This window comes from Variovorax sp. Root434, assembly GCF_001426595.1.
In the GTDB taxonomy this organism is placed as follows: Bacteria; Pseudomonadota; Gammaproteobacteria; order Burkholderiales; family Burkholderiaceae_C; genus Variovorax.
Genome location: NZ_LMEK01000002.1, coordinates 111,242 through 167,534 on the forward strand (window position 1 = coordinate 111,242; position 56,293 = coordinate 167,534).

52 protein-coding genes and 1 pseudogene (1 of these 53 only partly in view) are annotated in these 56,293 nt (G+C 67.8%); 26 read left to right on the forward strand and 27 right to left on the reverse strand.

Annotated features, from left to right (window positions below):
* Positions 1–97: 97 nt before the first annotated feature.
* Positions 98–553 carry a hypothetical protein gene (locus ASD05_RS04200; protein WP_056588108.1) on the forward strand — a complete coding sequence of 152 codons (456 nt, stop codon included), beginning with the start codon at positions 98–100 and terminating at the stop codon, positions 551–553.
* A 72-nt stretch (positions 554–625) separates the two neighbouring features.
* On the opposite strand, the gene radA is transcribed toward ASD05_RS04200, so the two are convergent.
* Positions 626–2,017 carry a DNA repair protein RadA gene (radA, locus tag ASD05_RS04205; RefSeq protein WP_056588112.1) on the reverse strand — a complete coding sequence of 464 codons (1,392 nt, stop codon included), beginning with the start codon at positions 2,015–2,017 and terminating at the stop codon, positions 626–628.
* 100 nt (positions 2,018–2,117) lie between these two features.
* Here radA and hpaR point away from each other — a divergent pair, with 100 nt between their 5' ends.
* From hpaR to ASD05_RS04290, 17 genes are all read left to right on the forward strand, one after another.
* Positions 2,118–2,552 carry a homoprotocatechuate degradation operon regulator HpaR gene (hpaR, locus tag ASD05_RS04210; RefSeq protein WP_007836792.1) on the forward strand — a complete coding sequence of 145 codons (435 nt, stop codon included), beginning with the start codon at positions 2,118–2,120 and terminating at the stop codon, positions 2,550–2,552.
* Positions 2,549–3,184 carry a fumarylacetoacetate hydrolase family protein gene (locus tag ASD05_RS04215; RefSeq protein ID WP_056588115.1) on the forward strand — a complete coding sequence of 212 codons (636 nt, stop codon included), beginning with the start codon at positions 2,549–2,551 and terminating at the stop codon, positions 3,182–3,184. Before hpaR ends, ASD05_RS04215 begins: the two co-directional genes overlap by 4 nt.
* Positions 3,181–3,951, forward strand: coding sequence for a fumarylacetoacetate hydrolase family protein (locus tag ASD05_RS04220; protein ID WP_056588118.1), 771 nt, complete (start codon positions 3,181–3,183; stop codon positions 3,949–3,951). The genes ASD05_RS04215 and ASD05_RS04220 overlap by 4 nt, the downstream gene beginning before the upstream one ends.
* A gap of 47 nt (positions 3,952–3,998) precedes the next feature.
* On the forward strand, positions 3,999–4,991 hold the full coding sequence (locus ASD05_RS04225; RefSeq protein WP_056588121.1) for a Bug family tripartite tricarboxylate transporter substrate binding protein: 993 nt from the start codon (positions 3,999–4,001) through the stop codon (positions 4,989–4,991).
* Between the two features lie 20 nt (positions 4,992–5,011).
* The gene (hpaE, locus tag ASD05_RS04230; RefSeq protein WP_056588124.1) at positions 5,012–6,478 is read left to right on the forward strand and encodes a 5-carboxymethyl-2-hydroxymuconate semialdehyde dehydrogenase; all 1,467 of its coding nucleotides are present in this window, start codon (positions 5,012–5,014) and stop codon (positions 6,476–6,478) included.
* A complete protein-coding gene (locus ASD05_RS04235; protein ID WP_056588129.1) occupies positions 6,475–7,449 on the forward strand; it encodes a tripartite tricarboxylate transporter substrate binding protein in 975 nt (324 codons plus the stop codon). Before hpaE ends, ASD05_RS04235 begins: the two co-directional genes overlap by 4 nt.
* Positions 7,450–7,452: 3 nt before the next feature.
* Positions 7,453–7,788 (forward strand): aromatic ring-opening dioxygenase LigA, encoded by a 336-nt coding sequence (locus ASD05_RS04240; protein ID WP_056588131.1) that lies wholly within the window; start codon positions 7,453–7,455, stop codon positions 7,786–7,788.
* Positions 7,785–8,612, forward strand: coding sequence for an extradiol ring-cleavage dioxygenase (locus tag ASD05_RS04245; RefSeq protein ID WP_056588134.1), 828 nt, complete (start codon positions 7,785–7,787; stop codon positions 8,610–8,612). Before ASD05_RS04240 ends, ASD05_RS04245 begins: the two co-directional genes overlap by 4 nt.
* 13 nt (positions 8,613–8,625) lie before the next feature.
* Positions 8,626–9,033 (forward strand): 5-carboxymethyl-2-hydroxymuconate Delta-isomerase, encoded by a 408-nt coding sequence (locus ASD05_RS04250; RefSeq protein ID WP_056588137.1) that lies wholly within the window; start codon positions 8,626–8,628, stop codon positions 9,031–9,033.
* Between the two features lie 10 nt (positions 9,034–9,043).
* Entirely contained in the window at positions 9,044–9,847 is an 804-nt protein-coding gene (gene hpaH / locus ASD05_RS04255) for a 2-oxo-hept-4-ene-1,7-dioate hydratase (RefSeq protein WP_056588140.1), read from the forward strand.
* A 135-nt stretch (positions 9,848–9,982) separates the two neighbouring features.
* Positions 9,983–10,804 (forward strand): 4-hydroxy-2-oxoheptanedioate aldolase, encoded by an 822-nt coding sequence (gene hpaI, locus ASD05_RS04260; RefSeq protein WP_056588142.1) that lies wholly within the window; start codon positions 9,983–9,985, stop codon positions 10,802–10,804.
* A gap of 25 nt (positions 10,805–10,829) precedes the next feature.
* On the forward strand, positions 10,830–11,300 hold the full coding sequence (locus ASD05_RS04265; protein WP_056588144.1) for an ester cyclase: 471 nt from the start codon (positions 10,830–10,832) through the stop codon (positions 11,298–11,300).
* 4 nt (positions 11,301–11,304) lie between these two features.
* Positions 11,305–13,038, forward strand: coding sequence for a dihydroxy-acid dehydratase (ilvD, locus tag ASD05_RS04270; protein WP_056588147.1), 1,734 nt, complete (start codon positions 11,305–11,307; stop codon positions 13,036–13,038).
* A gap of 34 nt (positions 13,039–13,072) precedes the next feature.
* Positions 13,073–14,065: a Bug family tripartite tricarboxylate transporter substrate binding protein gene (locus tag ASD05_RS04275; protein ID WP_056588150.1), complete on the forward strand. Its 993-nt coding sequence runs from the start codon at positions 13,073–13,075 to the stop codon at positions 14,063–14,065.
* A gap of 18 nt (positions 14,066–14,083) precedes the next feature.
* Positions 14,084–14,875 (forward strand): class II aldolase/adducin family protein, encoded by a 792-nt coding sequence (locus ASD05_RS04280; RefSeq protein ID WP_056588153.1) that lies wholly within the window; start codon positions 14,084–14,086, stop codon positions 14,873–14,875.
* Positions 14,876–14,888: 13 nt separating this feature from the next.
* Positions 14,889–15,866, forward strand: a complete 978-nt coding sequence (locus tag ASD05_RS04285; RefSeq protein WP_056588156.1) for a 2-dehydropantoate 2-reductase — start codon at positions 14,889–14,891, stop codon at positions 15,864–15,866.
* A gap of 92 nt (positions 15,867–15,958) precedes the next feature.
* A complete protein-coding gene (locus tag ASD05_RS04290) occupies positions 15,959–16,966 on the forward strand; it encodes a MerR family transcriptional regulator (protein WP_056588160.1) in 1,008 nt (335 codons plus the stop codon).
* A gap of 34 nt (positions 16,967–17,000) precedes the next feature.
* Here ASD05_RS04290 and ASD05_RS04295 read toward each other — a convergent pair whose 3' ends face one another.
* Both ASD05_RS04295 and ASD05_RS04300 read right to left on the reverse strand, forming a co-directional pair.
* Positions 17,001–17,792 (reverse strand): hypothetical protein, encoded by a 792-nt coding sequence (locus ASD05_RS04295; RefSeq protein ID WP_056588164.1) that lies wholly within the window; start codon positions 17,790–17,792, stop codon positions 17,001–17,003.
* Positions 17,793–17,850: 58 nt separating this feature from the next.
* The gene (locus ASD05_RS04300) at positions 17,851–18,795 is read right to left on the reverse strand and encodes a DMT family transporter (protein WP_056588167.1); all 945 of its coding nucleotides are present in this window, start codon (positions 18,793–18,795) and stop codon (positions 17,851–17,853) included.
* 98 nt (positions 18,796–18,893) lie between these two features.
* Between ASD05_RS04300 and ASD05_RS04305 the strand changes: the two genes are divergently transcribed.
* Positions 18,894–19,850 (forward strand): LysR family transcriptional regulator, encoded by a 957-nt coding sequence (locus ASD05_RS04305; protein ID WP_056588171.1) that lies wholly within the window; start codon positions 18,894–18,896, stop codon positions 19,848–19,850.
* Here ASD05_RS04305 and ASD05_RS04310 read toward each other — a convergent pair.
* Both ASD05_RS04310 and alr read right to left on the reverse strand, forming a co-directional pair.
* Positions 19,801–20,538 carry a hypothetical protein gene (locus ASD05_RS04310; RefSeq protein WP_056588177.1) on the reverse strand — a complete coding sequence of 246 codons (738 nt, stop codon included), beginning with the start codon at positions 20,536–20,538 and terminating at the stop codon, positions 19,801–19,803. The genes ASD05_RS04305 and ASD05_RS04310 overlap by 50 nt on opposite strands.
* On the reverse strand, positions 20,535–21,644 hold the full coding sequence (gene alr / locus ASD05_RS04315) for an alanine racemase (protein ID WP_056588179.1): 1,110 nt from the start codon (positions 21,642–21,644) through the stop codon (positions 20,535–20,537). The genes ASD05_RS04310 and alr overlap by 4 nt, the downstream gene beginning before the upstream one ends.
* A 182-nt stretch (positions 21,645–21,826) precedes the next feature.
* Between alr and lplT the strand changes: the two genes are divergently transcribed.
* From lplT to ASD05_RS04330, 3 genes are all read left to right on the forward strand, one after another.
* Positions 21,827–23,131, forward strand: a complete 1,305-nt coding sequence (lplT, locus tag ASD05_RS04320) for a lysophospholipid transporter LplT (protein WP_056588182.1) — start codon at positions 21,827–21,829, stop codon at positions 23,129–23,131.
* Positions 23,132–23,270: 139 nt separating this feature from the next.
* Complete coding sequence (locus tag ASD05_RS04325) at positions 23,271–24,164, forward strand: DMT family transporter (RefSeq protein ID WP_056588184.1); 894 nt, start codon at positions 23,271–23,273, stop codon at positions 24,162–24,164.
* A gap of 11 nt (positions 24,165–24,175) precedes the next feature.
* The gene (locus tag ASD05_RS04330) at positions 24,176–24,667 is read left to right on the forward strand and encodes a glutathione peroxidase (RefSeq protein WP_056588188.1); all 492 of its coding nucleotides are present in this window, start codon (positions 24,176–24,178) and stop codon (positions 24,665–24,667) included.
* A gap of 70 nt (positions 24,668–24,737) precedes the next feature.
* Here the strand turns inward: ASD05_RS04330 and ASD05_RS04335 are convergent, their stop codons facing one another.
* From ASD05_RS04335 to ASD05_RS29900, 10 genes and pseudogenes are all read right to left on the reverse strand, one after another.
* A complete protein-coding gene (locus ASD05_RS04335; RefSeq protein ID WP_056588191.1) occupies positions 24,738–25,175 on the reverse strand; it encodes a hypothetical protein in 438 nt (145 codons plus the stop codon).
* Positions 25,176–25,268: 93 nt separating this feature from the next.
* On the reverse strand, positions 25,269–26,501 hold the full coding sequence (gene glcF, locus ASD05_RS04340) for a glycolate oxidase subunit GlcF (RefSeq protein ID WP_056588195.1): 1,233 nt from the start codon (positions 26,499–26,501) through the stop codon (positions 25,269–25,271).
* Between the two features lie 23 nt (positions 26,502–26,524).
* On the reverse strand, positions 26,525–27,634 hold the full coding sequence (glcE, locus tag ASD05_RS04345; protein WP_056588198.1) for a glycolate oxidase subunit GlcE: 1,110 nt from the start codon (positions 27,632–27,634) through the stop codon (positions 26,525–26,527).
* A gap of 309 nt (positions 27,635–27,943) precedes the next feature.
* Positions 27,944–29,446 (reverse strand): FAD-linked oxidase C-terminal domain-containing protein, encoded by a 1,503-nt coding sequence (locus ASD05_RS04350; RefSeq protein ID WP_056588202.1) that lies wholly within the window; start codon positions 29,444–29,446, stop codon positions 27,944–27,946.
* Between the two features lie 141 nt (positions 29,447–29,587).
* Positions 29,588–30,472 (reverse strand): LysR substrate-binding domain-containing protein, encoded by an 885-nt coding sequence (locus tag ASD05_RS04355; RefSeq protein WP_056588207.1) that lies wholly within the window; start codon positions 30,470–30,472, stop codon positions 29,588–29,590.
* Between the two features lie 302 nt (positions 30,473–30,774).
* Positions 30,775–31,707: an SMP-30/gluconolactonase/LRE family protein gene (locus ASD05_RS04360; RefSeq protein ID WP_056588211.1), complete on the reverse strand. Its 933-nt coding sequence runs from the start codon at positions 31,705–31,707 to the stop codon at positions 30,775–30,777.
* Positions 31,708–31,892: 185 nt separating this feature from the next.
* On the reverse strand, positions 31,893–33,317 hold the full coding sequence (locus ASD05_RS04365; protein WP_056588213.1) for an ammonium transporter: 1,425 nt from the start codon (positions 33,315–33,317) through the stop codon (positions 31,893–31,895).
* A gap of 29 nt (positions 33,318–33,346) precedes the next feature.
* A complete protein-coding gene (gene glnK / locus ASD05_RS04370; protein WP_007833403.1) occupies positions 33,347–33,685 on the reverse strand; it encodes a P-II family nitrogen regulator in 339 nt (112 codons plus the stop codon).
* A gap of 64 nt (positions 33,686–33,749) precedes the next feature.
* On the reverse strand, positions 33,750–34,130 hold a 381-nt coding region (locus ASD05_RS29895; protein WP_321164870.1), incomplete at its 5' end, for a TorF family putative porin.
* 1 nt (position 34,131) lies between these two features.
* Positions 34,132–34,722 (reverse strand): annotated as a pseudogene (locus tag ASD05_RS29900) (TorF family putative porin); the annotation flags it as partial.
* 215 nt (positions 34,723–34,937) lie between these two features.
* On the opposite strand from ASD05_RS29900, the gene ASD05_RS04380 reads away from it, so the two are divergent.
* On the forward strand, positions 34,938–36,482 hold the full coding sequence (locus ASD05_RS04380; RefSeq protein ID WP_056588216.1) for a YifB family Mg chelatase-like AAA ATPase: 1,545 nt from the start codon (positions 34,938–34,940) through the stop codon (positions 36,480–36,482).
* Between the two features lie 31 nt (positions 36,483–36,513).
* Here the strand turns inward: ASD05_RS04380 and ASD05_RS04385 are convergent, their stop codons facing one another.
* The 6 genes from ASD05_RS04385 to tssJ form a co-directional block, all read right to left on the reverse strand.
* Positions 36,514–38,502, reverse strand: coding sequence for a serine/threonine protein kinase (locus ASD05_RS04385; RefSeq protein ID WP_056588219.1), 1,989 nt, complete (start codon positions 38,500–38,502; stop codon positions 36,514–36,516).
* Between the two features lie 46 nt (positions 38,503–38,548).
* Complete coding sequence (gene tagF / locus ASD05_RS04390; protein WP_056588423.1) at positions 38,549–39,262, reverse strand: type VI secretion system-associated protein TagF; 714 nt, start codon at positions 39,260–39,262, stop codon at positions 38,549–38,551.
* A gap of 153 nt (positions 39,263–39,415) precedes the next feature.
* Positions 39,416–43,081, reverse strand: a complete 3,666-nt coding sequence (tssM, locus tag ASD05_RS04395; RefSeq protein WP_056588222.1) for a type VI secretion system membrane subunit TssM — start codon at positions 43,079–43,081, stop codon at positions 39,416–39,418.
* Complete coding sequence (locus tag ASD05_RS04400; RefSeq protein ID WP_056588226.1) at positions 43,081–44,499, reverse strand: DotU family type VI secretion system protein; 1,419 nt, start codon at positions 44,497–44,499, stop codon at positions 43,081–43,083. Before ASD05_RS04400 ends, tssM begins: the two co-directional genes overlap by 1 nt.
* Positions 44,500–44,507: 8 nt before the next feature.
* Positions 44,508–45,803, reverse strand: a complete 1,296-nt coding sequence (tssK, locus tag ASD05_RS04405; RefSeq protein WP_235507848.1) for a type VI secretion system baseplate subunit TssK — start codon at positions 45,801–45,803, stop codon at positions 44,508–44,510.
* Between the two features lie 254 nt (positions 45,804–46,057).
* Positions 46,058–46,576, reverse strand: a complete 519-nt coding sequence (gene tssJ / locus ASD05_RS04410) for a type VI secretion system lipoprotein TssJ (protein WP_056588232.1) — start codon at positions 46,574–46,576, stop codon at positions 46,058–46,060.
* A 129-nt stretch (positions 46,577–46,705) separates the two neighbouring features.
* Between tssJ and ASD05_RS04415 the strand changes: the two genes are divergently transcribed.
* From ASD05_RS04415 to ASD05_RS04425, 3 genes are all read left to right on the forward strand, one after another.
* The gene (locus tag ASD05_RS04415) at positions 46,706–47,113 is read left to right on the forward strand and encodes a TssQ family T6SS-associated lipoprotein (protein ID WP_056588235.1); all 408 of its coding nucleotides are present in this window, start codon (positions 46,706–46,708) and stop codon (positions 47,111–47,113) included.
* Between the two features lie 70 nt (positions 47,114–47,183).
* The gene (tagH, locus tag ASD05_RS04420) at positions 47,184–49,151 is read left to right on the forward strand and encodes a type VI secretion system-associated FHA domain protein TagH (protein ID WP_056588237.1); all 1,968 of its coding nucleotides are present in this window, start codon (positions 47,184–47,186) and stop codon (positions 49,149–49,151) included.
* Entirely contained in the window at positions 49,144–49,947 is an 804-nt protein-coding gene (locus ASD05_RS04425) for a PP2C family protein-serine/threonine phosphatase (RefSeq protein WP_056588241.1), read from the forward strand. Before tagH ends, ASD05_RS04425 begins: the two co-directional genes overlap by 8 nt.
* Before the next feature lie 25 nt (positions 49,948–49,972).
* Here the strand turns inward: ASD05_RS04425 and ASD05_RS04430 are convergent, their stop codons facing one another.
* The 6 genes in view from ASD05_RS04430 to ASD05_RS04455 are tightly spaced (at most 53 nt apart) and all read right to left on the reverse strand, a layout consistent with a single transcriptional unit that may run on beyond the window.
* Entirely contained in the window at positions 49,973–50,353 is a 381-nt protein-coding gene (locus ASD05_RS04430; RefSeq protein WP_056588243.1) for a DUF4150 domain-containing protein, read from the reverse strand.
* Between the two features lie 15 nt (positions 50,354–50,368).
* Positions 50,369–51,013 carry a DUF3540 domain-containing protein gene (locus ASD05_RS04435; RefSeq protein WP_056588426.1) on the reverse strand — a complete coding sequence of 215 codons (645 nt, stop codon included), beginning with the start codon at positions 51,011–51,013 and terminating at the stop codon, positions 50,369–50,371.
* A gap of 53 nt (positions 51,014–51,066) precedes the next feature.
* Complete coding sequence (locus ASD05_RS04440) at positions 51,067–52,116, reverse strand: pentapeptide repeat-containing protein (protein ID WP_082571949.1); 1,050 nt, start codon at positions 52,114–52,116, stop codon at positions 51,067–51,069.
* Positions 52,113–54,824 (reverse strand): DUF2169 domain-containing protein, encoded by a 2,712-nt coding sequence (locus ASD05_RS04445; protein WP_056588251.1) that lies wholly within the window; start codon positions 54,822–54,824, stop codon positions 52,113–52,115. The genes ASD05_RS04440 and ASD05_RS04445 overlap by 4 nt, the downstream gene beginning before the upstream one ends.
* Before the next feature lie 17 nt (positions 54,825–54,841).
* Positions 54,842–55,273, reverse strand: coding sequence for a hypothetical protein (locus ASD05_RS04450; protein ID WP_056588254.1), 432 nt, complete (start codon positions 55,271–55,273; stop codon positions 54,842–54,844).
* Between the two features lie 11 nt (positions 55,274–55,284).
* Positions 55,285–56,293 carry the 3' portion of a type VI secretion system Vgr family protein gene (locus tag ASD05_RS04455; protein ID WP_235507846.1) on the reverse strand. 1,361 nt of this gene lie beyond the right edge of the window, so the window shows 1,009 of its 2,370 coding nt (coding positions 1,362–2,370); its start codon lies off the right edge, out of view; the stop codon is at positions 55,285–55,287.

The following is a 56,293-nucleotide window of genomic DNA, read 5'->3' on the forward strand; positions in this document are numbered from 1 at the left end:
CGCGCCGGACGGTACTCACCCCGAAAAGCGCACAGCACGCGAGCGCCACGCGGCACATTTCGCCGCACGGGCATCAGCCCGGGCCACTGAAAAGCGTATGACCATTCCGCGTTCCGTCACTTTCGTTCGTCTCACCCTCGTCGCCGCGCTCGCGGGCACCGTACTCAGCGGCTGCTACGTGGTCCCGCTCGGACAACCCGCTCCCGCCGTACCGCCTTCACAGTCGTACGCCGTGGCACCGGGCCCGATCGCACAGACCTTCAACGCGCGGCTGTACCCGTCGAACGCCGAAGCCGCGCGCTACGGCGCCGTCGCCGGCACGGTCACGAACGACATGAACGGCCGCGGCCACTTCAACGCACAGATCGGCGGCGAACAGTTTCAGGGAGAGGCAACCCGGGTCGCAGGCTCGCGGGGCACCGGCGTGGCGAATGCCACCGGCAGCCGCGGCGGCAACCTGAGTTGCCAGTACACGATGAACTCGGCCACGTTGGGCAGCGGCCAATGCGTGCTCAACAGCGGGCCGGCGTTCACGATGCACATCGGGGGATAGGGAGGGTGGGCCCGGCGCGCCACGGTGCGCCGGGCCATTTTTTTCCGGACTTCCCGGTCACTGATCAATCAATCAATCGAGGCGGCGGACCACGTCCATCGCCTCTTCGATGCGGTCGACGGCGTGGATCGTCAGGCCTTCGATCTCTTTCGAGCCCTTGCGCGGTGCGTTGGCCTTGGGCACCACCGCCACGCTGAAACCCAGCTTGGCAGCCTCGCGCAGGCGCTCCTGCCCGCGTGGCGCCGGCCGCACCTCGCCCGCCAGGCCCACCTCACCGAACGCGATGAAGCCCTTGGGCAGCGGCTTGCCGCGCAGGCTCGACGTAATGGCCAGCATCACGGCCAGGTCGGCCGCGGGCTCGCTGATGCGCACGCCACCAACCGCGTTGACGAACACGTCCTGGTCCATGCAGGCCACGCCCGCATGGCGATGCAGCACGGCCAGCAGCATGGCAAGGCGGTCGCGGTCCAGGCCCACGGACAGGCGGCGCGGGCTCGGACCGCCGTTGTCGACCAGCGCCTGGATTTCCACCAGCATCGGCCGCGTGCCTTCGAGCGTCACCAGCACCACGCTGCCGGGCACCGGCTCGGCATGCTGGCTCAGGAAAATGGCGCTCGGATTGGTCACGCCCTTGAGGCCGCGCTCGGTCATGGCGAACACGCCGATCTCGTTGACCGCGCCGAAGCGATTCTTGATGGCGCGCACGAGGCGGAAGCTCGAATGCGTGTCGCCCTCGAAGTACAGCACCGTATCGACCATGTGTTCGAGCACGCGTGGGCCGGCCAGTGCGCCTTCCTTGGTGACGTGGCCCACCAGCACCACGGCCGTGCCGCTGGTCTTGGCGAAGCGCGTGAGATGCGCCGCGCATTCGCGCACCTGCGCGACGGAACCGGGGGCTGACGTGAGCTGGTCTGAATAGACAGTCTGGATCGAATCGATCACCGCGATGGCCGGACGCGTGGCGTCGAGCGTGGCGATGATCTTCTCGAGCTGGATCTCGGCCAGCACCTGCACCTGAGAGTGATCGAGCCCGAGCCGCTTGGATCGCAGCGCCACCTGCGCCCCGCTTTCTTCACCGGTGACATACAGCGCGTTCTGCCCCGCGCGCTGCAGCGCATCGACCGCCTGCAGCAGCAGCGTCGACTTGCCGATGCCCGGGTCGCCGCCGATCAGCGTGACGCCGCCCGAGACGATGCCGCCGCCCAGCACACGGTCGAGTTCGTCGAGACCTGTGGGCGTGCGCGCGACGTCGGTCGCTTCTATTTCCGACAGCGTGGCGAGTTCCGACGCGCCCGCGAGCGACGCGAACTGCGTGCCGAAGCGGTTGTTGGCCGGGCCGCTGCCCGCGCCCGCGACCTGCTCGATCAGTGTGTTCCAGGCGCCGCAGCTCGGGCATTTGCCGAGCCATTTGGGGCTGGTGCCGCCGCATTCACTGCAGACGAAAAGTGTTTTGTCCTTGGCCATGCGGCGAGTTTAGGTGTCCGCACAAACCCTGATGACTGCCAGCTAGCAAAGCTCTGGCGAATCATTTAACATGTTAAGTAATTTCAAAGAGAGACGCGTCTTGAGCACGACATTCACGCACCGCAATTTGCCGCGCCTGCTGCTGCAGGCCCGCGAAGCCGTGATGGCCCACACGCGGCCCAGCCTGCGCGAGCACGCGCTGTCCGACCAGCAATGGCGCGTGCTGCGCGTGCTGGGCGAGCACGGCGCGGTCGACACCGGCCGGGTGGCGCGCGAAGCTTTCATCCTCGGGCCCAGCCTCACCGGCGTGCTTGCGCGCATGGAGCGCGACAACCTCATCACCCGCGCGCGCGACCCGGCCGACCAGCGCCGCACCGTGGTCGAGGCCACGCCACACGGCATGAAGCTGGTGAAGCGGCTGGGCACCAGCATCGAGGCGCACTACGACTGGATGGAAAAGTCGCTCGGCAAGGCCAAGCTCGCGCAGCTCTACGGGCTGCTCGACGAACTCATCGCACTGGAGCAACCTTCATGAGCAGCGCCCCCCATTTCCTGCCCACCGGCACGGTGTACGGCACCTTGCTGAACTTTCGCGCCGAAGTGGTGGCGCTCGCGCCGCAGATGACGCAGCCGCCCTACAAGGCACCGCCGAAGGCGCCCGTGCTCTATGTGAAGACAGCCAACACCTGGAGCCCGCACGGCAGCGCCATCGCAGTGCCCGCGGCCGTGCCCGAGGTGGAAATCGGCGCCAGCATCGGCATGGTGATCGGCGCCGAGGGCGACATCGAAGGCTTCGTGCTGATGAACGACCTGTCGATCCCGCATGCGAGCTTCTTCCGCCCGCCGGTGAAGTTCAAGTGCGTCGACGGCTTCCTCGGCATCGGGCCGGTGCTGCGCGACGCACAGGAGGTGGCCGACCCCGCGAACTTCCTCGTCGAGGTGCGCATCAATGGCGAGCTGAAGCAGTCGATCGACTTCTCGCAGCTCGTACGCCCGGCGCAGCAACTGCTTGCCGATGTCGGCGAGTTCATGACGCTGGCGCACGGCGACGTGCTGATGCTCGGCTGCGATGCCGACCGTCCGCTGGCCCGCGCGGGCGATCGCATCGACATCTCCGCGCGGGGCTTCGAGACCCTGAGCAACACGCTGGTGAAGGAGGCCGCATGAAGCACGCACGCGTCATCTTCGAAGGCCGCGAGCATTCCGGCACGAGCCATGAGCTCAATGGGCAGCAAGACGCCGCCGTGCGCCTGGACGACGGCCGCATCGTGCCGCAGGAGCAGCTCGTCTGGCTGCCGCCGCTCGCGCCCACGGCACGGCCGCGCACCATCCTCGCGCTCGGCCTCAACTACGCCGACCACGCGAAGGAGCTCGAGTTCAAGGCACCCGAGGAACCGCTGGTGTTCCTCAAGGGCCAGAGCACGCTCATCGGCCACCGCCAACTCACGCACCGTCCGGCCGGCGTGCAGTTCATGCACTACGAATGCGAGCTCGCCATCGTGATCGGCAAGGCCGCGAAGCACGTGAAGCGCGATGACGCGTATGACTTCATCGGCGGCTACACGGTGGCCAACGACTACGCGATCCGCGACTACCTCGAGAACTGGTACCGCCCCAACCTGCGCGTGAAGAACCGCGACACCTGCACGCCGCTGGGCCCGTGGTTCGTCGACGCGGCCGACGTGCCCGACCCCATGGCTCTTGCATTGCGCACCACCGTCAACGGCACGGTCACGCAGCAAGGCAACACGCGCGACATGATCTTCGACGCGCCTTTCCTCATCGAGTACTTCAGCCGCTTCATGACGCTGTCGCCGGGCGACCTGATCCTCACGGGCACGCCCGACGGCGTGGTCGATTGCAAGCCGGGCGATGTGATCGTGACCGAGATCGAGCACATCGGCGCGCTGGTCAACACCATCGACGCGGCCTGAACCCTTTTCTTTTTCCTGTCACACATCAACAAGCGGAGACAAACGCAATGAACGCCGGAAAGAAAACGCTCGCCCTCGCTGCCGCCCTCGTGGCCGTGAGCGCCTCGATGTTCGCGCTCGACGCGCCTGCGCAGACTGCGGCCTTCCCCACCAAGCCCGTGCGCTGGGTGGTGGGCTACCCGGCCGGCGGCGGTACCGACTTTCTCGCGCGCACGGTCGGCGCGCAGGTATCGCAGCAGGTAGGCCAGCCGGTGCTCGTCGACAACAAGCCCGGAGCGGGCGCGATCATCGCGTCGGAGAACGTGGCGCGCGCACCGGGCGACGGCTACACCGTGTTCTCGGCCGACAACGGCGTGCTGGTCTACAACCCCGCGCTCTACAAGAAGCTCCCCTACGACGCCGAGAAAGACTTCGCGCTGGTCGGCATGATGGGCCGTTCGCCGCTCATCCTCACGGCCGCGCCCAATGCCGGCATCGCCGATGCCAAGGCATTGCTCACCGCGCTCAAGGCCTCGCCCGGCAAGTACAGCATCGCGACGCCGGGCACCGGCAGCCCGCACCACCTGGCGCTCGAGTTGTTCCAGCGCGAAGCCGGCGTGTCGATGCTGCACGTGCCCTACAAGGGCGGTGCGCCCGCGCTGCAGGACCTGATGGGCGGCCAGGTCGCGCTGATGATGCTCGACCTGCCCAGCGGCGTGAGCGCCGTCAAGGCCGGCAAGGTGGTGCCGCTGCTCGCCATGTCGGCCGAGCGCGTGCCGCAGCTTCCCAACATCCCCACCGCCAAGGAACTCGGCTTCGCCAACGTCGAGGCCTACACCTGGCAGGGCCTCGTCGCGCCCGCGGCCACGCCGAAGGAAGTGCAGGCGAAGCTGGGCGCCGAGCTCCAGAAGGCCATGGCCGATGGCGGCGTGCGCCAGAAGCTCTACGACGCGGGCTGGGAAGCCCGCCCCGCCGACGCCGCTGAAATGACGCGCTACACCGACGCCGAGCGCAAGAAATGGCATGCCTTGATCAAGGCGCGCGACATCAAACTCGATTGAACCGAACCGGACACTTCTTCATGCAACAGATCGACCATCTCATCGGCGGCAAGTCCGTCACGGGCAAGGACTACTTCGAAACGGTCAACCCGGCCACTCAGGAAGTGTTGGCCGAAGTCGCCTCGGGCGGCGAAACCGAAGTAAACGCCGCCGTGGCCGCCGCCAAGGAAGCCTTTCCCAAGTGGGCCGGCCTGCCCGCGCCCGAGCGCGCCAAGCTGATCCGCAAGCTCGGCGACCTGATCGCGAAGCACGTGCCCGAGATCGCGCAGACCGAGACCAACGACTGCGGCCAGGTGATCGCGCAGACCGGCAAGCAGCTGATTCCGCGCGCGGCCGACAACTTCTACTACTTCGCCGAGATGTGCACGCGCGTCGACGGCCACACCTACCCCACGCCCACGCACCTGAACTACACGCTGTTCCACCCGGTGGGCGTGTGTGCGCTCATCAGCCCGTGGAACGTGCCCTTCATGACCGCCACCTGGAAGGTCGCGCCCTGCCTGGCCTTCGGCAACACGGCGGTGCTGAAGATGAGCGAGCTGTCGCCGCTGACGGCCGCTCGCCTCGGTGAACTAGCGCTCGAAGCCGGCATTCCGCCCGGCGTGCTGAACCTCGTGCACGGCTACGGCAAGGAGGCCGGCGAGCCTTTGGTAGCGCACCCCGACGTGCGCGCCATTTCGTTCACCGGCTCCACCGCTACGGGCAACCGCATCGTGAAGAGCGCGGGCCTCAAGAAGTTCAGCATGGAACTCGGTGGCAAGAGCCCGTTCGTGATCTTCGAGGACGCCGACCTCGACCGCGCGCTCGACGCGGCCGTGTTCATGATCTTCAGCAACAACGGCGAACGCTGCACGGCGGGCTCGCGCATCCTGGTGCAGCAGTCGATCTACGCCGACTTCGCGGCGAAGTTTGCGGAACGCGCCAGGCGCATCACGGTCGGCGACCCGCTGGACGAGAAGACCATCGTCGGCCCGATGATCTCGCAGGCCCACCTGGCCAAGGTCCGCAGCTACATCGAGCTGGGACCGAAGGAAGGCGCGACGATGCTGTGCGGCGGGCTTGATGCGCCGTCGAACCTGCCGGACCGCGTCAAGAAGGGCAACTACGTGATGCCCACCGTGTTCGCCGATGTCGACAACCGCATGAAGATCGCGCAGGAAGAGATCTTCGGCCCCGTCGCCTGCCTGATTCCGTTCAAGGACGAGGCCGATGCCATCCGGCTGGCCAACGACATCCAGTACGGCCTGAGCAGCTACGTGTGGACCGAGAACATCGGCAAGGCCCACCGCGTGGCCGCCGCCGTCGAGGCCGGCATGTGCTTCGTCAACAGCCAGAACGTTCGCGACCTGCGCCAGCCCTTCGGCGGCACCAAGGCCTCGGGCACGGGGCGCGAAGGCGGCACCTGGAGCTACGAGGTGTTCTGCGAGCCGAAGAACGTGGCGGTGTCGCTGGGCTCGCACCACATTCCGCACTGGGGCGTGGCATGAGCACGCGGCGCCGCACGCTGCTGCAGGGCGCGGCCGCATTCGCGGCACTGCCCTCGCTCGTGCGCGCACAGGGCACGTGGCCCAACAAGCCGATCCGCGTGATCGTGCCCTTCCCGCCCGGCGGCACCACCGACTTCGTCGCGCGGCTGGTGGGCACGGAGCTGTCGAAGGCGCTGGGTCAGCCGGTCATCGTCGACAACAAGCCCGGCGCGGGCACGGTGATCGGCGTCGACGCCGCCGCCAAGGCCGCGCCCGACGGCTACACCTTCGTCTGCGTGGCCAACAGCTTCGCGGCCAATCAGACGCTGATCCGCAAGCTGCCCTACGACACGCAGAAAGACCTGCGCCCGGTCGCCCTGATGGGCATGTCGGAGCACGTGCTCGCCACGCACCCGAACAGCGGGCTGAAGACGCTCGCCGACCTGCGCAACCTGGCCAAGGCGAAGCCCGGCACGCTGAGCTTCGCCTCCTTCGGCAATGGCACCTCGGCCCACCTGTCGGGCGAGATGCTCAAGCTGCAGATGGGCCTGGACATCGTGCACGTGCCCTACAAGGGCCAGGGCCCCGCGCTGACCGACCTGCTCGGGGGCCAGGTGACGATGATGTTCGGCAACTGGCCCGAGTTCCGCAGCCATTTGCAGGGCGGCAAGCTGGTGGCGCTGGGCATGGCGACCGCGCAGCGCTCGCAGTACGCGCCAGCCATACCCACACTGGCCGAACAGGGCGTGCCCATCGAGTCCAATTCGTGGAACGGCCTGCTGGCGCCCGCCGGCACACCCGACGCCGTGGTGCAACGCATGAACGCCGAGGTGAACCGCTCGCTCGCCGGGCCGGTGGTGACGGAGGCCTTCCACAAGGGCGGCATCGCGTCGCTGTCGGGCACGCCGGAGCGCTTTGCAACATTCATCCAGAGCGAGATCGCGAAGTACGGCGATGTGATCCGCAAGGCCGGCATCCAGACCGAGGGCTGAACCATGAGCCTCTATGCAATGCAGAAATTCCTGTTCGCGCTCAACCGCGAGCAGGAAGTGCAGCGGCGCTACGCCGAAGGCGGCGCAACGCGCGCGGCCCTGCTGGGCGCCTACGACTTCACGGACGAAGAGCGCGAGGCCATCGACACCGGCGACATCGGCAAGCTCTACGTACTCGGTTGCAACGGCCAGTTGCTGATGCACTTCGCGCCCCTGCTCGGCATTCCGTGGGCCGATTACCTCGAAGCCATGCGCGAAGGCGTGCGCAAGTACGGCCCGGTGCGCGCGGGCATCTATGCAATGACAACCGGCACCGACGAGAAAGTGGCAGGCGTATGAGTCTCGTATTTGCAGGCGTGTGCAGCCACGCCCCCGGCATCACCGGCCGCGCCCATCTGGCGGACCCGGCCGTGAAAGACGAGTTCCATGCGCAGTTCCATCGCTTCGGCGAGGCCATGCGCGCGACGAAACCCGACGCAGTGATCGTGATCGCCGCCGAGCACTTCGCGAACTTCTTCATGAACAACATGCCGGCCTATGCCATCGGCATGGCCGACAGCTACGAAGGCCCCATCGAAGACCCGAAGTGGCTGGGCATCGAGAAGCACACCATTCCCGGCGACGCAGCACTGTCGCAGCGCCTCATCCGCGAGGTGATGCAGACGGTGGACGTGGCCTATGCGGAGGAATGGAAGTTCGACCACGGCATCATGGTGCCGCTGAACTTCCTCACGCCGAACTTCGACACCAAGGTCATCCCCGTGAACATCAACTGCCAGGGCCCGCCGCTCACGCCGCTGCACCGCGCCTGGGCTTTCGGCGAAGCATTGCGCCGCGCCTGCGACAAGGCGCCCGAGCGCATCGCGCTGGTGGGCACCGGCGGCATCTCGCACTGGCCGGCCACGCCCGACTCGGGCAAGGTCAATGCCGCGTGGGACGCCGAATTCATGAAGCGCTGGTGCGCCAACGACCGCGAGGGCATGCTCTCGCTGGACGACTATGGCGACGAAGCCACCTACCGCGAAGCGGGCCAGGGCGGCTTCGAGATCCGCACCTTCATCAGCGTGGCCGCGGCCGCGCGCGGCAAGGGCGAGATCTTCCATATGAAGGCGATTCCGATCTTCGCGGTAACGTGCACGGCCGCGACGATGTCGGTGGAATGAACGGAGAACAGCAATGCCCCATCTGGTGATCCTCTACACGCCGAACATCGAAGCCGAGACCGACATGTCGGCCCTGTGCCGCACGCTGGCCGACACCATGCTGGAGCAGCGCGACGAGGCCGGCAAGCCGGTGTTCCCCATTGGCGGCACGCGCGTGCTGGCCTACCCTGCGGCGCACCACGCGGTGGCCGACGGCAAGGCAGACTACGCCTTCGTTTACCTCAACCTGCGCATGGCCGCGGGCCGCTCCGAGGCGGTGAAGAAGAAGGCCGGCGACGATCTGCTGGCCGCCGTGCGCGCGCACTTCGCGCCGATCTTCGAGCAACGCCACATCGGCATCACGCTGCAGATCGACGAAAGCCCGGGTCAGGTGTATGACGGCAAGCACAGCAACCTGCATCCCCTGTTCAACAAGAACTGAACGAAGCCACATGCTCTCCAAAGCCACCATCGCCCAACTGGCCGCCGAGCTGCACGAAAGCGAGAAGTCGCGCGTGCAGGTCGAGCACTTCTCCAAGCGCTTTCCCGAGATGACCGTGGAAGACGGCTACGCCATCTCGCGCGAATGGGTGAAGACCAAGATCGCCGAAGGCCGCACCGTGAAGGGCCACAAGATCGGCCTGACCTCGCGCGCCATGCAGCAGTCCAGCCAGATCGACGAGCCCGATTACGGCACGCTGCTCGACGACATGTTCTTCGAGCAGGGCGGCGACATCCCGTTCAAGCGCTTCATCGCGCCGCGTATCGAGGTGGAGTTGGCCTTCGTCCTCGGCAAGAAGCTGCAGGGCCCGAACGTGACCATGTTCGACGTGCTGGCCGCCACCGACTACGTGGTGCCCGCCATCGAGATCATCGACGCGCGCATCGAGCAGTTCGACCGCCACACCAAGGCGCCGCGCAAGGTGTTCGACACCATCGCCGACAACGCAGCCAATGCCGGCATCGTGATGGGCGGCCGGCCGGTGAAGCCCGACGCGGTCGACCTGCGCTGGGTGAGCGCGCTGCTCTACAAGAACGGTGTGATCGAGGAATCGGGCGTGGCCGCGGCCGTGCTCAACCACCCGGCGACCGGTGTGGCGTGGCTCGCGAACAAGCTCGCGCCGTGGGACGAATGCCTCGAAGCCGGCGAAGTGGTGCTGGGCGGTTCGTTCACGCGGCCCACCACCGCAGTTCCCGGTGACACCTTCCACGCGGACTACGGCCCGCTCGGCTCCATCTCCTTCCGACTTGTATGAAGCTCGCCCCCAGGCTTCGCGCACTTCGTGTCGCTTCGCCAACCCCCTACCGGGGGCAACACCTGCGGCCCGGCAAAGCCGGTTCCGCGGTGTTCCACGAATGAAGACATCACCCTTCCACCTCCTGGACTAAACATGCACACCCCCATCAACACCTTCAAGCAGGCCCTGCAGGCCGGCAAGCCCCAGATCGGCCTGTGGGTCGGCCTGGCCGACGGCTACGCGGCCGAGATCCTGGCCGGCACCGGCTACGACTGGCTGCTGGTCGACGGCGAGCACGCGCCCAACGACGTGCGCTCGGTGCTCGCGCAGCTGCAGGGCATTTCGAGCGCATGGTCGGCGCAGCCCGAGTCGGAGCGCTCGCACCCCGTCGTGCGCATTCCGGTCGGCGACACCACGCTGATCAAGCAGCACCTCGACATCGGCGCGCAGACGCTGCTGGTGCCGATGGTCGACACGGCCGAGCAGGCGGCGCGGCTGGTGCAGGGCATGCGCTATCCGCCCGAAGGCATCCGCGGCATGGGCAGTGCGCTGGCGCGCGCCTCGCGCTGGCAGGCCTACCCCGACTACCTGCACGAAGCCAACGCACAGACCTGCCTGCTGGTGCAGGCCGAGACGGTCGAGGCAATGAAGAACCTCGACGCCATCGCAGCCACGCCGGGCGTGGACGGCGTGTTCATCGGCCCGGCCGACCTGTCGGCCTCGATGGGCTTCGTGGGCCAGCCCAACCACCCCGAGGTGCAGGCCGTGATCGCCGACGCGATTGCGCGCATCCGCAAGGCCGGCAAGGCGCCGGGCATCCTGTCGACCACCGAGGAGCAGGCGCGCAAGTGGCTCGCGGCCGGCGCGCTGTTCGTGGCAGTGGGCGTGGACACCATCGTGCTGGCGGCGGCGGCGAAGCAGCTGCTGGCCAGGTACAAGGCCGCGCCCGGCACCGCCTCGCCCAACGGCTACTGATTTTCTTCACACCGGAGCACGCTCGATGCAACGCATGACTTTGGCGGCCATCGCCACAGCAGCCACCCTCTTCCTCGCCGCCTGCGCGCCCATGGGCGCCGGCAAGCAAGGCGCGACCGTCCAGCAGGAAGCCAACCGCCAGGCGGTGCTCGCCTTCTACGAAAAAGGCCTGAACCAGAAGGACGCCGACGCAGCGCTGCAGTACGTGGGCAGCCGCTACGTGCAGCACAACCCCACGGCGGCCGACGGCCCCGAGGGTTTCCGCAAGTTCATCGCGTTCCTGCGCGAGAAGTTTCCGAACTCGCACAGCGACATCAAGCGCAGCTTCGTCGACGGCGACTACGTGATCCTGCACGTCAACGCGGTGCGCGAGCCGGGCACGCGCGGCAGCGCCATCGTCGACATCTTCAAGCTGGAGAACGGGAAGATCGTCGAGCACTGGGACGTGGTGCAGCCCGTGCCCGAGACGGCCGCCAACAAGAACGGAATGTTCTGACCCCATGACCGCGCCCGCCGACCCACCCAAGCGCTTTCGCTCCGCCACCATCCGCGAGGGCACGATCCGTGCAACCACGCGCAGCTTCCTGCATGCGCTGGGACAGGACGACGAGGACATCGCGCGCCCGCACATCGGCGTGTTCCATACGGGCGGCGAGATGAGCCCGTGCAACCTCAACCTGCGCGAGCAGGCGCAGCACGCCAAGACCGGCATCTACGCGGGCGGCGGCACGCCGCACGAATGCCCGGTGGTGTCGATCAGCGACGGGCTGACGATGGCGCATTCGGGCATGCGCTTCTCGCTGATCTCGCGCGAGCTGATCGCCGACAGCGTGGAAGCCTCCACGCGCGGCCACCAGTGGGACGGCATCTTCGCCATCGGCGCGTGCGACAAGAACCTGCCGGGGCTGATGATGGGCATGGTCCGCTGCAACGTGCCCAGCGTGTTCGTGCATGGCGGCTCCGCGCTGCCTGGCCAGATGCCGGGGCCGGACGGTCGCGACCTGAACGTGGTCGACACCTACGAGACCATCGGCAAGGTGCTGGCCGGCACCGCCACGCACGACGAACTCGACGCCATGAGCCGCGCCTGCCTGCCCACGGCCGGCGCCTGCGCGGGGCAGTTCACGGCCAACACGATGGGTATGGTGTCCGAGGCGCTGGGCCTCGCGCCCATCGGCTCGAGCATGGTGCCGGCCGTGTTCAGCGAACGCGCACCGCTGATGCGACGTGCTGCGAAGCAACTCATGAAGGCGGTGATGGGCGACAGCCCGCTGCCGCGCGACATCGTCACGCGCAAGGCGTTGGAAAACGCCTGCGCCGTGGTGTCGGCCACGGGCGGTTCGACCAATGCCGCGCTGCACCTGCCGGCGATCGCGCACGAGGCCGGCATCAAGTTCCACCTCGACGACGTGGCCGAGGTCTTCGCGCGCACGCCGCTCATCGCCGACCTGCGTCCCGGCGGCCAGTACCTTGCGCGCGACGTGTTCTACATCGGCGGCGCGGGCGTGATCCTGCGCACGCTGCTGGAGCAGGGCTTCCTGCATGGCGATGCGCTCACCTTCACCGGTCGCACGATGGCCGAGGAGTTGGCCGGCGCCCTTGCGCCTGATGGCCGCGTGGTGCGCGAGGCCGGCAACCCGATCACGCGCGACGGCGGCCTCGCGGTGCTCAAGGGCAACCTCTGCCCGGACGGCGCGCTGCTCAAGACGGCGGGACTCCAGGGGCTGGTGTTTCGCGGGCCGGCGCGCGTCTTCAACTCGGAGGAAGAAGCGCAGACCGCCGTGCAGAACCGCTTGTACGAACCCGGCGACGTGATCGTGATCCGCAACGAGGGGCCCAAGGGCAGCCCCGGCATGCGCGAGATGCTGGGCATCACCGCCCTGCTCTACGGCCAGGGCATGGGCGACAAGGTCGCGCTGCTGACCGACGGGCGCTTCTCGGGCGCCACGCGCGGCCTGTGCATCGGCTATGCGGGGCCCGAGGCGGCCGACGGCGGACCGATTGCGGCGCTGCGCGACGGCGACGTGATCGCCATCGACGCGCGGGCCGAGGCACGCTCGATTTCGGTCGATCTCACGGCCGAGGAAATCGCCGCGCGGCTCGCCCGACGTGAGGTAAACGCGGGGGCGGCCCGCGGGGGCTTGCTGGAAAAATACGCGCTCACCGTGCGCCCTGCCCACCAGGGCGCCGTGACCCACTCGGGCGCGGTCACCTGGCTGCGCGACGAGTCCTGACAGATCCTCAACAACCATCCAGAGAGACATCATCATGAGCTTCACGCGCCGCCAGATCCTGCAGACCACCAGTGCCTCCGCCTTGATGGCCAGCCTCGGCCAGAACGTCTTCGCGCAGGCGATGAACATCGAGACCGCCACCATCGTCACCGGCTTCGCGGCCGGCGGCACGTCGGACACCACCTGCCGGCGCCTTGCGACAAAGCTCAGCCCCGAGTACGCGAAGGTGGCGGTGGTCGAGAACCGCACCGGCGCGGGCGGCCAGATCGCCGTGAGCTACGTCAAGGGCCGCCCCGCCGACGGCAGCACCATCCTGCAGACGCCGACCTCGATCCTCACGATCTACCCGCACATCTACAAGAAGCTGCCGTACGACCCGATGGTCGACATCACGCCCGTCAGCCTCGCCTGCATCTTCGACTTCGGGTTTGCCGTGGGCCCGGCCGTGCCGGCCAGCGTGAAGACGGTGCCCGAGTTCCTGGCCTGGGCCAAGGCCAATCCGGCCGGCGCCAACTACGGTTCGCCCGCCGCGGGCTCCACGCCGCACTTCATCGGCGCGCTGCTGGGCAAGAAGGGCGGCGTCGAACTCAAGCATGCGGCCTACCGCGGCACGCAGCCCGCCATGCTCGACCTGCTGGGCAGCAACATCTCGGCGGTATCGGGGCCGATCGGCGACATCACACAGCACCTGCCCTCGGGCAAGGTGCGCATCCTGGGCGTCTCGGGCGCCAAGCGCAGCCGCTTCGCGCCCGAGGTGCCCACCTTCGGCGAACAGGGCATCAAGGACATGGCGCACAGCGAATGGTTCGCCTTCTTCCTGCCGGCCAAGGCCTCGCCCGAGCTGGTGGCGAAGCTGAACACCGCAATGAAGAACGCGCTCGCGCAGAAGGACGTGATCGACGGCCTCGGCACCTTCGGCCTGGAGGCGATGTCTTCCACGCCGGCCGAGCTGACGGAACTGTTGAAGAAGGACACCGCCAAGTGGGCGCCGATCGTGAAGGAAGTCGGCTTCACAGCGGAGGGTTGAACACATGAAGGAACTGCCATGAACACACTCGCCACCACCGCGCCGTCGGCGCTGGTCCATCCCTCGCTGCACCCCGACGAGCGCGCCGCGCGCGAGCAGCTCGCGGCCTGTTATCGCGTGTTCGCGATGCTGGGCTGGACCGAGATGATCTACAACCACATCACGATGCGGCTGCCCGACAGCGTGACGGGCGGGGAGAAGCAGTTCCTCATCAACCCCTTCGGCCTGCACTACAGCGAGGTCACGGCCAGCAACCTGGTGAAGATCGACCTGCAGGGCAAGGTGCTCGACGGCTCGACCCATCCGGTGAACCCGGCCGGCTTCACGGTGCATGCGGCCATCCACGACGGCCTGCCCGGTGCGCACTGCGTGATGCACACGCACACCACGGCCGGCGTCGCCGTGGCCTGCCTGCAGGGCGGGCTGCAGCAGACCAACTTCTATACCGCCCAGCTGCACGACATGGTGGCGTACCACGACTTCGAGGGCATCACCATCCATGCCGACGAAGGCCCGCGCCTGCTCAAGAGCATCGGCAACCGCAACGCGGTGATCCTGCGCAACCACGGGCTGCTGGCCTGGGGCCAGACGCTGCCGCAGACCTTCGCGATCCTCTGGACGCTGCAGCGCGCCTGCGAGATCCAGATGGCCACCTTCTCGATGGGCGCGGCGATTCCGGTGAGCGAGGAAATCGCCCAACGCTGCACGCGCGACGCGCTGCAGTTCAGCCCCGAGCATGGCGCGGGGCAGGACGTGTTCGATGCGCTGGTGCGGCAAGTGGATCGCATCGACCCGAGCTACCGCAACTGAGGCGCCTGTTCCCATGAAGATTTGCATCTACGGTGCCGGCGCGATCGGCGGATGGATCGGCGCCGGCCTCGCACAGGCAGGCCAGCGCCTCAACGTGGTGGCGCGCGGCGCCACGCTCGATGCGCTGCAACGCGACGGCCTCTCGCTCATGCGTGGCGACGTGCGCACGCGCGTGCCGGTCAATGCCGTGGCCGACCCCGAAGCGCTCGGTGTTCAAGACCTGGTGGTCATCGCCGTGAAGGCGCCCGCGCTGGCCGGCGTGGCCGAGCGCATCGGGCCGCTGATCGGCGCCGACACCATCGTGCTGGTCGCGATGAACGGCGTGCCGTGGTGGTTCCTCGAAGGCGGCTTCGGCGGCGAGATCACGGGCCACCGGCTCGCGGCGGTGGACCCCGAAGGTGCTATCGCCAAGGCCATTCCCTCGCGCAACGTGATCGGCTGCGTGGTGCACGCGAGCTGCTCGCTCGACGGGCCCGGCGTGGTGCGGCATCACTTCGGCAACGGACTGATCGTGGGCGAGCCTTCGGGCGAAGCCACGCCGCGCGTGCAGAAGCTGGTCGAGCTGCTGAACGCCTCGGGCATCGACACCACGCTGTCGCCACAGATCCAGAAGGACGTGTGGTTCAAGCTGTGGGGCAACATGACGGTGAACCCGATCAGCGCGCTGACGGGCTGTACCACCGACCTGATCATGGACGACGACTACGTGCGCGGCTTCATCTCGGCGGTGATGCTGGAGGCCAAGGAGATCGGCCGGCGCATCGGCATCGAGATCACGCAGAGCCCGGAAGACCGGCATGCGATCACGAAGAAGCTCGGCGCGTTCAAGACCTCGATGCTGCAGGACGTGGAATCCGGCCGCTCGGTGGAGCTGGATGCACTGGTGACCGTGGTGCGCGAGCTGGGCGAACTGACCGGCGTGGCGACGCCGTTCACCGATGCGCTGCTGGGACTTGCGCGCTTGAGGACGCGGCAGCTCGGCCTGTACTGAGCCGAGGCCGCCCCGGTCGCAAAATCACTTGACCCGGCCCCTGCGGCCGCCTTGATAAAGGCGCTGTCCGTTCCAAGCCAAGAGGTGATTTTGTGAATTCTCCAGCCGCTCGATTCCTGAACCCTTCCGAAGCCGCCCGGCGGCTCGGCGTTTCCGCCAAGGCACTGCGGCTCTACGAGCAGCGTGGCCTGCTGACGCCGGCCCGCACCGAGGCGGGCTGGCGCTCCTACGGGCCCGACGAAATGGCCCGGGGCACAGAGATCGTCGCGCTGCGCACGCTCGGCCTCAGCCTTGCGCAGGTGGCGCGCGTGCTGCAAGGCGACGCCGCGGGGCTGGAGCCGGCCCTGGCGGCGCATCAGGCGCTGCTCGAAGGCCGCGCTCGCCAGCTTGGGGACACCATCGAGAAGATTCGCGGCCTGCGCGCCGACCTCGACCGAGGCCAGGCACCGACAGTCGGCGAACTGACGCGCCTGCTGCAGCCGGCCGGCGGACTCGACATCGCGTTCGAGCTTCCGTGGCCCTGGGGCGGTGAACGCTTCGAGCTGCGCGGCATCCGGCCGCTGAACTACATCGTCGGTCCGCTGGGCAGCGGGAAGACGCGGCTGGCGATGCGACTGGCCGAGACCATTCCGGGCGCTGCGTTCCTCGGGTCGGACCGCTCCGCAAGCCCCGGCGCGGCGCTCGCACCGGCTGTCGCCGAAGCATTGGCGTGGCTGGTGGAAGACGGCGCCACGGCCTCCGATGCGCTGGTCGCCTTGCTGTCCGGGCTGATGGCAGAAGGACCATCGGCGCTGGTGGTCGACCTGGTTGAACAGGGGCTGGACCACGCCACCCAGCAGGCGCTGATCGCGCACCTGCGCCGTCGCGGACCCGAGGGCCGGCCGCTCTTCCTGCTCACGCGCTCCTGCGTGATCCTGGACCTGGCGGCCGTGGGCGCTGAAGAATCGATCATCCTCTGCCCCGCCAACCACAGCCCGCCGACGCTGGTCGCACCGTACCCGGGCTCCGCGGGCTACGAGGCCGTCGCGACCTGCCTTGCCACGCCGCAAGTGCGGGCGCGCACGCAGGGCGTCATCGCGTGGCAGCCCGAGGCTGCGTGAGGCCGGGCCGTGCAGGCCGGCGCCGCGCGAAAAATTACCAGCGCTTTTTGGGAATGGCCGCCAGCGCTTCGATGCAACTGGCCACGGCCTTCGCGCGCTCGTCGCGCACCAGTTGCCAGTTGTCGGCCTTCCACTGCGTCCACGCGACGGGCTCCGACTGGTAGAAGCACGTCGCCGGCGGGCGCATGAAGCCGGGGCGGCCGAGCTCGGCACCGAACTTCAGGCGGAACAGCTCGTCCGAGCCCGCCAGGTTTTCATAGACCAGGTGCCAGGGGCCGGGATGCAGCGGCGTGTCGGCCTCCTTGGGGACCTGCCGCGCCGCTTCGATTTCCTCGGGCGTGGAGCCGTCCGTCAGTGCGGTCGCATAGGCGGCTTCGGCGCGTTTGCGATAGATGCCGGTGGCCACCTTGCTCAGCGCATCGTTGAGCTCGCTCATCGCGGGGTTGACGCTCGCGGGATCGTCCTTGAATTCCTCCAGCGTGTCGCCGGCCAGCTCGTCCTTCGAGAAGCCCTGCGCGCCGACACTGACGCGGCCCGTGAACATCGAGACGGCGACGCTCAGCGCAACCTGCCCCGCGACGTTGCCGATGGTGCTTTCGCGCCGGATCACGCGCAGGCGCTCGTAGCCGGGTTTGTAGGAGCCGCGGTTGAAGCGGACCCGGGTTTGCGGCACGGGTTGCTGCGGGGTCGCGGTGGGCGGGGTTTCGGCGGCAGCCGCAACGGGTGCGGGTGCCGGCACGTCCGGCTCGGCATGCGCGGAAAGGCCGATGACGGTCAGCGCGACGCCGCACGTCCACCATGTGGTGTTCTGTTTTTTCAGACTCATGTCACAAATTCCTCCGGCGCGGATTGTCCCGCAACGGAGGCATTTCTCTCGCGTGCCTTCAGCGAAGATCCGGTTGCGGCAGCGTCACCCACCACGCCGCCACCACGATCAGCAAGCCCCCCGCCCATCCCCAGGGGCCGATACGTTCCCCGAACCCATACACCGCGATCAGCGCGCCGAACACCGGCTCGCTGCCCATCAGCAGCGACACCCGGCTCGGGCTCGAACGCGAGGCCGCGTGGTTCTGGGCGAAGAACGCGAAGACGGTGCACAGCAGCACGAGGTACGCCATGCCCCACCAAAACGAGGCCGTGGCGGGCGGCATGTGCCACGTGCCGTTGGCCGGCGAGGCGACGAGCGAGATCGCCGCCGCACCGATGGCCATCACGCCCGACTGCACGGCCGTCAGCGTCAGCGCCGGCAGCGCGTGCCGTCCGGCCAGCCGGCGCGTCATGCACACCATCACGGCGCGCAGGAAGGCGGCGATCACCATCAACCCGTCACCCCAGCCGAGCGACAGGTCTGCAGGCGAAGTGGCCGACAGCATCGCCGCGCCGAACGCCGACAGGCCCGCCGCCCAGAACACGCGTCGCGCCGGCCGCTGGCCCAGCAGCCACCATTCGACAAAGGGCGTGATCGCCACGCACAGGCTGATGAGGAAAGCGGCGTTGCTCGCGCTGGTCAGCGACACGCCGAAGGTCTCGCACACGAAGATCGCCAGCAGGTTCGCGCCGAGCAGCCCGCCCACCGCCAGGCCCTGCCGCCACTGCGTGTTGAACAACGGCCTCAGCGCCGGCAGCAGCACGACGAAGGTCAGTCCGAAGCGCAGCGCGATGAACTCCAGCACGGGCAGTTGCTGCGTGGCCTGCTTGGCGACCGCATAGCTGCCGCCCCACACCGCCGCCACGAGCAGCAGCATGACTTCGGCGGCGCCGATGCCCGCCCACTTGCTGGCGCCCGGCGCGCCCCATGCGACCGCGCCGCCCTTTTGCTTTGAACCCATACTGTCGACCCGCCGTCCATGAACAACCCACAAGGGAAGAATTGTTCTGGGCATCACACGGGCCGCACAGCCGTCGGCCGGAACAGGACTATTGCGTCGTGGGAACGAATTCATTTCTCAAAGTGCTGCCCGAGATGGTGACCTTCCTGCGGGTCGCCGAGCTGGGCAGCTTCTCCGCAGCGGCCGATCTGCTGGGCATGACGCCATCGGCCGCGAGCCGGCAGGTGAAGCGGCTCGAAAAGGAAATCGGCGTGCAGCTGCTGCAGCGCACGACGCGCCAGCTGCGGCTGACCGAACCCGGCGCCGAGGCCTTCGCGCGCTGCCGCGAGCTGGTGCTGGCGGCGCAGGGCGCGATGGAGATCGGGCAGCAGTTCTCCAGCAAGCCGAGCGGACTGGTGCGCATCAGCGCGCCCAAGGCCTTTGCGCGGCGCGTGCTGCATCCGCACATCCTCGGCTTCCTGCAGCGCTATCCGGATGTGGACGTGCAGCTCATCGTGGCCGACCGCGACGTCGATGCGATCCGCGAGGGCGTCGACCTGGTGGTGCGGCTGACGACAGAGCCGCCCGAAGGGCTGGTGGCGCGCAAGCTGATGGCGGTGGAACACATCCTGTGCGCAACGCCCGCTTACCTGGCGCGGCACGCAACGGCCATCGCGCACCCGAACGACCTGCTCGCGCACAGCTGCCTGTCGCTCGGCGAGCACGAGCGGGACAACCACTGGCGTTTCAGGAAGAGCGGCGAAGAAGACGCAGAGGTCGTCGTGCGCGGCCGCTACATCTCCAACCACAGCGAGGTGCGGCTCGAAGGCGCGCTGGCGGACCTCGGCATCGCCTGCGTGCCGGTGTTCATGGCGCGCGACGCGCTGGACGCGGGCAGCGTGGTTCGCGTGCTGGCGGATTGGGAGTTCCAGGGCAACTACCACGGACACGCCTACATCCTGTACCCGCCCAGCCGCTTCATCGCACCCAAGTGCAAGGTGCTGGTCGATCACCTGCTCGGTGCGCTCAGTGCTTCTTCTTCAGCAGCACGCGCACAGCCTCGGGCAGGGAGTTGACCTGCGGCATGAAGTGGTCGAGCAGCGCGCCCAGGGCCACCGCGCAGACCACCGCGCCCAGCAGCGGCTTCCATGTGAGCCGCACGGCCGCCATGAGCCAACCCTCGCGCGCCACGCGCACCGCTGCGCGGGCCGACACGTACGAGAATGCGACCTCGATGGCCACGGCCAGCAGCGCATCCCAGCCGAAGTACAGCAGCACGAGCGAGCCGGCGCCAAGCACGACGGCCGCGCAGATCAGGAAGATGGCGATCACCGGCACGACGATGACTGCGCCTTCGTCCGCACCGCCCGCGATGTCGAGCGCGCCGCTCGCCGCATCGGACAGCACGCTGCCGTCGCCACCGCTGCCCAGGCGACTGCCCACGTCGAACGCGAACTCGCCGGCATCGGCGCCGTCGCCCACGTCGGCATCGAGCTTCGACCGGCCCTCGACCAGCCGTCTGGCCCACCAGCGCAGCACGAGCAGATAGCCCAGGTACCCCACGCCCAGCGTGAGAAAGTAGCGCACTGCCAGCGAGTCGACATGCAGCAGGTGCATCTGCATTGCCGACACGCCCCACATCAGCAGCATCGTGAACGTGCCGATCAGGATGCCGTGCGTGCGCAGGCTGTAGCTGCGATGCAGGTCGCGTTCGACCTGCGTTTCCCACAGGCGCACGGAGCGCCAGTCGGAAAGGATCTTCATCGGCCTTCGGTGGGGGCTGGATCGGCGAAAGGCACGCGCTGCGCCACGGCGCACATGAGTTCGTAGCCGATCGTGCCCGCGGCCTTCGCAACCTCGTCGATGGGAAGCACCGCGCCGGTCTTCGCGGACTTGCCCCACAGCGTGACCTCGCTGCCGAACTTCGCGTCGGGCACGTTCGTGAGGTCGACGGTGATCATGTCCATGCTCACGCGGCCGACCATGTGGGTGCGCACGCCGTTCACCAGCACCGGCGTGCCGCTGTCGCAGTGGCGCGGATAGCCGTCGGCATAGCCGACCGCCGCGATGCCGATGGTGAGCGGCCCCTGCGCCGTGAACCTGGAACCGTAGCCGATGGTGTCGCCGGCCCTCAGCGTCTGCACCGAGATGATCTGGGTCGACAGCGTCATGGTGGGCTGCAGCTGCCAGTGCGCCGCATCGTGCTCGGGAAAATCGGGCGCGCTGCCGTACAGCAGGATGCCGGGGCGCACCCAGTCGCCGCGCGTCTGCTCGGCGTGGCGCAGCGTGGCGGCGCTGTTGGCGATGGAGCGCTCGCCCGGCAGGTCGCGCGTGGCGCGCTCGAAGGTCGCGAGCTGATGGGCGATGCCGCGCGCGCCGTCGGCGTCGCTGAAGTGGGTCATCAGCGAGATCTCGTCGACCTGCGTCAGCGCGTTCAGGCGAGTCCAGGCGGAGCCGAAGCGCTCGGGCGTGAAGCCCAGGCGGTTCATGCCCGAGTTCATCTTCAGGAACACGCGCTGCGGCTTCAGGGTCTTGTGGGCGGCGAGCATGTCGATCTGCTCGTCGCAGTGCACGGTGTGCCAGAGGTCCAGCCGCGAGCACAGCTCCAGGTCGCGGGCGTCGAACACTCCTTCGAGCAGCAGCACCGGGCCGCGCCAACCGAGTGCGCGCACGCGCTCGGCCTCGGCCAGGTCGAGCAGCGCGAAGCCATCGGCGCCCCGCAAGCCTTCATAGACCCGCTCGATGCCATGGCCATAGGCATTGGCCTTGACGACGGCCCAGACGCGGGCCTCCAGGGCCGAGCGACGCGCCCGCTCGAGGTTGTGACGCAGGGCGCCGGTATGGACGGTGGCGAGAATGGGACGCGGCATGGGAATTCCGGGGAAGACTCGGGGACAATGCAGACCACGTTTTAGCATCTTCGGGAATGGGGTTGAACACCGTAGGGATCCCTAATTCCGCGCCCCACCCCCATGCTATAACCGCCCATTCGCCCGCAGCGCAACACTTTTTCACTACCGCCAGCAGACCCCTCTGGCCAGCCAGCCCATCGATGAAGCGCGGTTTCTACACGATCATGTCGGCCCAGTTCTTTTCGTCGCTGGCCGACCAAGCGCTTTTCGTTGTTGCGGTCGACCTCATGCGAAGTTCGGGTGCGCCCGAATGGCAGCGCGCAGCCCTGGTGCCTATCTTCGCGGTCTTCTATGTGGTGCTCGCGCCGCTGGTGGGCGCTTTTGCCGATGCCTTGCCCAAAGGCAAGGTGATGTTCATCAGCAATGCCATCAAGGTGGTGGGCTGCCTGATGATGCTGTTCGGCTCGCATCCGCTGCTGTCGTATTCGATCGTGGGGCTCGGCGCCGCGGCGTATTCGCCGGCGAAGTACGGCATCCTGACCGAGCTGCTGCCGGCGTCCCAGCTGGTCAAGGCCAACGGCTGGATCGAAGGACTGACCATCGCGTCGATCCTGCTGGGCATCGTGCTCGGCGGCACGCTGGTGGGGCACGCCATTTCCAGCAAGCTGCTGGCCTTCGACCTCCCGTTCATCGATACCGGCATCGACTCGCCGGCCGAGGCCGCGATCTCGGTGCTGATCTTCGTCTACGTGCTGGCAGCATGGTTCAACACGCGCATCCCGCACACCGGGGTCGAGATGCGCCCGCTGCGCTCCAACCCCGAACAGGGCCTGGCGCGCAACATCGCCGCGCTGCTGCCCGACTTCTGGCACTGCAACGCCCGCCTGTGGCGCGACCGCCTCGGCCAGATCTCGCTGGCCACCACCACGCTGTTCTGGGGCGCGGGCGGCAACCTCAAGTACATCGTGCTGGCCTGGGCCTCGCTGGCTCTGGGCTACAACACCACGCAGGCCTCGGCGCTGACGGGCGTGGTGACCATCGGCACGGCCGTGGGCGCGGTCGTGGCCTCGATGCGCATGCGGCTGGACATGGCCACGCGCGTGATTCCCATGGGCATCGCGATGGGGCTGATGGTGATCTGCATGAACTTCATCGGCAACGTGTGGCTGGCGGTGCCGTTCCTGATCCTGCTGGGCGGCCTGGGCGGTTTCCTGGTGGTGCCGATGAATGCGCTGCTGCAGCATCGCGGCCACAACCTGATGGGCGCGGGCCGCTCCATCGCGGTACAGAACTTCAACGAGCAGGCCTGCATCCTCCTGCTCGGCGGCTTCTACAGCGTGTGCACGGGCCTTGGCCTCTCGGCGTACGGCGCGATCAGTGCGTTCGGCCTCGTGGTGGCGGGATGCATGTGGCTCATCAAGCACTGGTATGACAGCAACCTGAAGAAATACCCGGAAGAGATCGAGCATCTGCTGGCCATCGCCCGCAGCGACAAGCATCATTGACCTCCCCCAGGCTGCGTGTTCCTGGGCTCTCCCCCAGGCTGCGCGCACTTCGTGTCGCTGCGCCTTCCCCCTCGCCGGGGGCGACACCGGAGGCCCGGCAAATCCGGTTCCTCGGTGTCCCACGAAAATTCCCGTCCCAATGCAAGCAGCTCTCGCGCTCGTCTTCAACGCCTTCGTCTGGGGCGTTTCGTGGTTTCCGTTTCGCCAGATCGCGAGCCACGGCCTGCATCCGCTGTGGGCCACCTGCCTGATCTACCTGGTCATCTCCGCCGCGATGGGGCTTTTGCGACGGCACGCGTGGAAAGGCTTCGCTGCCTTTCCGATGCTGGCACTGCTGGGCCTCGCGGCCGGCTTCACCAACGTGGGTTTCAACTGGGCCGTGACGCAGGGCGACGTGGTGCGCGTGGTGCTGCTGTTCTACCTGATGCCGCTGTGGAGCGTGCTGCTGGGCTGGCTGCTGCTCGGCGAGCGGCCGACCGGCGGCGCGCTGGCGCGCGTGGCGCTGGCGCTCACCGGCGTGGTGGTGGTGCTGAAGGCGCCCGGCACCGACTGGCCGGTGCCGTCGAGCCTGCCCGACTGGCTGGGCGTGGCGGCGGGCTTCAGCTTTGCCGTCACCAACATCGCGCTGCGCCATCTGCGGCAGGCCCCGGGCGAGTCGCGCGCGCTGTCGATGTTCTGCGGCTGCGCCTTCGTGGCCGGCGCCGCGGCGCTGGGCGGCACCGCGCTCGGCGCATTCGATTCGCCGCTGCGCGCCTCGCCGGGCTGGTTCGGCTGGGCCGTGCTGCTGGGCACCGGCTTCGTGTTCGCCAACGTGTGCCTGCAATACGGCGCGGCCCGGCTCACGGCCGCCGCGACCTCGGTGATCATGCTGTCGGAGGTGCTGTTCGCGAGCGTGTCGTCGGTGGCGCTCGGCGCGGCCACGATGGAGCCGCGCATCCTCTTGGGCGGCGCGCTGATCGTGCTGGGCGCCGTCTGGTCGGCGTTTGCACGAACGCCCGGGCGGAGTGATGATCGCGCCTCTTCCCCCACCTGAGGAGAAACAGCATGACCAGCGTCTACGACTTCGAGGCCAACCGGATCGACGGCAAGCCGGTAAAGCTCTCCGCCTTCAAGGGCAAGGTGCTGCTGATCGTCAACACCGCCAGCAAATGCGGCTTCACGCCGCAGTTCGCCGGGCTGGAGGCGCTGCACGAGAAGTACGCCGACCAGGGGCTCGCGGTGCTGGGCTTTCCGTCGAACCAGTTCGGCGCGCAGGACCCGGGCACCAACGAGGAAATCGGCGCCTTCTGCACCACGAACTACGGCGTGAGCTTCCCGATGATGGAGAAGATCGACGTGAACGGCAGCAACGCCGCGCCGCTGTACCAGTGGCTCACGAAGGAAAAGCCGGGCCTGCTGGGCAGTACGGCCATCAAGTGGAACTTCACCAAGTTCCTCATCGGGCGCGACGGCACCGTGCTCAAGCGCTACGCGCCGCTGGACACGCCGGCCTCGCTGACGCGCGATGTGGAAGCGGCGCTGGCGGCGGCCGGCTGAGGCGGCCGGCTGAGGCGGCCGGCTGAGGCTGCCGGCTGAGGCGGCCGGCTGAGGCTGCCAGCAGCCTGGGCTAGAACCTGAAGTCGGCCGTCTTCGAGCCACCGCCCACCGTCACGGTCTCGCTCTTGACGGCACCGCCAGGAGCGGCGGCGTCGATCACGTAGCGCCCGTTCGGCAGGTCGACCAGGCAGACCGGGCCGTTGGCGCGGAACGCGAGCGCGGCAGCGCTGTTGGCATCGCCGCCCTTGATCGTCACGTCGACATTGGCCAGGTAGGCGCCGTCGGTGCGCGCGAACAGCAGGGCCAGCGGATGGTCCTTCATCGCGGCGCGCATGGCCGTCGATTCGTCGGAGCCGATGCCGCCACACACATAGCGCGCCGCGCCCGTGCCCTGCCAGGGCGGCATGGCGCCTTGCGCCTGCGCGGCCATCGCACCGGCCGCGCAGAGGCAGGCCAGCAGCACGCGCCGCAGCGTGAAAGAAACGAGGGGTGCCTGAACATGGAACATTGCGCAGCCTCCTTGCTAGCGGATTCGGTGCCGCCATGATGCGCCGCGAACGGCGCCCGCGCGAGTCGGACCGCGCCCTCCCCCGCTGTGCGATCAGGCCGCGTCCAGCGCCGCGTCGAGCAGCTCGATCCAGTGCCGCACCGGTGTGTCGCCGCTGCCGCTTTGCAGGTGCGTGATGCAGCCGATGTTGGCCGACGCGATGGTGGCGGGCTGCAGCTGCTTCAGGTGCTCCAGCTTGCGGTCGCGCAGCGGATAGGCCAGCTCGGGCTGCAGCACAGAGTAGGTGCCGGCCGAGCCGCAGCACAGGTGCGATTCGTTCATGGCCACGCGGATGTCGAAGCCCAGCGCGCGCAGGTGCGTCTCGACGCCGCCGCGCAGCTTCTGGCCGTGCTGCAGCGTGCACGGCGGGTGGTAGGCCACCACGCCCTGCGGCGCGCGCACGCGGGCCTTCAGGGCAGGCACGAGGTCCGGCAGCAATTCGCTCAGGTCGCGCGTGAGCTCGCTGATGCGTGTCGCCTTCAGTGCGTAGGCCGCGTCGTGCTGCAGGATGTGGCCGTACTCGCGCACGGTGACGCCGCAGCCCGAGGCGTTCATCACGATGGCCTCCACCTCGTTGCGTTCCACGAAGGGCCACCACGCGTCGATGTTGGCGCGCATCTGCGCCTTGCCTCCGTCCTGGTCGTTGAGGTGGAACTTCACCGCGCCGCAGCAACCGGCTTCGGGTGCGATCACCGCCTGTATGCCGGCCGCGTCGAGCACACGCGCGGTGGCACTGTTGATGTTCGGCATCATCGAAGGCTGCACGCAGCCCGCGAGCATCAGCACCTTGCGCGCGTGCGTGGCGGTGGGCCATGCGCCGGCCTCCTGCTTCGCGGGCACCTTGGCCTTCAGCGCCTCGGGCAGCAGGCCGCGCACCGACTGGCCCAGCTTCATCGCGGGGCCGAAGAACGGTGACGGCAGGCCTTCCTTCAGCACCCAGCGCTGCGCAGATTCCATTGCGGGACGCGGCACTTTCTCGTCGACTATCTTGCGGCCGATGTCGACCAGGTGGCCGTACTGCACGCCGCTCGGGCAGGTGCTCTCGCAGTTGCGGCAGGTGAGGCAGCGGTCCAGGTGCAGCTGCGTGCTGCGCGTGGGCGCCTTGCCCTCGAGCACCTGCTTGATGAGGTAGATGCGCCCGCGCGGGCCGTCTAGCTCGTCGCCGAGCAGCTGGTAGGTCGGGCAGGTGGCGGTGCAGAAGCCGCAGTGCACGCACTTGCGAAGAATGGCTTCGGCCTCGCGGCCTTCGTCGGTGCCTTTGAATTCGGGGGCGAGCTCGGTTTGCATGGCGTCGTGGTTTCTTGTTCTTGTCAGTTGGCGGCAAGCAGGCGGCCGCGATTGAAGATGCCGTACGGGTCGAACTCGCGCATCAGCGCGCGCTGGATGCGCTCGACGGGCGCGCTCAGCGCGTCGAAGCGCGGCACCCCGCCCTGCGTGCCCGAACCCGGCAGGCGGAACAACGTGGCATGGCCACCCGCCGCTCGCGCGATCTCGCGGATGCGCGCGGCCTGCGAAGGCGGCGCCTTGTACCAGCGCTGGCCGCCGTGCCATTCGATCAGCGGCGCCGCGCCGTCGATCGACAACACGGGCGCGGTCTGCGGCACGGACACGCGCCAGAGCGCATCGGGGCCCTCTTCTGTGGCGAACCACGACAGCTGCTGGTCGCGCAGCGATTGCCAGTCGGCCGCGGCGCGCGCGTTGTCCTTGCGCTCGCCGCCGAGGTGCTCGCATGCGGCTTCCACAGCGGCGACCGCGCCGCGCAGCCGCAGGTAGAGCGCGCCCGCGCCGGCGTATTCGAACCAGCAGCTCGCGTTCAGCGGCAGCGGCCGGCCGCCCCATTCGTTGAGCAGCCGCAGCGCATCGGCCTGCCCGCATGCGAATTCGAGCGTGGCCTCGGCGGGCGGCACCGGCAGCACCTTGAGGCTGACCTCGGCGATCACGCCCAGCGTGCCGAGCGAACCGGCCAGCACGCGCGAAACGTCGTAGCCCGCGACGTTCTTCATCACCTGCCCGCCGAAGGTCAGCAGCTCGCCGCGGCCGTTGACCAGCGTGGTGCCGAGCACGTAGTCGCGCACCGCGCCGACGCTCGCGCGCGCCGGGCCGCTGAGGCCTGCCGCGACCATGCCGCCGACGGTGCCGTTGCTGCCGAAGCGTGGTGGCTCGAACGGCAGGCACTGGCCTTTTTCCGCAAGCGCCGCTTCCAGTTCGGCGAGCGGCGTGCCGGCGCGCACGGTGACGACCAGCTCGCTTGGTTCGTAGCTCGTGATGCCGGTGAGGTCGGCTGTGCTCAAGACCTCGCCATGCGGCGCCTCGCCGTAGAAATCCTTGGTGCCGCCGCCGCGGATGCACAGCGGCGTATTGGCTGCAGCTGCGGCACGGATGCGCTCGACGATCTGGTGGAGTGCTGTGTCGGTGTTCATCGATGACTCCATCGCGGGTGTCGTTGTTCAGGGTGCGTGCACAGGCCACCGGGTACTCCCCTCCGCGAATGTCCCCCGCCTTCGGCTCCTCCTTTATTTCGCTGCGGGGAGCACCCTGCGCCCTGTGCACAACGAGCGCTGCTCTTGTGCTGGCCGATCAACAAGTGCTCTGATCGATCACGCCGGCGGGGTGCCTTGCGCAGCGAAATAAAGGAGGAGGCCGAAGGCCGGGGGACATTCGCGGAGCAAGGTACCCCGTCGGCGTGAGCGCGCCCCGAATGAACCCACGGGTTAAAACAGATCGCCATGTCAGAACCTCGGCAGATCCGGATGCTGCAACGTCCCCCCGCGCACCACCTGCTTGCCGTACTCGGCGCAGCGCTGCAGCGTGGGAATCACCTTGCCGGGATTCAACATGCCCTCGGGATCGAAAGCTCGCTTCACGCCGAACATCTGCTCGTTCTCGCTTGCAGTGAACTGCACGCACATGCTGTTGAGCTTCTCCACGCCCACACCGTGTTCGCCCGACACCGTGCCGCCCATCGCGACGCTGGTCTCAAGGATGTCGGCGCCGAACAGCTCGCAGCGGTGCAGCTCGTCGGGGTCGTTGGCATCGAACAGCACCAGCGGGTGCAGGTTGCCATCGCCCGCGTGGAACACGTTGCAGCAGCGCAGGTTGTACTTCTTCTCCATCTGCTGGATGGCCAGCAGGATGTCCGCGAGACGCTTGCGCGGGATGGTCGAGTCCAGGCACATGTAGTCGGGGCTGATGCGGCCCGAGGCGGGGAACGCGTTCTTGCGCCCGCTCCAGAACTTCATGCGCTCTTCCTCGCTGTTGCTGCACGCGATGGCGGTGGCGCCGCAGCCGCGCAGCACGGCGGTCATGCGGCCGATTTCTTCCTCGACCTCTTCGGGCGTGCCGTCGGATTCGCACAGCAGGATGGCCGCCGCGTCGAGGTCGTAGCCCGCGCGCACGAAGTCTTCGACGGCGGCGGTCATGGGCTTGTCCATCATCTCCAGGCCCGCCGGGATGATGCCGGCCGCGATCACCGCGGCCACCGCGTCGCCGGCCTTTCGCACGTCGTCGAAGCTGGCCATGATGCAGCGCGCGAGCTGCGGTTTCGGTACGAGCTTGACGGTGACCTCGGTGGTCACGGCCAGCATGCCTTCGCTGCCGATGACGAGCGCGAGCAGGTCGAGCCCCGGCGCGTCCAGCGCCTCGCCGCCGAACTCGATGGGCTCGCCCTCGGCCGTGAAGCCGCGCACGCGCAGCACGTTGTGCAGTGTCAAGCCGTACTTCAGGCAGTGCACGCCGCCCGAGTTCTCGGCCACGTTGCCGCCGATGGTGCAGGCGATCTGGCTCGACGGATCGGGAGCGTAGTAGAGGTTGAAAGGCGCGGCCGCCTCGCTGATGGCGAGGTTGCGCACGCCGCACTGCACGACGGCCGTGCGGCTGACCGGGTCGATCTTCAGGATGCGGTTGAACTTGGCGAGCGACATGGTCACGCCCATGGTGTGCGGCATGGCGCCGCCCGAGAGCCCGGTGCCCGCGCCGCGCGCCACCACGGGCACGCCGATTTGGTGGCAGGTCTTGAGCACTGCGGCCACCTGCGCCTCGGTCTCGGGCAGGGCCACCACCAGCGGGCGGGCGCGGTAGGCGGTGAGGCCGTCGCATTCGTAGGGCGTGGTGTCTTCGGCATGCCAGATCAGCGCGTGGGCGGGCAGATGGGCCTGCAGCGCGCGCACCACTTCTGACTGGCGCTGTGTTTTCTGCAGCGAATCGTGCTGCGTGGGGGTGAGCGGCGCATTCATGCGGCGACCTCTTTCTGCTTTCTTCTGCTCGCGGGATGTCTCGGGGTTTACTTCACGCACTCTACGGAATTGCGGCAGCCCTGGATTGATGGATTTTTGCCGGCCGCTTGAGAGAACTTTGCGAACGTGGTGATTGGTTCTTCAGCGCAGGCTCTGTTCCAGCCAATCGGCGAAGGCTGCGCACTCCCAGCGCTCCAGCGTGCCCGGCTGCCAGCAGATGTAGTGCCGGTGCGGCGACGGCACGGCCTGCTCGGACAGCGCCACCAGCCGGCCCGATTCGAACCACGCCGCGCCCAGCTTCTGCCGCACCAGCGCAATGCCGAAGCCGCTGGCGGCGGCGTCGTACACGAGCCCCAGGTCGTTGAACTGCGCGCCGATGTTCGGCTCGGGCTGGTCGAGCCCGCAGCTCGCGAACCAGGTGCCCCAGGGTTCGAGCGGGCTGCGGATCAGCCGCGCGCTGGCGATCTCCGCCGCGGTGCGAAAACCCGTGAACGGCCCGAACTCGTTGAGGTAGCTGGGGCTGCAGGCGGGCATCACCTGCTCCTCGAGCAACAGCCGGTGCTCGCAGTCGGCATACCCGCCGGGGCCGTAGCGCACTTCGAGATCAGCCTGCTCGGCCGTCACATCGAGCAGCGGGATCGACACCTGCAGCACCAGCTCGATGTCGGGGTAGATGTTGCGGAACAGCTCCAGCCGGGGCATGAGGAACTGCCGGCTGAAGGTGGGCGTGACGGCAATGCGCAGGCGGGTGGCGCGCTGCGCGGCATTGGCGCCGAGCGGCATGGCCTGCAGCGCGGCGAGCCCGGTGCGCACGTTGGCGAGGTAGGCCGCGCCGTCAGCCGTCAGGCTGAAGTCGCTGCGCCCGAAGAGCCTGAAGCCAACGTGCGATTCGAGCTGGCGGATGCGGTGGCTCACCGCGCTGGGCGTGACGCACAGCTCGTCGGCCGCGCGGCCCGCGTGCCGCAGCCTTGCAACGGCCTCGAAGGTCAGCAGGCATTGGATCGGGGGGATGTGCTGCGCAACCATGGCGTCTTAGCTTCTTTGCGGGACGATCGCGTTCAGGGCGCGTGCACAGGACACCGGGTACTCCCCTCCGCGAATGTCCCCCGGCCTTCGGCCTCCTCCTTTATTTCGCTGCGGGGAGCACCCGGTGCCCTGTGCACGAGGGGCGCTGCTGTTGTGCTCGCCGATCAACGACTGCTCTGATCGATCACGCCGATGGGGTGCCTTGCGCAGCGAAATAAAGGAGGAGCCGAAGGCGGGGGACATTCGCGGAGCAAGGTACCCCGTCGGCGTGATCACACCCCGAACAACGCGCTTCACGCCAATCAGTCCTCGAAGAAGTTCACAGGCAACCCTCGCGTCTCGACCCGCATCGAGATCACCGTGCCCGAGGCAGGCCGCTGCTCGATCTCGGCAGCAGGCCGGCCCTTGCGGCCGCTGGTGATGAACAGGGTCTTCAGGTCCTCGCCGCCGAAGCAGGGCATGGTCGGGCACTGCACGGGTACCGGCACGGCCGCCACTTGCTGGCCCGAGGGCGAGAAGCGCAGCAGCTGCGCGCCTTCGAACATCGCCACCCAGTAGTGGCCTTCGGCGTCGATGGTGGCGCCGTCGGGGCGGCCCCCGTAGCGCAGCAGCGAGTCTGGCGACCAGCCCTCGGGCTTGGCGTCGAACTGCTGGAACACGCGGGCGTGCGAGAGCGAATTGCCCTCGGCGTCCCAGTCCCACGCGCGCACCAGGTGTGCGGGGGTGTCGGCCCAATAGAGCGTGCGGGCGTCAGGCGAAAACGCGAGGCCGTTGGCGGTGGTGGCCTGGTTGGCCATCTGCGTGATGGTCGGCGAGATGCCGGTGTTGCTGCGTGCGTCGAGGCAATAGAGCGCGGCATTGGCGCGGTCCTTGGCCTCGTTGATCGAGCCGGCCCAGAAGCGGCCCAGCGCATCGCACTTGCCGTCGTTGAAGCGCATGGTGCTCACGTCGTGCTCCACGCGCGCCATCGCGACCAGTTCGCCGCCCCATTGGCGCGCACGGTAGATGCCGTCGCGCAATGCAATCACGAGGCCGCCGCTGCGCGCCGGCGCCATGCAGCCGGGCTCGGTGGACAGCGCCCATCGCTCTACCTTCGCCTCCGGCGAGCCGATGTCACCGCGCGTGCGCAGCACGGCGCGCCCGGGAATGTCGAGCCAGTAGAGCGAGCGTTCTTCGGGGTGCCAGAACGGCGATTCGCCGAGTTCGCAGAGGCTGTCTTCGAGGGAGGTCCACATGGTGTGGCGATTGTGCCCCCGGCCATTGCGGCAGCAAGCAAAAAAAAGCCCGCTGGCGCCGGAGCGCTCGCGGGCTGAACATCCAAAGGAGACTCGCTTGAAAAAGCGTTACGAAGAATTGTTCTTGTAAATGTTGGGGGGCATTCAGTTGCGAAGCTGCCCGGAAGCAGCCCCGCAAAAGCAGATCAGCGGTTGTATGCGGTTTCGCCGTGCGAGGAGATGTCGAGGCCTTCGCGCTCTTCTTCTTCCGACACACGCAGGCCGAGGGTCAGGTCGGCGATCTTGTAGGCGATGAAGGCCACCACGCCGGACCACACGACCGTGAGCGCCACGCTCTTGATCTGGATCCAGACCTGTGCGCCCATCGCGAAGGTGTCGGGCGTTGCGCCGCCGGTGCCGCCGAGGCCCTTGGCCGCGAACACGCCGGTCAGGATGGCACCCAGGATGCCGCCTACGCCGTGCACGCCGAACACGTCGAACGCGTCGTCCGCACCGAGCATGCGCTTCAGGCCGCCCACGCCCCACAGGCAGACCAGGCCGGCCAGCAGGCCGAGCACGATCGAACCCATCGGGCCGACGAAGCCGGCTGCCGGCGTGACGGCCACGAGGCCAGCGACGGCGCCCGATGCAGCACCCAGCATCGAGGCCTTGCCCTTGTGCAGGCTTTCACCCAGGATCCACGACAGGGCCGCGGCAGCGGTGGCGAGCACCGTGTTGATGAAGGCCAGGCCGGCGACGGCGTTGGCAGCACCAGCCGAGCCGGCGTTGAAGCCGAACCAGCCGACCCACAGCAGCGAAGCGCCGACCATGGTGAGCGTGAGCGAGTGAGGCGTGAACGCTTCCTTGCCGTAGCCGACGCGCTTGCCGACCATGTAGGCACCGACCAGGCCGGCCACACCGGCGTTGATGTGCACCACGGTGCCGCCGGCGAAGTCCAGCGCGCCGTCCTTGCCCAGCAGGCCGCCGCCCCACACGATGTGGGCGATCGGCACGTAGCTGAAGGTGAACCACAGCACCGAGAACAGCAGCACGGCCGAGAACTTGGCGCGCTCTGCGAAGGCGCCGACGATCAGCGCCACGGTGATGGCCGCGAACGTGCCCTGGAAGGCGACGAACACGTATTCGGGAATCGTGGTCAGCGCGCCGAAGGTCTCCTGCGTGATGCCCTTCATGAAGATCTTGTCGAAGGTGCCGAAGAAGTTTCCGTCACCCGAGAAGGCCAGGCTGTAGCCGTAGATGGCCCACAGGATGCTGATCAGCGAGAAGATCACGAAGACCTGCATCAGCACCGACAGCATGTTCTTCGAGCGGCCCAGGCCGCCGTAGAACAGCGCAAGGCCGGGGATGGTCATCAGGATCACGAGAAGCGTCGAAGTCAGCATCCAGGCGGTGTCGCCGGAGTCGATCTTCGGAGCCGGTGCGGCTGCGGGCGCCGCGGGGGCGGCGGCGGGCGCAGTTGCGGCGGGCGCTGCCGCAGGAGCAGCCGCCGCGGGTGCGGATGCCGAAGCAGCGGGCGCCTCGGCCGTGGCCGCGGGCGTTTGTGCAAGGGCGGTGGTGCCGGCAGCCAGCACACTCAAACCGAACGCAAGAGAGACAAGCAGTTTTTTCATAATCGTTGTTCTTTCGGGCCTGGACTCGATCAGAGGGCTTCGCGGCCCGTTTCGCCGGTGCGGATGCGAACGACTTGTTCGAGGTTGTAGACAAAGATCTTGCCGTCGCCGATCTTGCCGGTGCGCGCCGCGCCTTCGACGGCCTCGATCACGCGGTCGACGAGGTCGTCCGAGACGGCCGCCTCGATCTTGACCTTGGGCAGGAAGTCGACCACGTACTCCGCGCCGCGGTAGAGCTCCGTGTGGCCCTTCTGGCGGCCGAAGCCCTTCACCTCGGTGACGGTGATCCCCTGCACGCCGATGGCCGACAGTGCTTCGCGCACCTCGTCGAGCTTGAACGGTTTGATGATGGCTGTGACCAGCTTCATGAGTTTTCTCCTTCGGATGGAAATGAAATGGTGCGGCAGCTTGGGCCGCACCTCGTTGTTTTATTTACAGCGTCTTCGTCAGCGTCAGGATGAAGCGCGCCTTGTTGGGCGAGTAGGTCGTCTGGCCGAAGGGGCCAAAGCCCAGGTCGATGCCCGGGTTCGCGACGGCGACATACGAGCTCTTCTTGTTGGCGCCCTGCACTGAGCCGGTCAGCGACAGGCCGTTGCCGAAGTCGTAGCTCGCGCCGACGTTGTAGTCGACGTAGCTCTTGTAGCCCAGGCTGCGGATGTCGCTCGACATGTTCGTGTAGCCGACGGCCGCCTTCAGCGTGACCTTGGGCACGATCTCCTTGCTGTACGACAGGTTCAGGTAGCCGGTGTTGGTGCCCTTCAGGCCCGAGCCGGCCTTGTTGCCTGCGTAGCCGAAGTAGTCCTTCGACACGGTNCTCCTTGCTGTACGACAGGTTCAGGTAGCCGGTGTTGGTGCCCTTCAGGCCCGAGCCGGCCTTGTTGCCTGCGTAGCCGAAGTAGTCCTTCGACACGGTATGCGAGTACTTGGCAGTGAAGGAGCCGAGGCTTTCATTGGCGTAGGTGGCGCCCACGTACAGCTCGGTGGTGTTGCCCGAGGAGTTGCCCGGGTAGATGTAGGAAAGCGCACCGACGTCCATGTCCAGCGGGCCGGCCTTGAACTTGTAGCCGCCGTACACGTCCATTTCGATGCTGTTGCCCTTGAGCCAGTTGACGCTGGAGTTCCAGTTGCCGACGTAGAAGCCGCTGTCGCCGAAGGCGTAGTCCAGGCCGCCCTGGATGGCGGGCTTGAAGCCCTTGGTCTTGGCGTAGTCGTTCTTGCCGATCATGTCCTGGTCCTGGCCACGGAACTTGTAGTTCGTGGTGATGGACACATTGCCCGTGAGATTCTGGGCGGGCGCTGCCGCAGGTGCTGCGGCATCCGTCGTTGCCTGCGCAAGGGCTGCGCCCGACGCGGTCAATGCAGTGGCCAGAACGATCAGCGCCTGGACGGCGGTACGGTGCGTCATCGGGAAACTCCTCGCAAGTGTGTTGTGAACCTGGAGGCTCAAAGCAGGGAGCGTGCCAAAGTGCACGAATACCGGTCCTCGCGCCCACCTGACGCTGTCTCGGTTGAGAGCCAAATCGTTACAACGTCTGTTGCGGGGTGGTTGCAGTTATCCGGTGCGCTGCACCACCGCGGGTCCGGGAAAAATCACGCACCATACTGGGGAGAGGGAGAAGAATGGGACTGTCTTTGGTGCAAAGCCGCGCTTTGCTGGGGCTGGAAGCGGCCAGTGTCACTGTCGAGGTGCATCTGGCGAACGGCTTGCCGAGCTTCACGCTGGTCGGACTGGCGGAAACCGAGGTCAAGGAGGCCCGCGAGCGGGTGCGCTCGGCCATCCAGAATGCGGGGCTGGAGTACCCCAACAACAAGAAGATCGTCGTCAACCTCGCGCCGGCCGACCTGCCGAAGGATTCGGGGCGCTTCGATCTGCCGATCGCGCTGGGCATCCTCGCGGCCAGCGGGCAGATCGACAACGCCCGGCTGGCCGGGCACGAGTTCGCGGGCGAGCTGTCCCTGTCGGGCGAGCTGCGGCCCGTGCGCGGCGCCCTGGCGATGGCACTGGCCCTGCACACGCGCGGTGTGGCCACGCGGCTGGTGCTGCCCCTGGACAGTGCGCAGGAGGCCGCACTGGTGCCCGACGGCGAGGTCTACGGCGCCCGGCACCTGCTGGACGTGGTGCGCCAGTTCGTCGCCGACAGCGAGGCCGCCTCCCAGTGGCCCGACCCGCCGGCCGACGGCTGGGCGCGCGTGCGTGCAGCGCCCGGCGCAGGCGTGCCGCACTATGCCGACCTGGCCGACGTCAAGGGACACGCGAGCGCCAAGCGCGCGCTGGAGATCGCGGCGGCCGGCGGCCACAGCCTGCTGATGATGGGCGAACCCGGCTCGGGCAAGTCCATGCTCGCCCAGCGCTTCGCCGGGCTGCTGCCCGCGATGAGCATCGACGAAGCCTTGGAGAGCGCCGCAGTGGCCAGCCTGGGCGGGCGCTTCGCGACGCAGCGCTGGATGACACGGCCTACGTCTTCGCCGCATCACACATCCAGTGCGGTGGCGCTGGTGGGTGGCGGCTCTCCGCCGAGGCCCGGCGAGATTTCAAGAGCGCACCACGGCGTACTGTTTCTCGATGAATTTCCCGAATTCACACGCTCTGCACTGGAAGCGCTGCGCGAACCGCTGGAGACCGGCACGATCACCATCTCACGGGCCGCGCGCAGCGCCGAATTCCCGGCGCGCTTTCAATTGATCGCCGCGATGAACCCCTGCCCTTGCGGCTACCTGGGGTCCGCATCGAAGGCCTGCCGCTGCACGCCCGACCAGGTCTCGCGCTACCAGGGCAAGCTCAGCGGTCCGCTGCTGGACCGCATCGACCTGCACATCGAGGTACCGGCGGTGTCGGCGCAGTTGCTGCTCGACGCGCCGGCGGGGGAGTCGACGGAAAGCATCCGCGGCCGGGTGATCGGGGCGCGCGAGCGCGCGATGCAGCGGCAGGGGTACGCGAACCAGTCGCTGCAGAGCGCGGCGATCGACCGGCACGCCGGGCTCGACGACGCGGCCCGCCGGTTCATGTTCAACGCGGCGTCCAAGCTCGGATGGTCGGCGCGCAGCACGCACCGCGCGCTGAAAGTGGCGCGGACGATTGCGGACCTGGGCTCGTCGGACGCCGTGCAGGTCGAGCATCTGGCGGAGGCGGTGCAGTACCGCAGGGCGCTGCACAGCCGCACATGAACGCGACCCAGCCGCCAGCGCCGGCGTACTGCTACTTGAACTCGTGCGCCACCATGGGCGCCGACTTGCTGTCCTGCACCGTCACCCGCTGCCGGTAGACCTCGAGGTCGCCGTTGCGCACTTCGATGTTGTAGATGCCCGGGCGCAGCGACAGTGACTTGAGCGGCGGGCTCACGCCGCGGTCCGCGCCGTCGACGAACACCTGGCCCCACGGGCGGACGTTGAACAGCACGCGTCCCAGGCCCGGCGCCGCCGCTGGAGCTGGTGCAGGGGTGGCGGCAGCGCCCGGGGTGCCGGGTGTCGCACCCGCCACGGTCGTCGTGGTGCCCGGCGGCTGTGTGCCCGGCACGAGGGGCACGGACGGCGGCGAGAGCCGGTTGATCTCGGCGAGGGCGTTGCGCGCCTCGCGCGCATGCACGCCGCGGCGGTAGCGGCGCAGGTAGGCCTCGTAGCCTTCGCGCGTGTTCTCGGTCTGCGCGAGATTCCAGTCTTCGGCCTCGGCGGTGGCCAGCGCGGATTCGGGCGGCGCGGCCGGCGGGACGACCGGCACGGTCTCCAGCGGTGCCAGCGGACCCGCGGCGGCAGCAGGCGCGCTGGCCGGCGTGGCGGGCGGCGGTGCGGCGGGTGCGCCGGCCACGGTTGGTGGCACGCCGTCGGTGGCGGGCGGCGGCATCGCCACCGGCGGTGCGGTGTTGCTCGACATCGGCGCGGCCGGCGGCGGCGGCGCCGGCACCATCGCGGTCTTGGCGTCCTGCGGCTGCATGCCCGAGGTCAGGCGCAGGCCGATCCAGCTGCCCACGGCCACGAGCGCGATCACGAGCCCGCCCACCAGGCCCCACCGCGGGAATGCGGGTTTCTTCTTCTGCGCGGGCGCCGCGGCCTTGCGGCCAGGCGCCTTGCTGCGACTGTCCTGTGGCGCAGGCGCCTTCGGCAGCTCGGGCGCTGCCATCGCCACCGGCACCGGTTCCAGCGGTGCCGGCGCCGACACCGGCGAGAACTGCTGCGGCTCCAGCGGCGGAGGCGGCGGGGTTGCCGGCACGGGCGTCGCGGGAATGATCACCGTCGGCGCGCCCATGCCACTCACGTAGATGTCGCCGAGCTTCACCAGCCCCAGTTCGGCCGCGAAGGCGGCGACGGTCTGCGTGCGGTCCTTGCTGTGCACGGCCAGCGTGTGATCGACCGCAGCGCAGAAGGCCGGGCTCAGGTCGGCGCGGTCCATCGAGGACAGCGGCACGTAGGCGTCCTGCACGCTGCGCACCACGGCCGAAGGCGGCGGATGGCCGGTGACCGCGCGGTACAGCACCGCGCCCAGGGCATACAGGTCGGTCCACGCGCCCTGCAGCAGGGTGTTGTCGTCGGCGTACTGCTCGATGGGCGAGTAGCCCGACTTCACCATCACCGCCACCTCGTCGACGAGGTCGGCGATCGATTTGCGCGCCGCGCCGAAGTCGAGCAGCACCGGCAGGTCGTCCTGCTGGATGAAGATGTTGTCGGGTGCGATGTCGCGATGGAAGCACTGGCTGCGGTGCAGCGTCTCGAGCGCCCCCAGCAGCGGCCCGAGCATGCCGACCAGCCAGGGCTCGGTGATCTTGCCCGGCTCGTCCTCGGCCAGGCGGCGCAGCGTGCGGCCCTTGTAGAGCTGGATCGCCATGTAGGCGGTGGAGTTGGCCTCCCAGAAGCGATGCACGCGCACCAGCGCCGGGTGGCTGAACTGCGCGAGCGTGCGCGCCTCGTTGATGAAGCTGCGCAGGCCCGCCTGGAAGGTGGCCGTGACCCGCTCGGAACGCACGTGCACGCTGTTGTCGCCCACGCGGCGCGCGAGCATGGAAGGCATGTATTCCTTGATCGCCACTTCGCGCTGCAGCGAGTGGTCGTAGGCCCGGTAGACGATGCCGAAGCCGCCTTCGCCGATCACCTCCAGCAGCTCGAATTCGTCAAGCCGGTGGTTCACACCCAGCGGATGCGGCCGTTCCTCCTGCGTGTCGGCCGGCGGGCTTGCGGTGCCGTGCGTCGTGGTCATGCTTCTTCTCCTGCGGGGCGGTGGCTCTCATGGCTCATCTGGTGCTTCATGCCCATGGCACGTGTCCCTGCGAAAACAACTTGGAAAACAACGGTGTGTTGAGGCCGCCGCCATGGGCGGCGGTGCGCAGCGGCGATCCATCGGCCTGGTTGGTCCACCAGTAGCTGGTGCTGCCGAAGGGGTCGAAACACAGTGGAAGCTCGGGCCAGCCCAGGCGCTGCCGCGCGCCCGCGCCGCCGGCCGTCGGCCCGAGAATCGAGAGGATGTCGTCCGAGCCGCCGCTGGCGGTCTGGAAGCCGGCGCGGCCCGCGGCCAGCACCTGGCTGTCGAACTGGTCGGGCGCCACGCCATGACGAATGGCCTGCAGCAGCGCGCTGCCGCACTGCCAGTACCACTCGGCCGAGCCTTCGAGCACCGACGGGCGATAGTTGCGCGCGGCCACCTGCAGCGTGATGCAGACGGGGTAGTAGCGGCCCACGCGGTCGCAGCTCGGCGCGATGCAGCCGAACTGCACGGCGTCGACGCCCTGCGTGGCGGGAATGGCGAAGTTCCACACCGGTGCCACCGCGTAGTGTTGCGTCATCGCATCGGGCCAGCGCTTGAAGCTGCCCAGGCCGTTCTGCATCCAGCGGTCCCACCAGGCCTGCAGCTCGCGCGGCATGCGGCGATAGAGAAAGTCGCCGGCGGCCGGCAGCTTGCCGTACCAGCCGATCTGTTCGTCGACTGGCACCCAGGCGTGCGGAGGGACGCCGCTGTTCATGCCGGCCACCTGCCTTGCTCCTTCCCCCTCTGGGGGAAGGCTGGGATGGGGGCAGGCAGGGCGCCCCACGGAATCGCCGCGTGCCCCCACCCCTGCCCTCCCCCAGAGGGGGAGGGAGAAAGAGCAGACGCCGCGCACAAGGTGTTGTTCATCCTAGGATTTCCCCGGGCACGAGAAGCTGTTCATCTGCGACAACCGCAGCGGGTTGTAGACGCTGTTCGCCGTCACCGCGAGCACCACCTTCTTGCCCTGCAGGTCGAAGCTCGCATTGAACGATTCGGGCGAGCTGCCCGCGGAGATCGAGGCCTTGTCGAACAGCCGATGCAGCGCCCACGGCCCTTCGGTCACGATGCCGCCGGCCGGCGTGCCGTTGGCGGTGGTCACCTGCAGGCGCACCTGGTTGCTGTTGCGCGGGCCCGGCCACTTGATGGTGCTGGGCGCCTGCGGGCCGTGCGCGTAGCGCACCGTCTGGCCGTCGACGTCGAGCGTGAACTGCGTGAGCGCCGCGTCCATGTCCTCGGGCCGGATGTCGATGGTGAACGAGGGTGTGCGACCGCCCGCCATGCCCGAGAAGAACACGTCGCGGATGGCCTGCGCCTTCTGGAACGAATCGAGGTACGCCGAGCGCCCCGCCGCGCTGCCGTCCACGCCGCGCTTGAAGGCCCACGGGTTGACCGAGGTGTCGACCTGCGTGACGAGGTTCTTCTGGAAGAAGTCGTCCATCATCCCGCCCGGCGCGAACAGCTGCGCGAAGTCGCCCGAGGCCACGTCGCGGTTGGAGCCGCGAGTGAACGGGTAGCGCCCCGCGATCGCCTGGCTGCAGAACGAGCCGATGCTGGCCGCAGCGCTCTGCCCGATGTTCTGCCGCGTCACCGCCGCCGCCTTCGACGACGCGGTGGCCGAGAGGTCGTTCAGCATGCCCTGGAACGGCACCGGCAGGCGCCCCGCCTCGGCCTGCACCTTGGTGACCGAATCGCTGGTCGGCGGGATGTTGCCGCTGCGCAGCGCGGTGTCGGTGGCGGTGAGAAAGTTGTAGAGCTCGTTGATGAGCGCGGCCGTCGCGTCGATGGGCGCCTGCCCGCCCTGCTTGGGCGCGGTCACCATGCGGCGCAGCGGCTCGAAGTGGTTGTCCACCAGCGACTCGGGGCGGTCCACGCGCGTGTTGCGGCGCTGGCTGCCGTCGGGCTGGCCGATGAGCTGCTCGATGCGCTCGCGCGTGCTGGCCACGCGGTTCTGCGCCTGGTCGAGCAGGCTGCGCGCGGCCTCGTCGTGGTTGCGCAGCAGGTCGGTCTCGCGCGCCGCGCCGCGGATGAGCCGCGACATCGGCGACTCCGAGGTCGAGAGCACGCGCGTCATCTGGATGCTCTGCAGCAGCGAGCGGCTGTCGGCCAGACGGATGTCGACGAGGTAGTCGTCCCACACCTTGATGTAGTCGGTGAGGTAGAGCCGGCGCACTTCGCGCAGCAGCAGCTCGCGCGAGGTGATGTCGGCGATGCCCGGCGCGCGGATCTGCAGCACCCAGCGGTCTTCCTGTTCGAGCGACAGCGTGGTCTCGGCGATGCGCTTGTCGAAGATGTCCCAGTAGCCGCGGTAGGTGAACAGCGTGGGAATGCCATCGGTCAGCGGCTTGCCGCTGGCACGGCGGATGACCAGTGCCGACTCGGCCCCGCCCGCCTCGGCGATGGTGAAGGCATTGGGCGGGCTGGTCTGCAGCAGGATGCGGCGCAGCCGCGCATAAGAGCGCTGCGCCAGCGGCACGCCGGCCAGGCGCTCGCGCGTCTGGGTGATGAGCCTGTCGTCCTTGGCGAAGGGCGAGGTCACCACGCGTCCCGAGAACAGCGCCTTCAGGTGCGATTCGAGGTTTGCGCGCTGCTCGCGCGTGAGCGAGGCGCCGATCTTGCGGTCCACGTCGGTGAGCAGCCAGGCCTGCAGGAAGTCGGCGTCGTAGCGCTCGGCGTCGTACAGCATGAGGTACGCCTTGAGCGCTTCATAGCTGTACTCGGCGTCGATCTTCGCGGCCTCGCGCAGCGACTGCTCGACGCGCTGCGCGGCCTGCGGCAGCAGCACGGTTTCGAGCGCGCGCTGGTAGACGCCGTCGGTCGCGGCCTGCAGCTTCTCGCCCTGGTAGAGGCCGAAGCGGTACGAGGTGGGCGGATCGCCGATGTCGAAATGGTTCGACTTCGGCAAGTCGCGCAGCTTGTCGAGAATGAGCAGCGAGCTCGCGATGTCGCCGCTCGAATCGACCACCGTCGGCAGCTCGCCGCGCGCGGCCGCCTTGTTGAAGGCCTTGGCGTTGGTGTCGACCTCGGCCACGTAGTCCTTGTTGTTGCGCCAGCTGTTCACGCAGGCACCCAGGAACAGCACCAGCAGCACGCCGATCGCGCAGTAGCCCGCGATGTCGATGGCCCGCTTGCGCCGGTACCAGCTCAGGTTGGTGCCGGCCACGCCCGCGTCGCGGAAGATCACCTGCTGCAGCAGCTCCTTCAGGAAGTAGCTCTTGCCCGGGCCCGGCGGCGGCGCCGGCGGCGCGTTGACCTGCAGGTAGCGCTTGATGGCGCCCATCACGCGGTCGAAGGCCGTGCCCTCCTGCGTGCCGCTGGTGAAGTACACGCCGCGCAGCATCGACGCGGCCTCGAACTTCGACGGGTTGAACACGTCCGCCAGGAAGGTGCCGAGGATGTCCTCGAAGCTCGCGAACTGCTGCGGCAGCAGGTAGGCCTGCGCGCGGCGCATCGGGTCGGACTCGGCCGCCAGCAGTTCGGGCAGGCGCTCGTCGAGGCGCTGGTGCAGCAGCTTGTATTCCTGGTGGAAGCGCTCGCGCAGGTCGCCGCTCACCGGGGCCGCGCCCTTGCCCTTGCCGGCCTTCGCGTTCGCCGGGTTGCCCTGGATGGGGAAGGTAAAGCCCCACACCTGCTGCCGCTCGGCGCGGCCCAGCGAGCCGAAGTACTCGTTGAAGCCGGCCAGCAGGTCGGTCTTGGTGACCAGCACGTACACCGGGAAGTCGATGCCCAGGTCGTTGCGCAACTCCAGCAGCCGCTTGCGCAGCGCCATGGCATGGCGCGCGCGCTGCGCATCGTCGGCCAGCGGCAGGTCGGCGATGCTGATGGTGAGGATCGCGCCGTTGATCGGCTGGCGCGGACGAAACTTCTTCAGCAGCTCGATGAAGCCCTTCCACTCGCCCTCGTCGGTCTCGCGATTGCTCTCGTGCGTGGTGTAGCGGCCCGCGGTGTCGATCAGCACCGCCTCGTTGGTGAACCACCAGTCGCAGTTGCGCGTGCCGCCGATGCCGCGCACGGCGGCCTTGCCGAGCTGGTCGGCCAGCGGAAAGTCGAGGTCGGAATTCACCAGCGCGGTGGTCTTGCCCGAGCCCGGCGCGCCGATGAAGATGTACCAGGGCAGCTGGTACAGGTACTGCCGGTCGAACAGCGAGAAGCGGCTCGCGGGCTTGCCGTCGGCGTCCTGGCCGAAGCGCATGTTCTTCAGGATGGCCGTGGCGTCGGTGAAGCCGCTCTGCAGCTCCTTGATCTCGGGCGCGTCCTCGGGCTTGGCCTCTTTCTCCTTCTTGGAAGGCGTGCGCAGCTGGTTGAGCAGCTGCGCATTGAGGCGGCGCTCGCGCCACTTGCGGTAGATGACGCGCACGAGCCAGATCGCGAACATCAGCACGATGACCGCGATACGCACGATCTCGTCCTCGAGCGGACGGTAACGGCCCACGGCGATGGCCGGGCCGATGATCCAGATCAGGAAGGCGAGCGCGACCAGGCCCAGGAAGACCCACAGGTCGCGGCTGATGAGAAAACGGAAGATGGCGCGCAGCATCAGCGGGTGCCTCCGGGCTGCGGAGCGGGAGTGGGCGCCACGAGCGGCGCGGAGGTTGCGGGCACACCGGCAACGCCGGAGACGGGCGCCACCAGCAGCGTGACCTCGACGCGCCGGTTGCGCGCGCGGTTGGCGGCAGAGTCGTTGGGCACGATCGGGTCGGCATCGCCGCGGCCTTCGGCGCGCAGGCGCTGGGGCCGCGCGAGGCGGGTGGCGATCATTTTCTGCACCGCGTCGGCGCGGGCCTGCGAGAGCTGCCAGTTGGAGGGAAAGCGCACGCTGCGGATCGGCTGGTCGTCGCTGAAGCCGCTGACCAGCACGTTGCCTTCCACGGCATTGAGCGCATCGGCCACGCGCGCGAGCACCGGCACGTAGCGGTCGAGCACGCGGTCGGAGCCCGAGGCGAACAGGCCGTCGCCGCGCAGCACCACCACGCTGCGGTCGGCTTCGTCGCGCACGGTCAGCAGGCCGTCGCGGATCTCGGGCTCGAGAAAGCGCTGCAGCCGCGGCGTCGGTGCCGGCATGACGACGGCGCGCTCCGTCTGCGGCAGGCGCACCGCGTTGACGGCCGCGAAGGCGCCGTCGGAATGGCCCGCCAGGTTGAAAGTGAGCAGCGCGAACACGAGCACCAGCAGCACCGCGGCCACGGCACCCACCGCCCACACCGGCAGCCAGTTGCGCGTGCGGCGCACGGGCGCACTCGCGTCCTGCCAGTGCGGCGACAGCGGCACGGCGATTTCGCCGCGCGTCTGCCGGATGATCTGCAGCAGCCGCTGCTTGAGCGTTTCGAGCTGCGTGCGGCCGTTGTCGATGACGCGAAAGCGCCCCTCGAAGCCCATCGCCAGGCAGAAGTAGATGAGCTCGATCAGGTGCAGGTGCTGCTGCGGGTTCTGCACCAGGCGCGACAGCAGCTGGAAGAACTTCTCGCCGCCCCAGGTCTCGTTGTGGAACATCACGAGCAGGCTCTGCGACGACCAGATGCTGCCGCCCCACGGCGTGAGCGCGGCGGCCTCGTCGACCGCCGTGCACAGGCAATAGCGTGCGCCGATGATCACTTCGGGCGAGATGCCCGCCTGCTGTGCGCGCGTCTCGAATCGGCGCACCTCGTCGACGAGGTGCTCACGCAGCTGCGAGGGCGCGGCATGGTGGCCGGTGGCGCGGATCTGCGGGATCAGGTCGAGCAGCGGGTTGGCCGCGGCCACCAGCGGGTTGTTGCCCGCGAGCGCCGTGTCGCCCGCATGCGGACGCCGCGAGTCGTGCCATGCAGTGAAGGACTCGGGCTGCGCGCCGAGGCCCCCGATACCGCCGGCGCGCGAGGCGGACGGCATGCCGCCTGCATCGCTGCTCGCGTTGCCGCCGCCGGGGTTCGGCGGCACGAAGCCGCCCGGGCCGACGGCCATGTCGTTGACACCGTTCATAGACTCCCTCACGGACGGATGGCCCAGAACTCCATGGCCAGGCCGGGAAAGTCACCGGCCAGGTGCATCGCCACGCCGCCGGACTTTTCGAGCTGTCGCCACATGTCGCCGCTCTTGTCGAGTTCGAAGTAGTGGTAGCCCGCGTTGTACGGAATCTGCCGCGGCGCCACCGGCAGCGGCCGCACCACCACGCCCGGCAGCTGCAGCTGCACGAGGTCGCGGATGCGCTCGACCGAGCCGATCTTCACCTGCGTGGGGAAGCGCTGCTGGATGGCATCGGCCGGCAGGTCGGCATGCACCGCGAGCACGAAGCCCGCGTTGCGCACCAGCACCGGGTCGGGCATGCGGCCCACGCGCACGCCGTGGCTGCGCTCTTCGAGTTCGATGGCGATCGCGCTCTGTTCGAGCACCGCCGACAGCGAACGCCGCAGCTCTTCCAGCAGCGGGCGAATGCAATCGTTGAGGTTGTCGTGGTCGTACACCGGCCACAGCACCGGACGGCGCGTGGGCGAGGTGTGCGTGGCCAAATGGCAAGCGAGCTTGAGCCAGTCGACGAACAGCTCCTCGGGGTGCACCTGCACCGCTTGCTGCGCGTGCCAGGTGAGTGCAAGGTAGCGATTGACCAGTTCGAGCAGCAGGAAGTCGGAGACCTCGCTCACACCGCCGCGCCCCGGCTGCGACAGCCGTGAGGCCAGTGCCTCGGAGCGCTGCGTGAGCAGGCCGTGCAGTTCCGCGATCATGCTGCGCAGCATCGCGTGCGCCGAGGCATCGAGCACCGGCGGAATGTAGTTGGCATCGACCACCAGCTTGTGGTCGGTGCGCCGCTCGATCACGCGCACCGCGCCGATGGCCTGCCACTCGGCGGTGAGCGAGGAAGCGCGCGCCAGGCGCAGGCGCGGCGAAGCGAGCTGCAGCACGGCAGGACCGAGCGCAACGGCATTGCCGTCGTTCACCTCGCGCTCGATCACACCGAAGCGCGCGGCCGAGCCTTCGTCTTCCGAGAAGATGACTTCTTCGCTGCCCGGCCTGCGCAGCGGCAGCGCGAGCACGATGAGTTCGTCGGTGAGGTCGTTCAGTACTTCGTAAGGCAGCGGCGCGTCTTCGGCGCCGAACGAAAACGGCGTGCCATCGGGCATCACGCCCGCGCCGCCGAGCAGCGACACGCGGCCCAATGCGTACGCGTCACGATCGATCTCGAGATGCAGCCAACCCCAATAGGCGCCTTGCAGGCCTGCGGTACGTCGGGTCACGTACTGCTCGACATAGCGTTCCATTTGCTGGAAATGCTGCGGCCGCAGGTACATCCCTTCGGACCACACCACGCGATTCGCCAACGCCTGCGGAAGGGCGCCGTTCTTTGCGGCGCCCGGATTGCGAACTGTCACCAAAAGACCTCCTGGGGAGTGCTCACGTCGAAGCGGAAGATGCGCTGAGGAGCGGCCTCCCGGTCCACTTGTTTTGCTCTTGATGCTACACGGCGCGTCTTACGTTTTGCACCGCAATTCGCTAGCTAATTTCTCGCACTTTCGTACTAGCGAATCAAATTTTTGAGGAGAAATTAACGACTTGGTAGCAACTCGATGCCCGTCTTGCGGATGGCGACCTGCACGGCCTGCTCGCTCGGCGAGAACTGCCACACCTTGTACAGGTTGGTCTGCTTCGGCTCCTTCAGCGGCAGCACGATGCGCCAGCGCGCGGCCTCCAGCTTGCGGTAGCCCGCGATGATGCCGATGGCGCGCGAGTCGAGGCCCGCCTCGCGCTTGAACACGCGCTCTTCGCCGCTGCGCATGATGGCCTGGTCGGCGTTCACGAGCTCGGTCATGAGCGTCTCGCGGTCACGGTCCTGTAGTGCAAAGTAGTCTGCCGTCTCGAAGTTACCGGAAGATTTCAGTTCGAAGACTTTGACGAGGATCGGCGCGGCCTGGCCGCGTCCGTCGGGGTTGACGCCATCGTCGATCTTCACGGTGATGGCGTAGGGCGTGGGCATGGACTTGGCCGTCGATGCGCATCCACTGATGAGGCCCGCAAACAACGGTGTGGTTGCAAGTGCGCCTTGTAGCAAGCTTCGTCGATGCATTGAATTCTCCCCGGGGGTTCGCGGCCTATATTATCGAAGTCGTGCGCCTTTACGATGGCGCATAACGTGCATGTCGCAACACAGCGGCACACTACTCAAGCATTGCCTTTTGCAAGGTAGGAGAGAAGATTGAAGTCATGTCTGCCTGCTCTGGCGCTCGCTCTTATGGTGATCGCGGGTTGCACGACCACACCACCGCCCGATCCCGCACCGCAACCCGAACGGCTGAGCCAGCAGGTGGCACGCACCACGCTCGAACGCGCGCAGCAGGCGTATGACGAAGGCGACTATGCCAAGGCCGTCAACACGCTCAAGAGCGGCGGCGTGTCGGTGTTCGACGCCGCCGAGCCCGCTACGCGGCTCGATGCGATGAAGCTCGAAGCCTTCAGCTACTGTGTGGCAAACCAGGTGCCCGAATGTCGCACGCAGTTCCGCAAGATCCTCGATGCGTTCCCGAGCTTCGAGCTCAACGTGGCGGAGCGCAAGCATCCGGTGTGGGGGCCTGCGTTCGAGGCCGCCAAGCGAATGAAGCGCTGATGAAGAACACCGCGGCCCTGCAGCCGCTGCTGTTGCTGCCGAAGCGCGGGAAGACGAACACGGAGAAGCCATGCTCTGGACAGTGATCGAACATGCGGGCAGGCCGGTGGCCGCGGGGCCCTCGGCATTGCTCGCGGCGCCCGGCGGAACGATCGGACGCAGCCCCGACAACCACCTCGTGCTGCCCGACGAACAGCGCCAGATCTCGCGCCTGCAGGCCACAGTGCGCTTCGACGACGACGGCGTCGCGGTGCTGCGCAACATGAGTGCCGTGCTGCCGATCAGCGTGAACGGACGCTCGCTCGCGCATGAGCAGGAGGCGCGCGTGGCCGATGGCGACCGCGTGGCGATCGGCAGCTATGTGCTGGAGGCCGCGAGCCCGCTGCGTGCGCCGCCCGTGACGGCTGCAGCACCGGTGCAGCCATTGCAGCCGCTTTCGATGGCAGCACCGCCGATGGCCGCGCCCGTGTCGGCGAGCCCCGTCGATGCGTTGCTGCCGTCCTCCGGCGCATCCGACGTGTTCGCCGATCTGTTCGGCGAAGGCGCGCTGCCCATCGGCGACACGCAGCCCACGGTGGCAATGCCAACGCCGCCGCGGCAGGCGCCCCCTCCGGCTCCAGCACCCGTGGCGGCGCCGGCGCCCAGCGAATCTTTCGCAGCGCCCCTGCAGCCATCGGCACCGCCGCCACCACCGCCCCCGCCAAAGACAAGCCCGAGCCTCGCCTCGTCGCAGATTCCTTCCGCTGCGGACTGGGACGCCATCCTCGCCAACGCGCCGCGCCGTGTCGACAGCACGCCCGCGCCAATGCCCGACCCGATGGCGCACGAGCCCTTCGAGCTGCCGTCGCAGGCGCGCCGCAACCCGGTCGATCCGCTTGCGGAACTGAACCCGGATGCGGCCAACGACATGTCGGACATGGCGCTCAAGCGCGGCGTCGATCCGCTCTCTTTCTTCGCGGCCGACGAAAGCGCGCACTCGCCGCTGAGCGATCCGCGCCCAACTGCGCTGGCGCACACCGATCCGCTGCTGCCGGGCGACACGCATCCCGCGCTCGACCTGCTGCAGAACAACAGGCCAGCCGTGCAGGGATACAGCCAGTCGAACCATGCGCGCGAAGTGGCGGCACAGTTTCGTCCGCCGAATCCCGTGGCGATGCCAGCGCCGGCACCCGCACCTGCGCCCGTTGTCGAGCCGGTGAAGGTGGAGGCACCGCCGCCTCCGCCGGCGCCCGTTCCGCCGCCTCCAGCGCCTCCGCCACCGTCCCCACCCGTCGTGGTGCAAGGGAGCCCGCCCGCGCCGCCGCCTGTCGTGGCTCCGCCGGTGGCTGCCGTGGTCGCGGAGCCCGCTGCTGCGCCCGTCGCGACAGCAGCGGCAGGAGCGGCAGCAACGCAGCAACCTGCGGCGCAACAACAACCTGCAGCCCCGTCCTCCTCGTCGGAAGCCCTCTTCAAGGCGTTCCTCGAAGGCGCCGGCGTGCCCGAGGTCACCGGCCAGCAGCCGCTCGACATCGAGGCCATGCAGCGCCTGGGCCGCATCATGCGGGCCTTCACCGACGGCACCATCGACCTGCTGTCGTCGCGCGCCATGCTCAAGCGCGAGGTGCGCGCCGAGATCACGATGATCGTGGACGAGGAGAACAACCCGTTCAAGATCCTGCCCAACGGCCGCGCCGTGCTGATGCAGATGTTCGGCGCGCGCATGCCCGGCTTTCTGCCGCCCGAAGCGGCCGTGCACGATGCGCTCGGCGACCTGCAGTCGCACCAGCTCGGCATGGTTGCCGGCATGCGCGCCGCGCTGCTCACGCTGTTGAAGCGCTTCGATCCCGCAGCACTGAACAGCGCCACGCCACACGACGGAGGCCTGGGCGAGAAGCTGCTGCCCGGTGGCCGCGAGGCGCGCCTGTGGCGCGAACTGCAACAGCTGCACACCGAGACCACCGCGGCCGTCGAGGACGACTTCCAGGCCGTCTTCGGCCGGGCCTTCCAGCAGGCCTACGACAAGGAAATGGAAAGATTGAAGGAGGCGCGCCGTGCTTGAACTCACCCGCGCTTTCGCGGTGCCGATATCGACCTCGCAGTTCTCCTGCGTCGGCGAGCGCAGCGGCAACCAGGACGCCATCGGCTACCACCTCGACGAATACAACGCCTGCTTCGTCGTCAGCGACGGCGTGGGCGGCAACGCGGGCGGCGAGCTGGCCGCACGCCTTGCGGTCGACACCGCGCTCAACACCTTCGTGCGTAACCCATCGGTGGAGCAAGAGGACATCCAGCACGCCGTGAAGGCCGCCAACGATGCCATCCTTGCCAAGCAGCGGGAGCTCGCCGACCAGAGCAGGATGAGCGCGACCATCGTCTCGCTGTTCGTCGACCGCACCAGCGGCCAGGCCTGCTGGGCCCACGTGGGCGACAGCCGCCTCTACTGGTTCCGCCGCGGCGCGCTGATGCAGCGCACCGAAGACCACAGCCTGTCGGAGCGCTCGGGCGAAGCGGCACTGGGCAACGGTACCAATGGCGGTGAACGCCTGGTCAAGACCAACCTGCTGTACCGCGCGCTCGGTGCCAGGGCCGCGGTGGAAACCACCGTGTCGACGCCGCAGCGCCTGGCCGACGGCGATGCGTTCTTGCTGTGCACCGACGGCTTGTGGCAGCTCATTTCGCAGCAGGTGATGGAGCGTTCATTGCAGCTGGCCGACAGCGCCGAAGAGTGGCTCGCGCTGCTGCGCCGCGCGGCCGAGGCCAAGGCCGACGAGTCGCGCGACAACTACTCGGCGCTGGCGGTGTGGGTGGGGTTTCCGCAGCAGGTGACGCTGGCGGGCACGGCCAGGCCCGTCTGACGATCGCGGGAAGCGGCGCGCTTTCTCAGGGCGCCAGCATCAGCACCTTGAACTGGCTCGGCACGATGCGCATGCCGACCATGTTGCAGCGGTTCTGCATCGTGATGCTGGTCACGCGGGTGGCCGGCGTGCCCTTGAGCAGTACCGTGAACGCGCCGGTAAGGTGACGCGATTGCTGCATGAAGGTCTGCGACACCACGCCGCCCAGCGCCCCAGGCTGATCGCCCAGGGTGATTGGCGTGGTCGTAGCCATGTTGTGTGCCGGCATCGCCATGAAGAGGATGTTCCAGGCGTTCGGTACGGCCATCGGCCCGAGGGCCATGTTCGGAAATGGAATGGGCACCGGCGTCTTGCAGACGTCGGGGAATGCCATGTCCATTCCCATGAGCTGACAATTGGCAAACATCTGGTACCTCCTCGCTTAGCCCATGTGGATCTGAGCCGCGTCCACCTTCACCAGCTCCTGGCCGGTGACCATCGTGTGGTGGCCATGAATGCGCACCGTCTCGCTGGCCTTGTAGTCCATGTGGCCCGCACGCACCTGGTCGACTTCATCCGTCAGGCGTAGCGTCTGACGCGTCATCTGCACGATGCGATCGGCCACGGTCTCGAATACCTTGCCGACCAGCCGGACGCTTCCTGCCGCGGCCTGCACGGAGCGCGTCACCAGCCGCAGTTCACCGATGTCACACTCGCCCTCTTCTGCCTTGAGTACGAAGCGCTTGTCCGCGCGAAGCCTGAGTTCCGAGGCACTCGCGATGGTCACCCGGCCGTTGCCGGTAGACGCGAAGGTGACGTCGCCCGCCGCCTCGATGCAGCTTGACGACGCATCGGCCTGCTCGATCACGGCAATCAGGTAGGCTCGCGCGCTGTCGGGACCGGACACCAGCACGGTATCGCCGCTGGCCGGTTTGAGCAGGCAGCTCGCCGCGCGCCGGCAAACCCAGACAGCACCCTGCTCGTCATCGACGGTGACACGTCCATCCGGCAGCAATGCGGCAACCACCCCTTGGAAGTGAACCGGAGCCGTCAGCTTCGAGGCTTTGCGCAGTGAAACGACTGACATGAAGATCTCCTTGTTTCGATGGGTCAACAGTGGAACGGACAGGCCTGGCAGCATCAGCGCAGCGGAAGGATCTCTTGAGCCTTGAACAGCTCCGGATCGTTTTCGATGATGCCAGCGCTTCCCGAGAAACGCGCATCTGCGCGCGCGGCCCGATGAAAGCGGGTGCGCAGGAAACGTGCATTGCGCAAATCCGCGTCATGAAGTGCGGCATAGGAAAAATCAGCATCGTGCAGGTCCGCGTCGCGAAAGCTGGCACCCTTCGCCTGCGCGCGATGGAACACGCTCAGCGGCAGGCGCGAGCGGCTGAAATCGGCACCTTCGAGTTTGGCGTCGGCCCAGATCGACTGATCGAAGATGGCATCGCTGCAATTCGCTTCACGCAGATCGGCCTCCGGGAACATCGTCTGGGCGGCATCCACTGCGCTGAAGTTCGCCTTGGCAAGCGCGGCGCCCTTGAAGTTGCTCTGGGTGAGCACGGCGCCGCTGAAATCAACACCTGCCATCGCGCTATCGGTGAACTGGCAGCGCAGGAAGGCGGTGTGCGGCAAGCGCTGACCTTCGAGATTGCACTCCATCAAGATCGAGCCATCGCATTGGACCTGGGCGAACTCCACCGTGCGCAGATCCATGCGAAAGAACATCAGGTGCAACAGCTGTGCCCCACGGCAATCGAGCTGATGGACCCGTGATTCGGTGATGACGATCTGATCGCAAATGCTGGGCTTCAACACAGCATGCCCGAGCTCGCATCTGACAAAAGCCACGCGCTCCATCTGCGCTTTCCCGAAATCCGCGTGAGCCAGCGAAGATTCGAAGAAGTTGGTGTCCTGCATGAACGCGCGGCCGAGTTGCGCGGCCTCCAATCGACACCGAAACACGCGCACGCCTCTCAAGCTGGCCGCCGACAGGTTGGCTTGATCGAAGTTGCATTGCGCCAGTGAACTGTCGTCGAGGCTGGCGCCACGCAGATTCGTCCGGCTCAAGTCGACGTGCTCCATCTGTGCCCCCGACAAGTCGATGCCGCTGAGGTCCTGACCCGCGAGACTCGCTTTGACTACCGGTTCGCCATGCCGAATCTTGTCCAGAAGTTCTTCCACTGTCATCGAACCGGCTCAGTCTTTCTTGCAGGCAAGGTCTTGGCTCCCTGGGTGTAGGCGCCGATGAAGGTGGTCGAACCGTCGATGGCGGCCTGTGACACGTCGGCGCGAAACAGATTGGCATCCTGCAGGCTGGCAAAGCGCAGGTCGGCCTTGGAAAGATTGGCGTCGATGAGGTTGGCACCGCGCAACGAGGCTTCGCGCAAGTCCGCGCGAATGAACAGGCTCTCGCCGGCATGCAATTCCTCCAGCCGCGCGCGCCGCAGGTCGCACTCGGAGAAGTCGCAGCCGTCAAGGCGTGCCTTCGCGAGGTCAGCGCCGACCAATATGGCGCCGCGCAGGCCGCACTGCCTGAGCGAAGCGGCGCAGAACACGGCCTGCACCAGGCTACAGCCATGGACGAAGGAACAGGTGACGAGGCTGGCCTCGGTGAAGTCGACCCCCTCCTGCGCATCGACGGCGACGAAAGCACAGGCGTTCAGCGAGGCGCGTACGAAGGATGTTCCCTTGAAGCTGCACTCGACCCAGCTCACCTGCTTGAACGCGGCGTCGTCGAAAGCGATGTCTTCCAGTGCCAGCTTGACCATCGCCATTTGCTCCCAGTGCGAGCCGCGCGCATCGCAGCGCGCCCATTCGCTTTCGAACAGATCGGCTTGCTTGAACGCGGCCTTCGCCAGCACGCAGGAACGAAAAATGGTCTTGCTGCAACGCGTCTGCACGAAGCTGGCCGCCGTGAAGTTCGCCCCTTCGCATTGCGCGCCGCCCAGATTGGCCTCGTCCAGCCGCGCATCGGTGAGCGAAGCCCGGACAAGCCGCGCCCGCGCAAGCACCGCGCGCGTGAAGTTGCAGCCATCGAGCCGCGCGTCGCTGAAGTCGACGTCTTCGAGGTTCGCTCCCGTGAAGTCGGCACCGCGCAGATCCAGACCCGAGAGGTTGGCACCGACGAAGCTCATGCCTGCGAAACGACGCTCACCGCTGGCTGCGGCCTCGAGACGCCGACGCAGCCGCCTGGAGCGCAGGCTGCTGGCCGGCGGCGCCGGCTCGAGCAGGTGTGCGCCGTAGAGGTGCCCCATGCGCGCGCTGCGTCCGGCCTGCTCGCGCAGCCGCGCGCTATCGGCGGCCTCGTCGGATGTGGGGGGTGTCCGGCGCTCGCGCGCCGCGTCTTCCTCGAGACGCGCGAGGTCACGCAGCAGGCGGTCCGGGTCGAACCGGCGCTGCACAGGCTTGCCGGTCCGCGACGCCACCTCTGCCATGGCCTTGTCGATGCTCGCCTTGATCTCGCCGGACAGCTTGTGCGGATCCATCTGCGACAGCGGCGGGATATCGATATCGGGTTGGATGGCAGCGGGCATCCCGTGTGCGACGGCCTGAGCCCGGCTCTCGGCGCTGCGGGCAAGGGCCGCCTCACGCATTTGCTCGAGGGCTCGATCGGCCTTCTCGGCGAAGTCGGGCAGATCGTCCGCGGAGGCAGGCGGCCGCAGATCCGGTTCGGACTGGGGCGGCAGATACTGCTCGGGATCCAGGCCCTGCGCCAGCAGACGGGCACGCATGCGTTCGCGCTCGCGCTGCCGGCCTGCGTGCAGATTGCGCGCCAGCGGAAGCGAGGCGATATCGGGCATCTGGTCGCCTGCCCATGGCCCCATGATCGCCTTGGGGACCAGGTCGCTGTCGCGCAGGACCAGCACCGCCTTGGCTGGATCGATGCGCTGCTGCAGCACCTGTTGGTAGTGGGCGAGCGGCCGCGGCTGCCCGCGCAACTCGAGCGCGGGCATGACGTGCTTGACGTCGGCCGCGTCATCCTCTGCGATGGGCGATGCTCCGTGCCAGACCAGGATGACGCGCTCGACGTGCGGAAAAAACCAGGCCGTGCTCAGGTGCAGCGAAATTTCCGACAGCGCGCCACCATCTTTGTGAAAGCTGGCGAAGCAACGCGCCTGCCAATCGGGCAGCTGGCCGCGCATCACCGGCTGCCGAGGGTGCATGTTCCACAGTTCGTAGGCGGCGCCCGGCGGCAATTCGCGCCGGCCGGGCAGGCGCTGGTCGGGAGGTGCTGCATTGAAGTAGCGCCAGTCCATGTCATCGGCGAAACCCGGGTACTCGTGCTGCAGCCACTGCTGGTCGTAGGCGCGCCCCATCAGCGCGAGCCGCTGCGGCCGATCGGGGGGCACGGCGCCGAAACCCGCAGGCACGATGCGCCGCCCGGGTGCGTCCTGACGCGCGCCGGGCAACTCGACATTGGGAAGCCGGCGCGTCTGTACGCCGTTGATCGTTTCATCGAAGCTGCCGACGCCTTCCGGGTTTTCGGACTCGCCCGGGCCGCCATAGGCATGTGCCCAATCCAGCCTCAAGCGCTCGAAAGGCTGGGGAGGCGTAGCGCGGCCGTCAAGCCAGTAGCGATCACCGCTCACCAGCAACGACTTGGCCTGACCATGGAAGACGGCCTGGGCCGCGCACAGTGTCTTGTCGTCCTGGTGCGCCGTGTACGCATAGCCGCTGACCAGCCACTCCGGCTCGATCTTGGGCACGCCCAGGTCCAGCACGTTGCCAGGCCCAATCTCGTCCGCCGCCAGCTTCCAGAGATCCTGGTCGGGCATCAGCAGCGGCTCGGGCGCCAGGCTCGCCATCGCGAAGACCGAGACGCCCAGCAGGTCTTGCCGCTGCCGCCGGAAGGGCCGCGTGAGGATGCTCAGGCGAAAGGGCTTGATGGTCTTCATGGGGCAGCGGACCTGCTTCAGCGCATCGGCTGGTCGATGGCGATCTCGCGCGAGACCGGATCGAAGCGCAGCTTCACGGAGCGCCCCGGGGCGAAGTCGGCGAGCTTCACCGGACTGATCGGGGCGTCCAGTTCAGTCTGGTAGGCGGGCAATCCGCCCTCGGGCTGTACCTGGAGCTTGAGCCGCACGATGATATAGATGCGCGCGACCCGAACGCCCGTGTCATAGCTCTCGAGCACCATCGCCACGGCCGGCTGGCCCGTACGAAGCACCCGCTCGGCGCGATCCGCACCCATCACGTCGCGGTTGACCGCACTCTGCACATGCATCACGCGCAAGACATGGCGCTTGCCCAGCGTGATCATCACGAACGCCAGCAGCGCGACGACAGCGATGGGGACAATCAGATACCAGTACTTGGTGAACCACACGGCGAAAAGATCCAACATGCGCCCCCGTCTCAGAGATAGACGGTGATGCCTCGGGGATTCACCTTGATCTGGGACAAGTCGATCTTTGTCGCCTTGTTGTCCGCCGTGAAAACCGTCTGGGTGGTGGTAAAGAGGCCGACCGCGCCGCTGGCGGAATACACGTCGAACTTGTTGATGGCGCCCGTGATCGAGTAGGCGTTGAAGCCCAGGTTCTGGGCGGCGACGCTGATCACCGCCACGTTGGCGAAGACGGCGACCCCGTTGATGCTCACGGTCATCCCGTTGATCCCCATGTTGAAGCCCTTGAAGGCAATGCCCCAGTCCGTGAACGTGACCTTCTTTGCCGACTTGTCCTCCACATGAGGTGCATCCAGGACGATCTTGGTCGGTGACTTGACCGTGATGTCCGACTTGGTGCTTTCCAGGTTCATGGGGCCATCCGTCGTTGCGTTCAACGACGTGTTTGCATGCACCTTTTGCGCCCCCTTGACGAGATAGTCCTCGTCGCCGTCGACCGTCACCTTCTTTCCCTTGGTGTCTTCGGTATACAGACCGACCACCTTGGTGGTCTGGGGGCCATCGATGTCTTCCTTGAGCGACGTACCGATGGTTCGCTCTTCGCCGCTGTCTACCGTGTCCTTGCGCTTGCCGGTGACATGGATGGTCTGATTCCCGATGACATCGACCTGCTGATTGCCACCATCCACCTTGATGAACTGGTCGCCGCCGTTGACGGTGATCTTCTGCGGCCCGCCCTTGTTGACCGTCAGCGTGTGCGGACCGTTGATCGTCTCGTCCAGGGAGGTGTTGGTGGTGTAGTTGTCCGCGCCTTCGATGGTCGTGGTTCTCTTGCCTGCGACCGTATCGGTTTCATCGGCTTCCACGTCGATCTCGAAATTCTTCTCGGCGTGAATCCGCACCAGCTCGGAGCCCGGCGCGTCGTCCAGGATGAACTCGTTGGCATTCGCGGGCGTCCCGTCCTGGCTGCGGCTCACGAAGCCGCTCACCGTGACTTTCGCAGGCAACTCGAGCGGCGGC

Bases quoted from the DNA above. Each gene is read 5' to 3' on its own strand.
- ASD05_RS04200 (WP_056588108.1), top strand. From the start codon at position 98: ATGACCATTCCGCGTTCCGTCACTTTCGTTCGTCTCACCCTCGTCGCC.
- radA (WP_056588112.1), bottom strand. From the start codon at position 2,017: ATGGCCAAGGACAAAACACTTTTCGTCTGCAGTGAATGCGGCGGCACC.
- ASD05_RS04215 (WP_056588115.1), top strand. From the start codon at position 2,549: ATGAGCAGCGCCCCCCATTTCCTGCCCACCGGCACGGTGTACGGCACC.
- ASD05_RS04220 (WP_056588118.1), top strand. From the start codon at position 3,181: ATGAAGCACGCACGCGTCATCTTCGAAGGCCGCGAGCATTCCGGCACG.
- ASD05_RS04225 (WP_056588121.1), top strand. From the start codon at position 3,999: ATGAACGCCGGAAAGAAAACGCTCGCCCTCGCTGCCGCCCTCGTGGCC.
- hpaE (WP_056588124.1), top strand. From the start codon at position 5,012: ATGCAACAGATCGACCATCTCATCGGCGGCAAGTCCGTCACGGGCAAG.
- ASD05_RS04235 (WP_056588129.1), top strand. From the start codon at position 6,475: ATGAGCACGCGGCGCCGCACGCTGCTGCAGGGCGCGGCCGCATTCGCG.
- ASD05_RS04240 (WP_056588131.1), top strand. From the start codon at position 7,453: ATGAGCCTCTATGCAATGCAGAAATTCCTGTTCGCGCTCAACCGCGAG.
- ASD05_RS04245 (WP_056588134.1), top strand. From the start codon at position 7,785: ATGAGTCTCGTATTTGCAGGCGTGTGCAGCCACGCCCCCGGCATCACC.
- ASD05_RS04250 (WP_056588137.1), top strand. From the start codon at position 8,626: ATGCCCCATCTGGTGATCCTCTACACGCCGAACATCGAAGCCGAGACC.
- hpaH (WP_056588140.1), top strand. From the start codon at position 9,044: ATGCTCTCCAAAGCCACCATCGCCCAACTGGCCGCCGAGCTGCACGAA.
- hpaI (WP_056588142.1), top strand. From the start codon at position 9,983: ATGCACACCCCCATCAACACCTTCAAGCAGGCCCTGCAGGCCGGCAAG.
- ASD05_RS04265 (WP_056588144.1), top strand. From the start codon at position 10,830: ATGCAACGCATGACTTTGGCGGCCATCGCCACAGCAGCCACCCTCTTC.
- ilvD (WP_056588147.1), top strand. From the start codon at position 11,305: ATGACCGCGCCCGCCGACCCACCCAAGCGCTTTCGCTCCGCCACCATC.
- ASD05_RS04275 (WP_056588150.1), top strand. From the start codon at position 13,073: ATGAGCTTCACGCGCCGCCAGATCCTGCAGACCACCAGTGCCTCCGCC.
- ASD05_RS04280 (WP_056588153.1), top strand. From the start codon at position 14,084: ATGAACACACTCGCCACCACCGCGCCGTCGGCGCTGGTCCATCCCTCG.
- ASD05_RS04285 (WP_056588156.1), top strand. From the start codon at position 14,889: ATGAAGATTTGCATCTACGGTGCCGGCGCGATCGGCGGATGGATCGGC.
- ASD05_RS04295 (WP_056588164.1), bottom strand. From the start codon at position 17,792: ATGAGTCTGAAAAAACAGAACACCACATGGTGGACGTGCGGCGTCGCG.
- ASD05_RS04300 (WP_056588167.1), bottom strand. From the start codon at position 18,795: ATGGGTTCAAAGCAAAAGGGCGGCGCGGTCGCATGGGGCGCGCCGGGC.
- ASD05_RS04310 (WP_056588177.1), bottom strand. From the start codon at position 20,538: ATGAAGATCCTTTCCGACTGGCGCTCCGTGCGCCTGTGGGAAACGCAG.
- alr (WP_056588179.1), bottom strand. From the start codon at position 21,644: ATGCCGCGTCCCATTCTCGCCACCGTCCATACCGGCGCCCTGCGTCAC.
- lplT (WP_056588182.1), top strand. From the start codon at position 21,827: ATGAAGCGCGGTTTCTACACGATCATGTCGGCCCAGTTCTTTTCGTCG.
- ASD05_RS04325 (WP_056588184.1), top strand. From the start codon at position 23,271: ATGCAAGCAGCTCTCGCGCTCGTCTTCAACGCCTTCGTCTGGGGCGTT.
- ASD05_RS04330 (WP_056588188.1), top strand. From the start codon at position 24,176: ATGACCAGCGTCTACGACTTCGAGGCCAACCGGATCGACGGCAAGCCG.
- ASD05_RS04335 (WP_056588191.1), bottom strand. From the start codon at position 25,175: ATGTTCCATGTTCAGGCACCCCTCGTTTCTTTCACGCTGCGGCGCGTG.
- glcF (WP_056588195.1), bottom strand. From the start codon at position 26,501: ATGCAAACCGAGCTCGCCCCCGAATTCAAAGGCACCGACGAAGGCCGC.
- glcE (WP_056588198.1), bottom strand. From the start codon at position 27,634: ATGAACACCGACACAGCACTCCACCAGATCGTCGAGCGCATCCGTGCC.
- ASD05_RS04350 (WP_056588202.1), bottom strand. From the start codon at position 29,446: ATGAATGCGCCGCTCACCCCCACGCAGCACGATTCGCTGCAGAAAACA.
- ASD05_RS04355 (WP_056588207.1), bottom strand. From the start codon at position 30,472: ATGGTTGCGCAGCACATCCCCCCGATCCAATGCCTGCTGACCTTCGAG.
- ASD05_RS04360 (WP_056588211.1), bottom strand. From the start codon at position 31,707: ATGTGGACCTCCCTCGAAGACAGCCTCTGCGAACTCGGCGAATCGCCG.
- ASD05_RS04365 (WP_056588213.1), bottom strand. From the start codon at position 33,317: ATGAAAAAACTGCTTGTCTCTCTTGCGTTCGGTTTGAGTGTGCTGGCT.
- glnK (WP_007833403.1), bottom strand. From the start codon at position 33,685: ATGAAGCTGGTCACAGCCATCATCAAACCGTTCAAGCTCGACGAGGTG.
- ASD05_RS04380 (WP_056588216.1), top strand. From the start codon at position 34,938: ATGGGACTGTCTTTGGTGCAAAGCCGCGCTTTGCTGGGGCTGGAAGCG.
- ASD05_RS04385 (WP_056588219.1), bottom strand. From the start codon at position 38,502: ATGACCACGACGCACGGCACCGCAAGCCCGCCGGCCGACACGCAGGAG.
- tagF (WP_056588423.1), bottom strand. From the start codon at position 39,262: ATGAACAGCGGCGTCCCTCCGCACGCCTGGGTGCCAGTCGACGAACAG.
- tssM (WP_056588222.1), bottom strand. From the start codon at position 43,081: ATGCTGCGCGCCATCTTCCGTTTTCTCATCAGCCGCGACCTGTGGGTC.
- ASD05_RS04400 (WP_056588226.1), bottom strand. From the start codon at position 44,499: ATGAACGGTGTCAACGACATGGCCGTCGGCCCGGGCGGCTTCGTGCCG.
- tssK (WP_235507848.1), bottom strand. From the start codon at position 45,803: ATGTACCTGCGGCCGCAGCATTTCCAGCAAATGGAACGCTATGTCGAG.
- tssJ (WP_056588232.1), bottom strand. From the start codon at position 46,576: ATGCATCGACGAAGCTTGCTACAAGGCGCACTTGCAACCACACCGTTG.
- tagH (WP_056588237.1), top strand. From the start codon at position 47,184: ATGCTCTGGACAGTGATCGAACATGCGGGCAGGCCGGTGGCCGCGGGG.
- ASD05_RS04430 (WP_056588243.1), bottom strand. From the start codon at position 50,353: ATGTTTGCCAATTGTCAGCTCATGGGAATGGACATGGCATTCCCCGAC.
- ASD05_RS04435 (WP_056588426.1), bottom strand. From the start codon at position 51,013: ATGTCAGTCGTTTCACTGCGCAAAGCCTCGAAGCTGACGGCTCCGGTT.
- ASD05_RS04440 (WP_082571949.1), bottom strand. From the start codon at position 52,116: ATGACAGTGGAAGAACTTCTGGACAAGATTCGGCATGGCGAACCGGTA.
- ASD05_RS04445 (WP_056588251.1), bottom strand. From the start codon at position 54,824: ATGAAGACCATCAAGCCCTTTCGCCTGAGCATCCTCACGCGGCCCTTC.
- ASD05_RS04450 (WP_056588254.1), bottom strand. From the start codon at position 55,273: ATGTTGGATCTTTTCGCCGTGTGGTTCACCAAGTACTGGTATCTGATT.